Raw genomic sequence first — 57671 nt, forward strand, 5'->3', positions numbered from 1 at the left:
GTCAACTGCTTCTGGTAGGACGCCAGCAGGGCGGCGCCGCCCCGGAGGTTGTCCCGCCGGTTGTGGCGCAGGCCGTCGGCGGGAATGCCGGTCAGCTTCGCGGCGGCGAGGAGGGTGTGCAGCTCGGGGTGCTTGGATGCCGAGGTGAGGTCCGAGTGGGCCGGTATGCCCGCCGGGCCCTTCTGCAGCATCTCCAGCGTCGCGTCGGTGAGGTTCATCAGTCCCCACCCGGCGGTGTTGCTGTAGCCGGAGTGGGACTGGAGACCGGACTCCTGGCGGGCCACGCCGAGGAGTACGGACACCGGCACCTGGTACTCGGCCGCGGCGGCCTCGAAGTCCGCCTGGGTGGCCGACTGGTGGCGGGCCGGGGCGGACTGACCGGCCAGGGCGGTCGAGGGCAGGAGGGTGAAGGCACCTACCGCCAGGGCTCCGCCGGCGACAACGGCCGGAAGCAAACGCTTCCTTGATCGCTTGTGCAAGGCATTCCTTCCGATACTGCTGTGTGGCGCGTGGCACGCACGGCGCAGGGACCGGGAGGTGCCTGATCCCGTGCCGGGTACGGCCACGACCTCACCGCCTGCGCCGCGCGACGACCGCGATCCGGCGTGGATTCCGGCACATCGGCGTGGGCGGGAGGAGATGCGCACTGAAGTTCTGGCGTGCCACTTCGAGCCGGCACCGTTGTCATCAGGCTTGTCGACGGCGGCCGATCAGCGGCACGCCGAGCATTCAAGCACACCGTTCCCTTGGTACTGCCATCGATTGCGTGATCCGGGCGGCGGAGGGCCCGCCGGCGGGCCCGGACCGGAGGTAACCCCGGTAACGTGCCCGGGTTGACATCCATTTGACCCTCGCGGCACGGCGCTCCGATGAAGCTACCGGCGTGCCACAACGTTTCACAGCATCTCCAGATGTTGCCGTCTCCGGTGAAGGCAAGGCGTCCACCGGATGCCCCGGAGGGGACCCCGCCCGGAGCGAGGCAGGACCGAGCGGATAAGAAGACCGGGTGACCCGGATATCGCGTGGGCGGCCCTGATGCCGTCACTGGACGCCGCCCAGTGGGCGGTGGCGCTGCTCGCGCTCTTCCTCGTCGGCTACTCCAAGACCGGGGTGTCCGGGGCGGGGACGGTGGGGGTGGCGCTGTTCGCGCTCGTGCTGCCGGCGAAGCTGTCGACCGGGGTGCTGCTGCCGTTGCTGCTGGTCGGCGATGTGGTGGCGGTGGCGTCGTACCGGCGGCACGCCGACTGGGGCCGCCTGGTGCGGTTGTTCCCGTGGGTGGTCGTGGGGGTGCTGCTGGGGGCGGCGGTGGTACGTCGGGTCGACGACGCGCGGATGCGGGAGTTGATCGGGGCGCTGCTCCTGCTGATGCTCGCGGTGCACTGGTGGAGCCGGCGCCGCGGCCCGGACGACCGGATGGTGCACCACCGGGCCGTCGCGGCGGGGGCAGGGGTGCTGGCCGGGTTCGCCACGATGACGGCGAACGCGGCGGGACCGATCATGGCGCTGTACTTCCTGGCCGTCGGGCTGCCGATGCTGGGCTTCCTCGGCACCAGCGCGTGGTTCTTCCTGCTGCTCAACGCCTTCAAGGTGCCGTTCAGCATCGGCCTCGGCCTGATCACCCCGGCCACGCTGGCCTTCGGCGCGCTCACCGCTCCCGCCGTCCTCGCGGGGGCCGCCGCGGGCCGGGCGACGATCAGCCGCATCAGCCCGAAGGTCTTCGAACGCGTCACGGTCGTGCTCACCCTGCTGGCGGCCGTGCGTCTCGTCACGCTCTGAACGCTCCGGCCTGCGCGTGCGTCTCGTCACGCTCTGAACGCTCCGGCCTGCGCGGTCGCCGCGGCGGATGCGCTGTCCCTCCACTGACACATGGCCTTCCTCCGTCCGTACTCGTTGACACGGCAACGGCCGGTCGCGCCCCGCACGAGGGGGCGCGTCCGGGATACCAGACGAGAGAAGGCGCGCATGAACGTCAGTGCACACATCGAGGCCGTCTATGCGGAGGTCTGCCGGCGCAACGCCGGCGAGCCCGAGTTCCATCAGGCGGTGGGGGAGGTGCTGCACTCGCTGGCGCCGGCGCTGCAGGCGCACCCGGAGTACCTGGAGGCACGGATCGCGGAGCGGGTGTGCGAGCCGGAACGTCAGGTGATCTTCCGCGTGCCGTGGGTGGACGACCAGGGCCGGCCGCAGGTCAACCGGGGCTTCCGGGTGGAGTTCAGCAGCGCGCTGGGACCGTACAAGGGGGGCTTGCGCTTCCACCCCAGCGTGAATCTGGGCATCGTGAAGTTCCTGGGCTTCGAGCAGATCTTCAAGAACGCGCTCACGGGCCTGGCGATCGGCGGTGGCAAGGGCGGCTCGGACTTCGACCCCAAGGGCCGCTCCGAGGCCGAGGTCATGCGCTTCTGCCAGTCGTTCATGACCGAGCTCTACCGCCACCTGGGCGAGCACACCGATGTCCCCGCCGGGGACATCGGTGTCGGCGGCCGGGAGATCGGCTACCTCTTCGGCCAGTACAAGCGGATCACCAACCGTTTCGAGGCGGGTGTCCTGACCGGCAAGGGCATCGGCTGGGGCGGTTCGCAGGCCCGCACCGAGGCCACCGGCTACGGCGCGGTGTTCTTCGCCAAGGAGATGCTGGCCACGCGCGGCGAGGGCTTCGAGGGCCGCAAGGTGGTCGTCTCCGGTTCCGGCAACGTCGCGGTGTACGCGATCGAGAAGGTGCGCGCCCTCGGCGGCACGGTGGTGGCCTGCTCGGACTCCTCGGGCTATGTCGTCGACGAGGACGGCATCGACCTGGAGTTGCTGAAGGAGGTCAAGGAGGTGCGCCGCGGCCGGCTCTCCTCGTACGCGGAGGCGAAGCCGAAGGCGCGCTGGTCGGAGCGCGGTTCGGTCTTCGGGGTGCCCTGTGACGTGGCGCTGCCCTGCGCGACGCAGAACGAGCTGGCCGGGCAGGACGCCGGCACGCTGGTCAAGAACGGGGTCGCGGCGGTCGCCGAGGGCGCGAACATGCCGTGCACGCCCGAGGCGATCGAGACCTTCCGCGAGGCCGGGGTGCTCTTCGGGCCGGGCAAGGCCGCCAACGCGGGGGGTGTGGCGACCTCCGCGCTGGAGATGCAGCAGAACGCCTCCCGCGACATGTGGACCTTCGCGCAGACCGAGGCCCGGCTCGCCGCCGTCATGCAGTCCGTGCACGCCGAGTGCCGCGCCACCGCCGAGACGTACGGCGGCAGCGGGGACGACTACGTGCTCGGCGCCAACATCGAGGGCTTCCTGCGGGTGGCCGAGGCGATGACCGCGCAGGGCGTCGTCTGACGATCCGCCGGGACGGGAAGGCCCGCCGCCGCGACGGCGGGCCTTCCCGCGCGTTCGGGCAGGGCCTCAGGAGGCGCCCATCTCCCGGGCGAAGGAGCCGGGGTCGGTGTCGTAGCCGCGGACGACGGGGTGGAAGTGCCACTCGCCCGAGGTGGCCCGGACGAACTCGCCGAGGGCCGCCGCGGTGGAGCCGGCGACCTCGGAGAAATCGGAGGCGATGAGGTCGGCGTAGCCCTCGACGACGCGCACGTGGGTGCCCGCGACGTCGCCGAAGGTGATCCGGCCGTCGCGCTGCTGGATGGCTATGCCGACGACGACGCGGCCGAACGCCGGGGAGAGCCGGTCGAATTCGAGGGTCATGATCTCGTCGTCGCCCAGGCCCTTGCCGTTCTTGCTGTCGCGGTTGAGCGTGATCGTGCCGTCCGGCGAGCGGCTGTCGAAGTGCACGAGGTAGGCCGGATCGCCGTGCGGGGACTTGGCGAGGTAGGTGGCGGCGACGATGTCGAGGTCGTGGGCGGGGGATCCGAGCGGGCTGGGGTCCCACTTGAGGCGGACCTCGACCTTGCTGACGCCCTTGTTGAGGGTGCTCACTGCTGCTCCTCCGTCGGTACGGGGTGAATCGGCGGGCGGGGACGCCGAGTTCGAGTCTCCGACGGAACGACCCCCGATCACAAGATCACCTGGTCGGGGCACCGGCCGTCGCCGACAGGACAGGTGATCCAGTGAGCCCTAAAGGCAATTGACGAGGCGTCAGGCGGCCGCGAGGGACTGCTCGGCCCAGATGGTCTTCCCCGCGGGGGTGTGCCGGGTGCCCCAGCGGTCGGTGAGCTGGGCGACCAGCAGCAGGCCCCGGCCGCCCTCGTCGGACAGCCGGGCCCGGCGCATGTGCGGGGTGGTGCCGCTGCCGTCGGAGACCTCGCAGATCAGGGAGCGGCGGTCGCGGATCAGCCGCAGCTGGATCGGCGGCCCGCCGTACCGGATGGCGTTGGTGACCAGCTCGCTCACCACCAGTTCGGTGGTGAACACCACGTCGTCCAGGCCCCACGAGGCCAGCCGCCGGGCCGCCTTCTGCCGGGCCGCCGCCACGAAGGCGGGGTCGCTGGGCAGGTCCCAGGAGGCGACGTGGTGCGCGTCCAGGGCCCGGGTGCGGGCCACGAGCAGGGCGATGTCGGCGATCCGCCGTTCGCCTGCGACCTTGCCGCGCATCGCCGCCAGGACCCGGTCGCACAGGTTGTCCAGGGACCCGGCAGGGGCGGCGAGCGCCCGGCGCAGCTGCTCCAGGCGCTGGTCGACGTCGCGGCCTCGGGAGGCCAGCAGCCCGTTGGTGAACAGGGCGAGCACCCCGCCCTCGGGGACGGTGGTCTCCGCGGCCTCGTACGGCAGGCTGCCGAGCCCCAGCGGCTGCCCGGCGGGCACGTCGACCGCGGTCACGGTGGAGTCGGGGAGCACCAGCAGGGGGGCGGGATGGCCGGCGCGGGCGAGGGAGCACACCCGGGAGACCGGGTCGTAGACCACGTACAGGCAGGTGGCACCCACATCGCCGGGGATGTCCGCCAGCGTGCCGCCGGCGGGGGACGAGGGGTTCGCCGGGCAGTCGTCGGTCTCCCGCTCGTACGCGGAGTGGGTGACGATGTCGTCCAGGTGGGTCAGCAGCTCGTCCGGCGGCAGATCGATGTCGGCGAGGGTGCGCACGGCCGTCCGCAGCCCGCCCATGGTCGCGGAGGCGCTGATGCCGTGGCCGACGACGTCGCCGACGACCAGGCCCACCCGCGCGCCGGGCAGCGGGATCACGTCGAACCAGTCGCCGCCCGCGTCGCCTCCGGCCGGCAGGTAGCGGGCGGCGGTCTCCACGGCGCTGAGCACGGCCGGGCCGTGCGGGAGCAGGCTGCGCTGCAGCGCCAGGGCGACGCTGCGCTCACGGGTGAAGCGCCGGGCGTTGTCGACGTAGATCGCGGCCCGGGTGACCAGGTCGTCGGTGATCGTGACGTGCCTCGCGCGGAAGCGCTGCGGGCTGCCGCCGTGGCGGATCAAAGTGACCGCGCCGAGTGTCGCGCCCCGGGCCCGGACCGGCACCGCGATCAGCGAGTGCGCCCCGTACTTGCGGACCAGCGCGGCACGCGGTGGGTCCTGGTCCAGCCAGGCGGTGATCGAGGGATCGGTGAAGGAGCGCATGACGGGCCGGCCGGTGATCATGCACTCGGCGATGGGCGAGATGCCGGGGTGGAGGTGCAGGCCGCCGGGCGAGAGCACCGTCTCGGGGACGGACCGGTGCGCCGCCCGGCGCAGCTCGACCGGACCGGACAGCACGGGCGGGGGCTGCTCGCCCCGGAACACCTCGTCCAGCAGGTCGACGCTGACGAAGTCGGCGAACCGGGGCACGATGACCTCCGCCAGTTCCCGCGCGGTCCCCTCCACCTCCAGGCTCGCCCCGATCCGGGTCCTGGCCTCGGCGAGGAGCGCCAGCAGTTCCCGGGACTCGGTCTCCTGGGTGTGGTCGAAGGCGACCAGGCCGACCGCGTGCACCCGTCCGCCGGTGTCCTTCAGCGGGAAGATGTCCACGCCCCACACATGCCCCCGGGGATCGCCGGGGACCCGCGAGGCGTACTGCTCCATGTAGTCGACCACGCCGGTCGCGGCCACCTTCTGGATGCGCTGCTCGTTCTCCTCGAAGGCCGGTCCCTCCAGGAACTCGGTCGGCCGCAGCCCGCGCAGTTCCGCCTCGGAACGGCCGGTGGCCCGTTCCAGGCCCGGGTTGGCGCGCAGCACCCGGGCGTCGCGGTCGTAGATCATCAAAACGTCGGGGTTCTGCTCGAACATCCACCGCATGAGGGTGGCGTCCGCGTACGGGCCGAGGCCGGGGGGCGCCTCCGCCGCGGTGTCCGCCTCGTCCGCCCGGTCCGCGGGCACGGCCAGGAACAGGAAGCCCACCCGGCGCTCGCCGTCCAGCAGCGGTACGACGCGGGCCCGGCCGCCCGCGGGAAGTGCGCGGCCACCGCCGACGAGATCGTCCAGCGGTCTGCCCACCGCCTCGTCGGGCGCGTACCCCAGCAGGCGCTGGGCCCCTGCGCTCCACGACGTGACGCGGCCGTCCACGTCGGTCACGGCGATGGCGGCCGACGCGTCGAGGCGCAGACCCGCAGGTCCGGGGGGAAGCGGGCCCGCCGGCGTACCGGGTTCGTCCATGGCGTATACCTGGCCCTCTGCCGCATAAGCGGGCACTGTCCACCATTGCCCGCGCGCGGTGCGATGGCAAGGCGAACGGAACGATCTTCGTCCCCGAGGCAACCGAACAGGTGCCCCATCCGGTTGGTCGGTTGTGAGGCCGGATTCAGGGACAGGAATGCGATGGCGAGGACAGCACGGTGAGGGACGCGGCTCCGGAGTTCGAGGAGTTCGTCACCGCGCGCGGGCCGAGGCTGCTCCGGGTCGCCTGGCTGCTGACGGGGGACGCGCACCTCGCGGAGGACCTGCTGCAGACGGTGCTGGCGAAGGTCTGGCCGAAATGGCGCGGGATAGCCGCCGAGAACCCCGAGGCGTATGTGCGCAAGGCGCTGGTCAACACGCATTCGTCGTGGTGGCAGCGGCGCTGGCGGGGCGAGGTGCCGCACGGCGAGGTGCCCGCCGGCGCGTCGGCGGGCGACCCGTTCGCCTCCGTCGATCTGGAGCAGTCGCTGGCGGCCGTCGTACGGCGGCTGCCGCCGCGGCAGCGGGCCGTGGTGGTCCTGCGCTACTTCGAGGACCTGAGCGTGGAGGAGACCGCCGCGGTGCTCGGCTGCCGGCCCGGCACGGTCAAGAGCCAGGCGGCCAAGGCGCTGAGCACGCTGCGTACGGAACTGGCGGCGGTGCCCAGTCTGACGGAAGGGGGTGAGCGGCATGCGCAACGGGACTTCGCGTGATCGCGAGCAGGAGCCGGGCGGCGAGGACGAGTGGGAGCTGAGCGTGCTCCTGGAGCGGACCGTGCCGCAGCCCCTCGCCCCCGCCGACCGGATGGCGCAGGTCAGGCACCGGGTCCAGCGGCGCAGGCGGCGCCGGATGGCGGCGTTGTCCACGGCCACGGTGGCGGCCGTCGGCATCGGGCTGCTCACGATGGCGGGCCTCACCGGGGGAGGCACCGAGCCGCACCGGCGGACCGTCGCGACCCCCGCCGCGGGCACCGCCACTTCCCCGCCCGCGTCCGGCCCCACGTCCATGCCGTCGGCCGGTCTGGGCTCGGACGCGTGGACGATCGTGCGTCTGCAGGACCTGTACGGGCTGACGCTGCGGCTGCCGCGCGGCTGGAAGGGTTTCACCGCCCTCGACGGGAATGCGATGATGGTCGGTTTCGTCTCGCAGCAGCCCATGCACGTGGACGCCTCCTGCGCGGCCATCCCGGACCTCGGGTACTCGGCCTGTCCGCCGCTCGACCGGTTGCGCAAGGGCGCGGCGCTGATCTACATCCACAAGACGATGTCCACGAAGCGGAACGGAAAGACCGGCTTCGACGTCGTGCGACCCGACACACCCGGCAAGGGCTGCCAGATCCTCGGCGGCGACGCCGAGATGCAGGCATGGGGCGGTATCCCCACGAAGAAGGACCGGCCCCTGGCGCTCTACGTCAGCATCTGCATGCGCGAGCCGTCGCAGGACACCATCACGGCGGTCGGCAAGGCCTTCGAGACGGCGCGGTTCCAGCAGGGGTGATCGCCCCGGACTTCCGTTGCCAACCCGCTCGCATCGTCACGTCCATCACGTCACGTGTCACGCGTCACTCACATCACTCACGTCGTTCACTGCGAAAGGCCCTGCCATGCTCAACCGCGTGCCGCGCGGCGGTGTCCGCTCCTCGATAGTCCTGCTCGCCGCCGTGGCGGCCGGCGCCGGACTGCTCGCCGGCTGCGGGACGCCGACCACCGCCGTCTCCCCGGCCGCGCTGCCCGCGGCGGCCTCCGCGCCGCCCGCCCCGAGCCCGACGCCCACGCCGGTCGACACCCGTCTGCCGGGTCTCGGCCCGCGCACCCTGACCGCCGTCCCGGCCGGCGCACGCCAGGTCGTCGTGGTGACGGGCGCGGGCAAGAACTCCTCCGTCTCCCACGTCGTGGTCCACGAACGCAGGGCCGACGGCAGCTGGACCGACGGCCCCACCTGGACCGGCCACAACGCCCGCGACGGCTGGACCACCGACCACCACGTCGGCGACCTGCGGTCCCCGGCGGGCGTCTACGGGCTCACCGACGCCGGCGGTCTGCTCCCCGACCCCGGCAGCAAGCTCCCCTACGACCGGTCGCGGGGCTTTTTCATCTCCGGCACCGGCTTCAAGGGCGAGTCGCTGGCCGGCTCGTTCGACTACGTGGTCGCCATCAACTACAACCGGCAGCCCGGCACCACACCCCGAGACTGGACCCGCCCCCTGGGCGCCTCCCGCGGCGGCGGCATCTGGTTCCACGTCGACCACGGCGGCCCGACCCAGGCATGCGTGAGCCTGCCCCGCCCCGACATGCGCGAACTGCTGCGCACCCTGGACCCGGCCCTGCACCCCGTCGTCGTCATGGGCGACACGGGCTGGCTCAGCCGCTGAGCCGCGCGGCGCGCCCCGCCTCGTCCTCCCGGACGGGGCTCGGGCCGCTCGCCCGCAGCTCCCACCGCGTGTCCGGGGCGGGCTCCCTGCCCAGCGCCCCCGCCGCCAGAGCCGCCCGGATCCGGGCCCGCACCTCGGCCTCGTCCGCCGGCTCCGCCGCGAACAGCACCCGCAGCCGCACGCTCCCGTCCTCCCCGGGCGAGACCGCCGTGTGATGCGCCGCGAGCGGGCACGGCCCCTCGTGCTCCCAGCCACCGCACAGCGCCACGGTGATGGCACCCCCGGGCGCCCGCTCGTCCCCACCGGGCGCGAGGACCACGACGGCTTCATGGGCGAAGGGCTTGCGCATGGGCCCAGTATCTGCCGCGGGCGCCGTCCCCGCCGGGGCCTTCCCGTCATCGCCCCCTCCCCGTCGGGGCCTTGCCGGTGCTACGGTTTCCAAGAGCACGGCTGTGCGCCCCTCGGTGGCGCCGGTGCTTCTTCCGCAGGACCGCGTGACCGCCTGTCGACGGCGTCCGCGTGTGTGTTCCCGCTCTTGTGCTTCCCGGGCCATCGGCCCCATCTGCTTCCGCGCCTGTCGCGGCGGTTCGTACCGCCGTGTGCGCGATCCCTTCCACGTGAGGAATCCACATGACCACATCCACCACAACAACCTCGCCGCGTGGCTCCGCGGCGGCGCCGCCGGACGGCGATCGGCAGACCCCCGTCGCCGGGGTCCTGGACGTCGAAGGGGGGCGGGGCTTCCTGCGCGTCGGCGGCTACGCGCAGGGGCCGCACGACGTGACCGTGCCGCAGGAGCGGATCAGGCGGTACGGGCTGCGCAAGGGCGATGCCGTCGAGGGTGCCGCCGCCGGGAGCGGGCGGGGGCGGGCGCTCGTCCAGGTCGACCGGATCGGCGGCCGGCCGGCCGAGGCGGCGCGCGGGCGGCGGCACTTCGCGGACCTGACGCCGCTTCACCCGTCGGAGCGGCTGCGGCTGGAGTCGCCCAAGGGCGGTCTGTCGACGCGGGTGCTGGACCTGCTGGCGCCCGTCGGCAAGGGGCAGCGCGGGCTGATCGTGGCTCCGCCGAAGACGGGGAAGACCATGCTGCTGCGCGCCGTCGCGGACGCGGTCGCCGACAACCACCCGGAGTGCCACCTGATGGTGGTGCTGCTGGACGAGCGGCCAGAGGAGGTCACCGAGATGCGGCGGTCGGTGCGGGGCGAGGTGATCGCCTCGACCTTCGACCGGACGCCCCGGGAGCACATCGCGGTGGCGGAGCTGGCGGTCGAGCGGGCCAAGCGGCTGGTCGAGACGGGCCGGGACGTCGTGGTCCTGCTGGACTCGCTGACCCGGCTGTGCCGGGCGCACAACAACGCCGCGTCGTCGGGCGGGCGGACCCTGAGCGGGGGCGTGGACGCCGCCGCGCTCGCCGGTCCGAAGCGGCTGTTCGGGGCGGCGCGGTCGGCGGAGGAAGGGGGTTCGCTGACGATCCTGGCGACGGCACTGGTCGACACCGGGTCGCGGGCGGACGCCTACTTCTTCGAGGAGCTGAAGGGCACCGGCAACATGGAACTGCGCCTGGACCGCGCCCTGGCCGACCGGCGGGTCTTCCCGGCGGTCGACGTGCACCCGTCCGGGACGCGGCATGAGGAACTGCTGCTGAATCCCGCCGAGTTGGCAGCCTCCCAAGGGCTGCGCCGGGCGCTGCGGGGCGGTACCGGCTCCTTCGAGACGCTGCTCGCCCGGCTGCGGGCGACGCCCGACAACGCCGCCTTCCTGCGGCAGATCCGCGGCACGGTGCCGGCGGCCTGACGTCGGCGCATCATGGGGCGGTGACCGAACCCCGACGTGTGGACGCGCGGCACGCCTCCGGTACGCGGACGGAGCCGCCGGGCCTCGTCTGGTACGCCTCGTACGGCTCCAACACGCACCTGGCACGTCTGAACAGCTATCTGGCGGGCGGTTCGCCGCCCGGGGGCGGCCGGGAGTACCCGGGCTGCCGGGACGCGCGGCCGCCGTCGCGGTCGCTGCCGCTGGAACTGCCGGGGCGGATGTACTTCGCGACGCAGTCGCCCGTGTGGTCGGGCGGCCGGGCCTTCTACGACGACGGTGCGCCGGACGGCGTGGTCCGGGCGCGGGCCCACCTGGTGACGGCCGGCCAGTTCGCGGACATCGCGGCGCAGGAGATGTACCGCGCGCCGGGGCGGGATCTGGACCTGGCGCCGGTGCTGGGGACCGGCCGGGTACGTCTGGGCGACGGACGGTACGAGACGCTGCTGTACCCGGGGGACGTCGACGGGCATCCGGTGCTCACGTTCACCGCGCCCTGGTCGCGGGAGGACGTCGCGCCCGTCCGGCCGTCGGGGCCCTATCTGCGGCACATCGCGGAGGGGCTCGTCGAGTCCGGGGCGTGGGACCTGGCGGGGATCGCGGTCTACCTCGCGGCGTGCACGGGCGGTGACTGGACGCCCGGGGAGATCGAGGCGCTGCTGCCGCGCTGACAGGGGTCGGCAAGAGGCCGCCGATGGATTCCGCGGGCGCGCGCGGTCCTATCAGGTGAACGCCCGCCGCAGGAGGTCGCCCATGATCCAGCCCGTGCCCCGGTCCGACGACGGGCCCCCCGTCCTCGTGCTGCCCGCGATGGTGACCCGGGAGGCGGTGCCCGGTCTGTGCGAGCGGTTGCGGTGCCTGCTGGCGGAATACGTCAGCACCGCAGCGACCGCGGGGGCCGCGGGGGCCGCGGGCGTGGCCGGGCCCGTCATGGTGATCTGCGACGTGAGCGGCCCTGCGGTGAACCCGGACGCGGTGCTGATCGACGCGCTGGCCCGGCTGCAGCTCACCGCGCGCCGCCAGGGCGCCCGTGTCGTCCTGCGCGGGGCCGGGCGCCCGCTGCGGCAGCTGATCGCGCTCGTGGGGCTCGGGGGGACGCTAGGGCCGGCCGGCCTCCAGATGCGCGGGCAGGCCGAAGAGCGGGAAGAGCCGCTGGGTGTCGAGGAAGGAGTTGAGCCCGGTGATGCGGCCCTGTGAGATCTCGATGACCTGGAGGGCCCACGGCTCGTGTCCGCCGTCCGCGCTCGGCCGGTACTGCGCGAAGCCGGGCATGCCGTTGGCCGTGACGGGCAGCAGCCGCGAGCCGCGGCAGCCGCGGCCGTGGCCGGCCATCCAGGCCCTGATCTCCGCCGGGCCGAGCAGCCACAGCTCGTAGGGCGGCATGGAGAGCGTGGCGTCCTCGTGCAGCAGCGAGGTGAGGGCGTCCAGGTCGTAGGACTCGAAGGCGGCCACATAGCGGGCGAGCAGCGCGCGTTGCTCCTCGTCCAGGGGCGCGGCCGGGTCGCCGGCGGCGGGGGCGGCCGCGGCGAGGGTGGCGCGGGCGCGCTGGAGGGCGCTGTTGACGGAGGCGACGGTGGTGTCGAGCAGTTCGGCGACCTCGGCGGCCTTCCAGGCCAGCACCTCCCGCAGGATGAGCACGGCCCGCTGCCGCGGGGCGAGGTGCTGGAGCGCGGCCACGAAGGCCAGCCGCACGGACTCGCGCCGGTCGGCGACGTCGGCCGGGTCGCCGGTCTCCGACATGACGCGCCCGTCGGGCGCGGGCGAGATCCAGGCGGCTTCCGGGAGCGCGCCGGGCAGCGGTCCCTCGGCGCTGCCGGGGGAGGCCAGGTCCATCGGCCGGGCCCGTCGCCCTGCGCCGCCGAGCGCGTCCAGGCAGACGTTGGTGGCGATCCGGTACAGCCACGACCGCAGGCTGGAGCGGCCCTCGAAGCGGTCGTGCGCGCGCCAGGCCCGCACCATGGTCTCCTGGACGGCGTCCTCCGCCTCGAAGAGGGAGCCGAGCATGCGGTAGCAGTAGCCGGTCAGCTCGGTGCGGTGGCGTTCCAACTCGGCCGCCACGTCCGGGGGTGCAGCAAGGTCACTCATGGGGCTTCTCCGCCTTCCGTCGGTCCGGGACCGCCCACGAGTCCACTTCAGCACACCCCACTGACAGCGGTCCCCGGCTTCGCGGATCCGGCCGCGTGCCCACCTCGCTCGTGTCGTTGCGGGCCTGCGGGCCCAACGCGCGTGCGGGGCCCGCGTGCCCGGCCCGGGGGCTCAGCCCGCGGGGGCGCCGGGAAGGTCCTGTTCCGCCCAGATGAGTTTGCCGTCCCCGGTGTAGCGGGTGCCCCAGCGCCGGGTGAGCTGGGCGACCAGGAACAGGCCGCGGCCGGACTCGTCGGTGGTGCGGGCATGGCGCAGTCGCGGCACGGTGTTGCTGCCGTCGGAGACCTCGCAGATCAGCACCGTGTGCCGGATGAGCCGCAGCCGGATGGGGCCGGAGGCGTGCCGGATGGCGTTGGTGACGAGTTCGCTCACCACCAGCTCGGTGACCGGCGCCACCTCGTCCAGCCCCCAGGCGGCGAGCTGACGTACCACCAGGCCGCGCGCGCAGCTGACCACTTCGGGGTCGCAGGGCAGGTCCCAGGTGGCGACCGCCCCGGGACCGAGGGTCTGTGTACGGGCGAGGAGCAGGGCGACGTCGTCCTCGGGGGGACCGGTGAGCAGCGAGCCGGTGATGGAAGCGCACAGGTCCTCCAGCGGCAGGCCGGGCCGGTCGAGGGCGTGGGCGAGCTTGTCCAGGCCGATGTCGGGGTCCTCGCCGAAGGACGCGAACAGCCCGTTGGTGTAGAGGGCGAGGACGGTGCCCTCCGGCAGGGTGAGTTCCGCCGACTCGAAGGGCGTGGTGCCCAGCCCCAGCGGTGGACCGGGGGGCAGTTCGGGGAAGGAGACGGTGCCGTCGGGGGTCATCATCGCCGGCGGCGGGTGGCCCGCGCGTGCGGCCGTCAGCCGGGCGGTCACCGGGTCGTAGACGGCGTACAGGCAGGTCGTGCCGAGCACGGTGGTGGCCACCGCGCTGTCGTTGCCGTCCTCCTCGGTGAGCCGGATGACCAGGTCGTCCAGGTGGGCCAGCAGTTCCTCGGGCGGCAGGTCCATGTCGGCGAGGGTGTGCACGGCCGTGCGCAGCCGCCCCATGGTCGCCGCCGCGGTGAGGCCGTGCCCGACCACGTCCCCCACGACCAGGGCCACCCGCGCCCCGGACAGCGGGATGACGTCGAACCAGTCGCCCCCGACCCCGTCCTGCACGTCGGTGGGCAGGTAGCGGGAGGCGACCTCCATGGCCGTGCCGCCGGTCAGCGCGTGGGGCAGCAGACTGCGCTGGAGGGCGAGCGCGGCCTCGTGCTCACGGGTCCAGCGGCGGGCGTTGTCCACGCACACCGCCGCGCGGGCCGCCAGTTCCTCGGCCAGCAGCACGTCGTCCCGTTCGAAGGGTTCGCGCCGCCCGCCGCGGATGAAGGTGACCACGCCCAGCACATTGCCGCGCGCCCGCAGCGGCACCCACATCGCCGTGCACATCCCGTACTCGCGGATCTTGGCGTCCCTGGCGGGGTCCGCGGTCAGCCAGGTCGCCTGGTCCATGTCGAAGTCGGTACGCAGGAAGGACCGGGCCTCGGCCATGCAGCACAAGTACGGGGAGTCCTCCGGAGCCCGGATCGGCTCGCCGATCCGGGCCACGGCCTCGGGGACGCCCTTGCGCACCGAGCTCATCCCGGCGCGGCGCAGGGCGGTGGCGCGCAGAGAGCGGCCGCGCGGCGGCTCATCGCCGCGCATCACCCCCTCCAGCAGGTCGACGGTGACGAAGTCGGCGAGCCCCGGTACCGCCACGTCCGCCAGTTCCTGCGCGGTCTGGCGGATGTCCAGGGTCGTGCCGACGCAGGCGCCTGCCGCATTGAGCAGGGCGAGGCGTTCGCGTGCCTTGGAGCGGTCGGTGACGTCCCTGGCCATGTAGCAGACGCCCATCACGCGGCCGTCCGCGTCGTCCAGGCGGAAGAACGAGGTCGAGTACGCGTGCTCCCGGTGGGGGGCGGCCAGGGTCCAGCCCCGGTACTCGTAGTCGACCACCGGCCGGCCGGTGGTCAGCACCTTGCGCATGACCTTCTCGATGGGATCGGTGTCGATGCCGGGCAGGGCGTCCCCCATCCGGTTGCCGAGGCGCTGCGCGCCGGGGACGCCGCTGAAGCGCTCCAGCGTCTCGTTCATCCACACGTAGCGCAGCTCCGGGGTGAGGACGGCCAACCCGAGCGGCGAGCGGGTCAGGAAGGCCTCCAGCACGGTGCCGCTGACCGCCCACGACGGGCTGCGGGCCAGGTCGATGCCGGACAGCAGCCAGCGTTCGCGGCCGTCGCTGTCGGACAGCGACGACACCCGTACGCCCAGTTCCAGCCGCCGTCCGTCGCGGTGGCGGGCGGCCACCAGGCCGCCCCAGGCGTCGCGGATCCGGCACTGGTCGGCGATGTCCGTGGCCCCTTCCGCATGGTGGGGGCAGGCGAGCAGCATTTGGGCAGAGCGGCCCATCACCTCGGCGGCCGGCCAGCCGAGCAGGCATTCCGCCGCGGGCGTCCACGCGACCACGGTGCCGTCGGCGTCGATCACCATCGACGCGGCGAACCCCATGTCGAACGGCGCCATCGCCGGGTCCGGTGCACCTTCCTTCGGGGTGACCATCCGGTGCCCCATTTCTGCGGGAACATGACTTTCATGCTAGATCTTCGCGGCGGGCGGGGCCTGCTGGGGCCCGGGGGCCCGGCAGGGCCCACCAGACGGGCGGTCTGCGGACGGCGGGCCACGGGTGTGCGGTGGCAGGCGTACGGCGGAGTGGTCGCGCGATGGGGTGCGGGCGGGCGCCGTGGCGTAGACAGAGTGGTCGCCGTGCCCGTCGTTCACCCGGGCGACGTAGCGATCGCGCGTGGTGCGGACGGCCGCCGTACGGCCGCCCGGGGCCCGCATCCCACTGATTCCGGCCATGCGCAAGTCCCCGTCACTCGTACGGATGAAGCACGTGGCCGCCCGCGCGGCGGCCCCTGCGGCGGCGCGGGGGCGTGGCATGGGCGGTGTCCACGGGGCCCGGACGCCCGGCCGCGGCGGGCCCTGGGTGCGGTGCGGCACGCGGCGGGCGGGCCGCCGCCCCCTTCCGGACGCGCCCGGGGTTCCGCGTCCGGTGGTGGCGGCCGACGGGCCCGGCGGCTCCGGCGCGGCGGCACGGGACGCGCGGGGTCGCGGCCGTCGTGGGTGCCTGACATGGGAAAGCGCTTGTCGCGCGGGCCTCGCGGCGGCGGTCCGCCGGTCCGTCCGGCGGCTCGCGCCGGATCGGTCCCCGCCTCCGTCCGGCCGTCCCGGCGCACCGTCCGGATCGATCGGCCGCCCGCGCCGGCGTGGCCGGTGACCGGTCGTGGCGTGATCGTTGCGGGGGGTTTGCGCGAGCGCTCCCGAGCCGGTATCGATACGTCAATCGGCATGTGTCATAGGCATTTTGACGGGGCATCGGCCACGATCCGAAGTGGCTATGCTACTTGCGGCTCAGCGTGTTGTAGCAATTACGCCTGGTCACGGCACTTGTGGCGATGTGTCCGGCGGTTGCGCACCGCCGACGCAGAATCCGTGCTTGTGCTCGTGCTGTCGTCCCTGTCAAGCGATCACCTGAGGATGCTGATGGTTCGTGCTGGATCGTCCCCCGGAGACCGCCGGCCCGCGGCCACGTCCGCGTGGTTATTGCCGGCCGTCATAGTCGCGGCGGTCACGGCCGTCGCCGTTTGGACCGTCCCGGCGGCGGCGAGGGAGGCGGTCTTCTGGTGCGGTGTGACCGCCACCGTGGCCGTCGCCGTGCTGGCGGTCGAAGTCGCCCGCCGCGGAGCCCTCAATGAGGACTTGCGCGAGCAGGCCGCGCGTCAGACCGCCGAGTTGCAGTACCGGCTGTCCCAGCAGGAGGCCGAGACACTGCGGCTGGCCCGTGAACAGGTGCCCGCGGCGATGGCCCGCCTGCAGCGCGGCGACTTCATGGAGGACGTGCTGGCGGGCATCGAGACCCGGCCCGAGGGACTCACCCCCGAATTCCTGGGCGCGCACCAGGCACTGCTCCGCGCCACGCTCGGAGCGGTCTCCGCGGAGGAGGACATCCGCGAGTCCTCGCAACGCGCGTTCGTCAACATCGCCCGGCGCGTGCAGGCCATCGTCCACCAGCAGGCCAGCGACCTGCGGAACATGGAGGACCGGCACGGGCAGAGCCCGGAGGTCTTCGGCGACCTGCTCAAGCTCGACCACGGCACCGCGCTCATCGGCCGCCTCGCCGACAGCATCGCCGTCCTCGGCGGTGCCCGCCCCGGCCGTCAGTGGAGCAAGTCCGTACCGCTGTTCAGCGTGCTGCGCGGCGCCATGTCGCGCATCATCGACTACCAGCGCATCGAACTGCACTCGGTCTCCGAGGTGGCGATCATCGGCCCTGCCGTGGAGCCGCTGATCCACGCGGCCGCGGAACTGCTCGACAACGCCACCCGCTACTCCCCGCCCCAGACCCGGGTGCATGTCACCGCGGTCGAGGTGCAGTCCGGTATCGCGATCGAGATCGAGGACGGCGGCGTCAGCCTCAGCGAGGAGGCCCGGCTGCGGGCCGAGCAGATGCTCGTCGAGGCCCAGGCGGGCATCGACCTCAACGGCCTGGGTGAGACCCCGCGGCTCGGCCTCGCGGTCGTCGGCCGGCTGTCGAAGGCCTACGGTTTCCAGGTCTCCCTGCGGTCCTCGGCGTACGGCGGTGTCCGCGCGGTGCTGGTCGTGCCGCAGGACCTGATCACGACGATGACCAACGCGACGGGGCTGGCCCACGGTATCGGCGCCGCGTCCGGTCCCCGTCCGGTGCCCGCACCCCGTTCCGGGAGTGGCGGGAGCGGCCGGAGTGCCGGGAGTTCCGGGTCCGCTCCGGAGTTCCGGCCGGCCACGGGTCCCCGCCGGTCGGAGAGCATGGAGACCGGGACGGTGTCGGCGGAGATGGCGGACGAGATCCCCGTGGTGCACGAGCGCACCGCGAACGGCCTGCCGCAACGCCGCCGGCATGCGACTCCCCCGGCCCCGGTCGCGCGTACGGGGTCCGTGTCCCCCGCCGGTTCCGTCACCGCTCCGCATGCCGAGCCGTCGGCCGATGAGCCGGTGCAGCCGGGCATGTGGCTGGCCGCCTTCCAGAGCGGCGTGTCCGGTGAGACGCCGCCACCTGCCGCTCCCGTCAAGAGTGACGAGTCGTTAGATAAGGGTGAGTAGCCGTGATTCAGCAGCGGGCCAACATGGACTGGATGCTCAAGGACCTGGCGACCAGCGTTCCGCAGACCCGCCATGTGGTGGTTCTCTCGGCGGACGGCTTGCGCATGGCCCAGTGGGGGTCGGACACGGACACGGCGGACCGGCTGGCCGCCGCCTGTGCGGGGCTGCAGAGCCTCGCGGCGGCCGTCGCCACCGAGTTCCCGCACGGTGACGGGCGCATGCGCCTGGTCGTGATCGAGATGTCGGGCGGGTTCTTCTACCTCATGGCGGCCGGGGCGGGGGCGTATCTCGCGGTGCTGGCGGACGAGGGCGTCGACGCCGGACTGATGGGGCAGCGCATGCGCGACCTCGTCGCCCGCATCGGCGAGCACCTCAGCAGCCCTCCCCGCAATGACGGGCAGGCAGGATGAGCGAAGCGGACCAGGGATGGGAGGAGGGGAGCCCGGAACGGCTCTATGTGATCACCCGGGGCCGCAGTGGGACGTCGGGTGGTTCCGTCCTCGACCTGGTCACGCTCGTCCGGTCACGGACCGGGCCACCGCCGGGGATGCCCCCCGAGCAGGCGGCGATCGTACGGCTGTGCAGCTCGCCGCTCTCGGTCGCGGAGATCTCCGCCTACCTGGGCCTGCCGGTGAGCGTGGTCACCGTGCTCCTGCTCGACCTCCTGGCCGAGAAGCGGGTCGAGGCGCGCTCACCCGTTCCCCGCGCTCAACTTCCCGATGTCGCTCTTATCGAGGCGGTGATACATGGACTTGAGAAGCTCTGACCCGCTGGCGGTCCCGGGACCGCGAAGCGAGGACGTACTGCCGGAATCCGCCACCGCCGCGGTCAAGATAGTCATCGTCGGTGGCTTCGGGGTCGGCAAGACGACCCTGGTCGGCTCGGTCAGCGAGATCCGTCCGCTGACCACCGAGGAGACCATGACCCAGGCGGGTGTCGGCGTGGACGACATCGCCGGGGTCGAACGCAAGACGGCGACCACCGTCGCGATGGACTTCGGCCGGATCAGCATCAACCGGGAACTGGTGCTCTACCTCTTCGGCACACCGGGCCAGCAGCGTTTCTGGTTCCTGTGGAACGGCCTGTTCGAGGGGGCCCTGGGCGCCGTGGTGCTCGTGGACACCCGCCGGCTGGAGGTCAGCTTCGATGTGATCGGCCGACTGGAGGAGCGCGGGGTGCCCTTCGTCGTCGCGACCAACACGTTTCCCGAGGCGCCGCACCATCCGGTCGAGGATCTGCGGGCCGCGCTCGACCTCCCCCCGCACGTGCCGATAGTCGACTGCGACGCCCGTAAAAGGGAGTCCAGCCGCGATGTGCTGATGACCTTGATGCGATATCTGCACTCCCTCGCCGCTACCACGGAGGCATCGTGACCACCCCACCCCCCGAATGCCCGGCACACGCCGCGCTCGGCGTCAGCGGCGCGCGGCGGCTGTACGGCGCCGAGGCCGAGGCCGACCCGATGGGCGTGTACGAGAAGCTGCGCGCCGAGCACGGTGCGATCGCCCCGGTCCTGGTCCACGGTGACCTGCCCGCCTGGCTCGTGCTCGGTTACCGGGAGAACCTGGAGGTGCTGCGCACACCCTCGCGCTTCTCCTCGGACTCCCGGCGCTGGCACGCCGTCCAGGAGGGCAAGGTCTCGCCGGAGCACCCGATCGCCCCGACGATCATGTGGCAGCCACTGGTCAACTTCAATGACGGAGACGCCCAGAAGCGTTTGCGGGGTGCGGTCAGCCGGGGCCTGGGCCGGTTCAACCGGCACGGCATCCGGCGCCATGTCACGCGGGTGACGCACCTGCTGGCGGACGAGTTCTCCGCGACGGGCCGTGCGGACCTCGTCGGGCAGTTCGCGGAACTCCTCCCGGTCCTCGTGCTCACCAATCTGCTGGGCCTGCCCGAACAGGACGGCCCGCGGCTGGCCGAGGCGTGCCGCGACCTGATGAAGGGCACCGAGACCTCACTCGCCAGCTACGGCCACATCCTGGAGGCGCTGACCAGGCTGGTGGCGGAGAAGCACGAGAGGCCCGGCTACGACCTGGCCTCCTGGCTGATCGAGGACGAGGCGGAGCTCAGCGACGACGAGGTGGTGCAGCACCTGCGGCTGGTGCTCGTCGCGGCCAACGAGACCACGGCCAATCTGATCGCGGACATGGTCAAGCTGGTGCTCACCGACCCGCGCTTCCGCGGCAACCTCTCCGGCGGTCACATGACGCTGCCGGACGGCCTGGAGCAGGTGCTCTGGGACCAGCCTCCCCTGTGGGTGATGCCCGGCCGGTACGCGACGGGCCCCATGGACCTGGGCGGCCAGCACATCGAGGAGGGGGACATGCTCCTCCTCGGGCTCGCGGCCGGCAACACCGATCCGGCGATCCGCCCGGACCTCGCCGCCTCCATGCACGGCAACCGCTCCCACCTGGCCTTCGGCGGCGGCCCGCACGAGTGCCCGGGGCAGGACATCGGCCGTGCCATCGCGGAGACGGGCATCGACGTACTGCTGGGCCGGCTGCCGGACCTGAACCTGGCGATCGAGGAGGATGCCCTGGTCAGGGTTCCGTCCTGGACTTCCCGCCATCTGCTCGAGCTCCCGGTGGAGTTCACCCCGCGGCGGCCGCAGCGTGGGGAGGACACGGCCGCCGTTCGCTGGGCCGCGGCCCAGCAGGAAGCCGTTCCTCAGCCGCTGCCGCAGCCCACTCCGGCTGGGCCGCCGCAACAGGCGCTTCCGCCGCAGCCGGCCTTCCCGCCCCGGGCGTCGCGGCGGACGTGGTGGCGGGTACTCACGGACTGGCTGCGGCGTTAGGCCCGCGTCTCATTCTGTGACCCGCGCACGGCGGGCGCACGGGCGAATACGCCCGTGCGCTTGTGCGTGCTCGGCACGTCCATGTCCCTGGTCGGGGCAGGGTCATGCGCCCAGCGCACACGAGGCGCACGGGCGGCGCAAGCGGGGAGCACGCCAACTGCCGTACGGATGGCGCGATTTCGCGGCTTGACGCCGTGGCAATATGCCGGGGTAATGGTCGCTGAAACTGATCCACTCGTGCTCCGTGCGGCCGCGTGCCGCGCGGATCTTCGTGGTGGTCAGTGCGCGGACAACTGAGAGGTGATCGTCAGTGGGGCCTGACCTGGTAGTTCCACCGATCTACTCTCCCCTCGGGCCGGCAATCCACCCGCACCACGCGGCCATCGACGCACGAGCGGTCGCCTGGGCCGAGCAGTTCCGTATCGGCTCGGACGAGTTGCGCGGCCGCCTCGTGAAACACGACATCGGGACTTTCGCGGCGCGCATCCTGCCCGAGGGCAGGGAGGAAGTCGTCGCCATCGCCGCGGACTTCATCATCTGGCTCTTCGGCGTCGACGACGGCTACTGCGAGGAGGGGGAGCTCGGCACCCGTCCCGGCGAGCTCATGGGAGCGCTCTCCCGGCTGCTCCGTATCGCCCAGAACCCCGAAGTCCCCATGCTGGCCGCCGACCCGCTGGCGCAGGGCCTGCGCGACCTGCGGTACCGGATGGACCTGTACGGCACGCCGGGACAGGTCGCCCGCTGGATCGACGCCCTGCGGGAGTACTTCTCCTCGGTCGTCTGGGAGGCGTCCTTCCGGAGCGACGGCACCGTCCCCGACCTCAACGACTACACCCTGATGCGGATCTACGACGGCGCCACGTCCGTCATGATGCCGCTCCTGGAAATGGGGCAGGGCTACGAACTCCAGGCCCACGAGCGGGATCTCACGGCCGTGCGGGCGGCGGCCGAAATGGCCTACTTCGTCATCTGCTGGGACAACGACATCTTCTCCCACCACAAGGAGGCACGGGCGGGCGGCTTCTACCTCAACGTCGTCCGTGTGCTGGAGGCGGAGTACGACATCCCGCGGCACCAGGCACTGAGCATGGCCATCGCCCAGCGGGACCGCGTGATGAATCTCTTCCTCCGCGCGGCGGAATACCTCCAGACCTACGGAAGCCCGCAACTGCGCCAGTTCCTCGACAGCCTCGGGCACTTCATCCGCGGGGCCCAGGACTGGGGTGTCAGTTCCATCCGTTACACCACACCCGATGATCCGGCGAACCTCCCCTCGACCTTCCGTGACACTCCGAGCGACAACAGCCCGGAGGCCCTGGACATCCCCGCGATCTCCTGGTGGTGGGACGTGCTTCCGGAGCGCGACGAGTCCCGCCCGTCACAGGGGATCGCCCAGACATCCCTGGACTCTTTCCTACACCCGATCGCACAGCGCACGGCATAGATTCCACGAAAGAAGAGGAGTTTTCGGGGTGAATGCTGAATTGCGCTCCGTCCCGCGCGCCCCCGGGCGGCTACCGCTGCTCGGCCACGTGTGGCCGCTTGCGCGCGACACGCTCGGCTTTGTGAAGTCCCTCCGGGACACCGGCGACCTGGTGCGGGTCGACGTCGCCACCATGTCGGTCTACTTCGTGAACAGCCCCGGGCTGGTGAACGAGCTCCTGGTCACCAAGGGGCGCAGCTTCGAGAAGGGCCGCTTCTTCGACCGCCTGAAGATCCTGGTGGGTGACGGCCTTGTCACGGCGGGCGGCGAGACCCACCGAAGGCACCGCAAGTTGATGCAGCCGATGTTCCACCGGTCCCGGATCGCCGGCTACGCCGAGGTCATGAACGCCCAGGCGCTGGCAACGGCCGGGTCGTGGCAGCCCGGTGAGACGGTGGCGGTGGAACGGGAGATGGCCGCGCTCGTGGTCAACACCCTCGCGGGAACCATGTTCTCCGCCGACATAGGCAGACCCGCGGTCGACGCCATACGTGAGCACCTGCCGGTCATCGTCAACACCTTGCTGCTGCGGACCGCTTCGCCCAAGTTCCTGGACCGGGTGCCGATCCCCGCCAACCGGCGCTTCGACGCGGCGGCGGGCCGGCTGCTGCGGGTCATCGACGACGTCGTCGCCGCGGCCCGCACGGCCGACGACACCGACCGTCCGGACCTGCTCTCGACGCTGCTCGCGGCGCGGGACGCGGACACCGGGGAGTCGCTCACCGATCGGGAGGTCCGGGACGAGCTCAGCACCATCCTCTTCGCCGGTGCGGAGAACACCGCGACGACGCTCACCTGGGCCTTCCACGAGATAGCGCACCACCCCGAGGTGGAGGAGCGTCTCCTGGAGGAGATCGCCGCCGTGTCGGGCGGTGGGCCCGTCACCATGGACGACGTCGCCAAGTACGAGTACCTGCCCCGGGTGATCAACGAGGTGGTCCGGCTGCACGGTGTCACCCTGCTCATGCGCCGTTCCGTGGAGCCGGTGGAACTCGGCGGGGTGATGCTGCCCGCCGGTACGGAGATCGCCTTCAGCCTCTACGCGCTGCATCGCGACCCGCGTTCGTTCCCGGACCCGGAGCGCTTCGACCCGGACCGGTGGCTGCCGGAGCGCAGCGCGGACCGGCCGCGGGGCGCGTTCGTCCCGTTCGGCAGCGGTACCCGCAAGTGCATAGGGGACTCCTTCGCCTGGATGCAGATGATCGTCTCGCTGGCCACCCTTCTCTCCCACCGACGGCTGCGCCCCACCGGCCACTTCGCCCGCGAGGTGGCCGCCGCCGTGCCCCATCCGGACCGACTTCCCATGGTCGTCGAGGCACGCGACGGTGCCCCGGTCCCGGCGTCCTGAACCCTCCCCGCCGCGGCCCGGTCGCCCGGGTCGCGGCGGAGCCCTCAGCACAGAAGCTTGTGGCCCACCGGAGATCCTCCAGGCCCTCTTAGGATCTGCGCATGGAGCTGACATTCGTGGATGTACGGCCCGGTGAACCGGACATGACGGCGGAAGTGGGGCCTCTCATACGTACGTTGAGGCCCGCCCTGACCGCCGACGGGTTCGCCGCCTTCGCCGACGAGGCGCACGCGCAGGGCCTGGTCTTCACCGCCGCACGCGACAACCAGGGGCGGTACCTCGCCGTCGCGACGCACCGTGTGCTCGCCACCAGCCGGGGCCGCACCCTCTTCGTCGACGACCTCGTCACCGCCCTCGACGCCCGCCGCGCCGGGGTGGGCGCCCGGCTGATGGACGAACTGGAGATCAGAGCGCGCAAGGTGGGCTGCGAACGCGTCGAGCTGGACTCGGGCGTGACCAATCACGGCGCACACCGCTTCCACCACACCTGCCGGATGGCGATCACGGCCCTGCACTTCTCCCGCGACCTTTCCTGAACCGCCTCGGGGCCGTCCCGCCGGACGGCCCCGATCGGGCGGGTACGCTCGACGGTGCCCAGCACGCGGCCGGGAGGCAGTGATGGCGAAACAGGCGCGCGCGGTGCAGACCCGCCGCAGGATCGTGGAGGCGGCGGCCGGCGTCTTCGACGAATACGGCTACGAGCGGGCCGCGATCTCGGAGATCCTGCGACGCGCGGAGGCCACCAAGGGCGCGCTGTACTTCCACTTCACGTCGAAGGAGGCGCTGGCGCAGGCGGTCATGGACGAGCGGACCCCGACCGTGGCGCCACCCGCACAGGACTCACCGCTGCAGACCCTCATCGACGTCTCCCATCACTTCGCGCACCTGCTGCGCACCGACCCGATGGTCCGCGCCGGCGCCCGGCTGGCCGTCGAGGGCGTCTTCCACGGAGGCCCCCACCCGTGGGGCGAGTGGGTGGACGTCGCCACCCGCCTGCTGACCGAGGCCAAGGAGCGCGGCGAGGCACTGCCCCATGTCGTCCCCGAGCAGACCGCCGAGGTGGTCGTCGGCGCCTTCACCGGGATGCAGCTGATCTCCGAGGCGACCACGGCGCGTGCCGATGTCGCCGAGCGGATCGCCCAGTTATGGCACCACATCCTCCCCTCGATCGCCGCCCCCGCCACCCTCTCCCGACTGCACCCCGGCCCCCTTTCACCCCGCACCGGGGCTCGGGCGCGGTGAACGGGAAGGGCGGGAGGGCGGGGGAAAGCCCGCGACCCCGGCGGAGCGTCAGGTCCGGGCCTCCAGAAGCCATCCCCGCGTACGCTCCGGCGCCTGAGGTGCCACGGCGACGATGGACGCCTTCAGGTCCGCGAGCGTCTGACCGGCCAGTTCCCGGCGCCAGGCGAGGTCCGCGCGGGACATGGCCTGGTGCACCAGGCAGGGCTGGCGGAAGTCGTCACCGAGCAGTGTGCCCATGCCGGGAGTCTGCTTGCGGATGTCGGTGCACTGGAACGCCGGGTCCCGTCCCTCGATGGCCGTGACGACGTCCAGGACGGTGATGTCCTCCGGCCGCCGGGCGAGCCGGAAGCCGCCGCGCGGCCCGGGGGTGGAGGAGACGATGCCCTCGCGGGCCAGCGCCTGGAGCTGCTTGTTGAGGTAGGCCGTGGGCAGCTCGTAGAAGGCGGCCAGCCGGGCCGCCGTGACGGCCTTCTCGGGACCGGCCCAGGCCAGGTTGAGGCAGCAGTGAAGCGCCCACTCCACGCCCTCGTTCATCCTCATGTTCTCGATGCTACATGTCCAGATCCCACTATCACGGACTTTCGGAGTCCAGGATTCCGGTACCTGCGCCGGAACGGCGGCGTTCCGACCGGCCCCCGCGGCGGCGAGATCCGGCGTCGCTCAAAGATCGCCGGTGAAGGCCAGCAGCGGCGGCGTCCCCCACGGGGCTCCGGCCGAGACATTGGGGGTGGCCTGGGCGATCAGCCACTTCTTCACCACCTCGAAAGGGGCGTCCCCGTACGTGTCCTTGTAGAGCGCGGCGATCCCGGTCACATGGGGCGCCGCCATCGACGTGCCGCTCATCAGGGCGTACGACCCGTCGGGCCAGGCGGAGGCGATGTCCACGCCGGGCGCGGTGAGGTTGACGCAGCTGCCGAAGTTGCTGAAGGAGGCCAGGTGGTCGGCCCGGTCGGTGGCCGCCACGGTGAACGCCTCCGTCGCGCTGGCGGGGGAGATGACGCAGGAGTTGATGTCGTCGTTGCCCGCCGCGACGACCGGGAAGACCCCGGCGCGGGCCAGGCCGTCCAGGGCGTCGTTCATCGCGGGCGAGAACATGCCGCCCAGCGAGACGTTCGCCACGGCGGGCTTGACCGCGTTCCGCGCCAGCCAGTTGATGCCCGCGATGATCCCGGAGTTGGGGCCCGAGGCATCGCAGTCCAGGACCCGGACGGAGACCAGGTGGACCGCGCGGGCGATGCCGGCGTGCGCGCCCCCGACCGTGCCGGCGACGTGCGTGCCGTGACCGGCGCAGTCCTCGCCGTCCAGGCCGTCGTCGATCTCGTCGATGCCGGGCGTGGCACGGCCGCCGAACTCGTCGTGCCCGAAGTCGATGCCGCTGTCGATGATGTAGGCGGTCACCTTGGAGCCGGTGGCCTTCACGGTGAAGCCGTGCGTGTGGGGCGTGCGGTGGGAGATGCGCTCCAGCCCCCAGAAGATGCCGGGCGCGGAGAGCTCGGCGTCGGTGGCATCCGTGATGTCCGGACCGTCGGGACCGTCGGGACCGTCCGTCCCGTGTCCGCCGTGTCCACCGTTGCCGCCCAGGCGCGGAAGCAGCCGCCGGGGCGGCGAGGTGACGCGGTCCTCCGGGGGGAGCGCGACCGTGGTGTCCTGCTCGACCTTGCGGACCTGGGGCAGCGCGCGCACCTGCGTCAACTGGGGCTCGGTCAGGGGGGCGGAGAAGCCCAGCATCGCGTCCTGGTAGAGGTGGTGCGGGGTGATCCCGGCGTCCCGCGCCACGTCCGCGGGGTCGCTGCCGGGGGTGAGGGTCACGATGTACTCGCCGGGGATGGCGTTCGGCGCGCTCGCGCCCAGGAGCGGGGCGAGGGCGGGCAGCGGGGCCGGCGTCCGCACGGGCGCGGCGGCGGCCAGGGGCAGCACGCACACGGCGCTCACACACGCGGCGGTCATGATCAACGTCCGGCGCAGGGACACACGCATGCGTGAACTCCTCGGTCGTCAGGGGGGCCGCGTGAGCTGTAGGACCGTCAGCCGGCCCGCTCTCCCACACTGTCAGCCAAGATCGCTGCGGTGCGCGCCCGGCTACGCCATCCGTGCCGGGGCCCCAGCAGCAGTCCCATGGCGATCCAGACGTACGCGCTGCCGCCGATGAGCGAGCCCGGACCGCCCTGGCCCGGCTCGTCCAGCCACAGCCACACGATGCTGCTGCACAGCACCACATACGCGCCGACCGCCACGGCCACCCGGTCCCGGGTCCGCACCCGCAGCGCCTCACCCGCCAGTACGGCCAGCGCCGGGATCATCCACACCAGGTGGTGCACCCAGGTCACCGGGCTGACCAGACAGGCCGCGACGCCGGTGAACGCGACGCCGTTGGTGACGTCGGCGCGCCGCACCTTGTACGCCCACACCGCCAGCACGGCCACCACCGCCACCGCCCACACCCACTCCGGCGCGTCGAGCCGGGCGAGGGTGCCGCGCAGCGACTGGTTGCCGGCGTACGACAGCGAGCCGACGCGGTCGGTGTCCCACATCGCCACCGTCCAGAACGTCCGGGACGCCCCCGGCGCGGTCAGCGCGGCGAGCAGGGTCGCCCCGGCGGCGGTGGCCGCCGCCGTGAGCCCGGCCCGGCGGTGCCCGGCGATCAGTAGCCAGCCGATGAACAGCGCGGGGGTCAGCTTGACGGCGGCGGCCAGGCCTGTCGCGTACCCGGCCCAGCGGCTGCCGCGTCGCAGCAGTTCGGCGTCGAGCAGCACCAGCGCCAGCAGCGCGAGGTTGACCTGCCCGAAGGTGAAGGTGTCCCGGACCGGTTCGAGCAGCGACAGCAGGCAGCCCGCCAGCACCATCGCGTACCAGTACGGCCAGCCCTGGCGCCGGATCAGCGGGCCGGCCGTCCACTGGAGCACCAGCAGCCCGGCGACGATGTTGAGGGTGGCCGCCAGTACCACCGTGGTCGGCCAGTCCACCCAGGCCATCGGCAGCATGCACAGCGCGGCGAACGGCGGATAGGTGAAGCCGTACGGGGTGCCGGGCCGTACGTAGTCGTAGAGCGCACCGCTCTCGTGCACCCAGGAGTTGACGGCGCCGTGGTAGACGGCCACGTCGAACCAGTGCCGGTGCAGTGGCACCGTCACGAGGAACACGAGGGTCGCGGTCACCGCCACCACCGCGCTCACGGCACGCAGAGTGGCGGGAGACCGGAGGAATCCGAGAGCACTGCGCATGGAGGTCCTGACGTTCATGAGGCCGGGGCCGGGGCCGGGGCCGGGGCCGGGGCCGGGCGGGCCGGCCGGACCAGCCGCACGAGATGGAGCACGACGATCGGCAGCAGGGCCGCGGCGGCTCCCGCGGTGGCCAGGGCCACCTGGTGCACGGTGGCCGGGAAGCCGTTCGGAAGCACCGCCAGGGCCAGGACCGCGCTGCCCACGGCGGCGACCCGGCGCACCCGGCCGTCAGGAGCGGCCACGGCGAGCGGCACGAGCCCCCACAGCAGGTACCAGGGGCGTATCGCGGGGCCGAGCAGGGCCACCGCGAGCAGGCTCAGGCCGAGCGCGTACACCGGGCCGAGCCGCCTGCGGAACAGCCACACCGCGCCGATCGCCAGCGCCACGGCGACCAGGCTCAGCACCCGCCAGGTGTGCGGGGTGCCGATGAAGCGGCCCATCATGTTGACCAGCGACCAGTTGGAGGCGGAGGCGGGCGTGGTCAGGGCGCCTATCCAGCCGTACCCCACGCCGGTCACCGCCGTGATGCCGATCGTCGTCGCCCCGGCGACCGCCGCCGTGACGGCGCCCGCGCGGGCCAACCGCCAGTGCCCTTGTATGTGTTCCGCCCACAAGGTGGCCACGACCAGCAGTCCCAGCGCGGCCGGGGCCTTCACCAGGGCGGCCAGCGTCACCAGGACCGCCGCGATCACCGGCCGCCGCGCCAGCGAGGCGCCGAGACCGGCACCCAGCAGGCCGAGCATCACCGCGTCGTTGTGGGCGCCGGCCACGAGGTGCAGCAGCACCAGGGGGTTGAGCGCCCCCAGCCACACCGCCTGCGCGGGGTCCGCGCCGCAGCGCCGGGCGAGCCGCGGCAACTGCGTTGCCAGCAGTGCCACTCCGAGCAGCGCCAGCGCCCGCATCCCGGTGATCCCGGCGTGCGCGCTCAGCCGCGCGAGCGCGAGGAAGGCGGGACCGTACGGTGCCGGGGTGTCGCGCCAGATCGCCGGCACCTCGGCCGCCGCCGCACCGCCGAGCACACTCGGTCCGTACGTGTAGGCGTCGATGCCCTTGCTGACCATCGCGCCCTGCGCCAGGTAGCTGTAGACGTCCCTGCTGAACAGCGGCGGCGCCAGCAGCAGCGGCGCGGCCCACACGGCGAACGTCGTCAGCAGGCTCCGTATCGTCGGCGGCCGCGGTCCGCGCACCAGCCGGCCCAGCTGCCACCACGCGGCGATCAGCAGCCCGAGCCCGAAGTAGGCCACCAGCAGCCCGATGGCCGCCTCGCCCCGCGGCAGGGCGATTCCGTCGCGAACGGGCAGCGCTCCCGCGGCCCTTCCGCCGACGGCCAGCGCGACCGTCCCGGCAAGTCCGAGGGCCATGGTGCGAGTCACTACCGCACGATCGCATCATCGGGTGACCGTCGAACGACGCGCGGGCGACCGGGGAGTGACCGATCATCCCGCGAACAGCCGCGCGGCGGCCCGCACGATGCCGGTGCGGATGTCGTCCCGCGCGTACGGTGACGGCTCCCAGCCGTCCGCCCGTCGCACCGCATCCGCCGATTCCGCGGGACCTCCTCGTTCCCGGGCCGCGTCGCGGATCAGCCGGACCCCGTCGGCTTGCGTGAGCGCGCCGCGGGTGATCGGCCCGGCCCGGTACCGCGCCATCTCACGGAGCACGGCCGACGTCGGCGGGGAATCCCCCCGCAGCCGAGGGGGCGCGGGGAACCGGCGACCGGCGACTGCTGACCCGCACCGAACCCACCTCCGTGTCACCCCAGGCGGGCGGCGGCCTCGGTGATGATCGCGGCGACGCGGGCGGGCTGTTCGACGAGTACGCCGTGGCCGGCGCGGGCGACGGGGACCAGGGTGATGCTGGGGCAGGCGTCCAGGTCGCGGCGTTCGCCGTCGGTGAGGCCGATGTCGTCGGCGTCGCCGCGGACCACCCAGGCGGCCTGGGCGGTGGCGCACAGCCGGGGGACGAGCGAGCCGTGCCGGTCCAGGTGGTCGAAGTACTGGCGCAGCGCGCGGTGGCAGAAGGCGGGGTCGTTGTCGGCCAGGACCGCGGCGAGGGCGTCGCGGCGACCCGGCGGCAGGCCGTCGCGCACGGCCCGCGGGAAGAGCCGCAGCGCGACCGCCCAGGCCGCCCCGCCCAGTCCCGGGACGCGGCCGAGGCGGTCCAGCAGCGCGAACTCCCGGGCCTCGTCGTTCCTCGAGAAACTGGGGGAGAGCAGTACGAGCGGGCCCGCGAAGGCGCCGGTCACCGCCATCTCGATGGCCACCGTGGAGCCCAGCCCCTGTCCGACGACGAGGTCGCAGTCCCGTTCGGCGGCGAGGCGGCCGAGCAGGCGCGCGTAGTTCTCCACGGAGACGTCCTCCGGCGCCGGGGTGCGCCCGAATCCGGGGAGGGTGACGGCGGTCAGGCCGAGGCGCGCGTCCGCGATCGCCGGTTCCGCCATGACGTCGGCGTAGAACTCGGCGGTGCACATGCCGCCGGGCAGCAGCAGCGCCCGGTGCCGGGGGCCGGACGGGCCGGCGGTCCTGATGTCCCAGCCCGCGGTTCGGGTCTCGGTGCTCACGGGCCCCCACCCTGGTGCCGCCGCCCGGCTCGCGCGACCACCCTGCTCCGTACGCGGCGTGTCGGCGGGATGCGATCCTGGACGGCGTGCGGGACGTGACGACGGTGGTACGGGAGGCGTTCGCCGGCGCCGTGGGGGCGGCCGGCGCGGACGCGGAGTTCGCCATGGACGCCGGGGCGTCGGTGCTGGCGGCGGCCGGATGGGAACAGGCCGGCCCTGCGGTGGTGGCCGCGGCGGACGATCTGCTGAGCGGCTGCCGGCGCCGCGGCTGGGGGGACCAGGACCTGGTGCGGATGGCCCGCCGGGACCTCGGCCCCGAGCATGTGCGGCTCGCGGAACGGCTGCTCGCCGCGGACGGCGCGCCGCGGCAGGAGGCGACCGCCCTGCTGACGGCGTACGCCCGCGAGGAGCGGCTGGACCGCTTCGGTGCGGCGACCGCCGTGCTGGAACTCGTCCGCCTCCTCGGCCGGCTGCCCCGGATCACCCCGCTGACCGCCGCGCCCCCACGGCCCGCGGCGGGGGGCGGCGGCGCGGGGTCCAAGCTCGGACGCATCCGCGCGCTGCTGGCGAAGGCGGAGTCGACCCCGTACCCGGAGGAGGCCGAGGCGCTCAGCGCCAAGGCGCAGCATCTGATGGCCCGCTACAGCGTCGACGAGGCCCTGCTCGCGGGGACCGCCCCCGGCGACGGGCCGGGCGCGCGGCGCGTCGGCGTCGACCGGCCGTACGAGGCCCCCAAGGCGCTGCTCCTGGACGCGGTCGCGGCGGCGAACCGCTGCCGCGCGGTGTGGTCGGCGGAGTTCGGCTTCTCGACGGTGGTCGGCTACGAGGCCGATCTGGAGGCCGTGGAGGTGCTCTACACCTCGCTGCTGGTCCAGGCCGAGGCCGCGATGCTCCGGGGCGGTGGCGGCGCGCCGGCGGCGGGCGGCGGCACGGCACGCGTCAAGGGCCGCAAGAACCTGTCCCGGAACTTCCGTGAGTCCTTCCTCATCGCCTACGCCGGACGGATCGGGGAACGTCTCGCGACGGCCACCCGGGACGCCACGCGCGAGGCCGGCGAGGAGGGCGGCGGGAGCGCCGGGGTGCTGCCCGTACTCGCGGCGCGCGAGGTCGCGGTGGGCCGGGCGGCCGACGAGATGTTCCCGCAGACCCGCTCCCAGCGGCTCAAGGGCCGCGACCGCGAGGGCTGGGAGCACGGCACGGCCGCGGCGGACGGCGCCGAGCTCTAGGACGACACTGCCCAGGTTCTTGCTCACGCGGCCGTGGAGACGGTCTTCCGCCGCGCGGTGCCACCGCACCCGGGGGCTCCCCAGCGGCAGTCGGGGGAGCCGCCCGGGGCCGCCCTCCGGGCGGGCGACCCCGGTGTGCCGGCGCGTTCCGGCGAATGGAGAAACCCGCCCGCGCGTCGCCGGGAACGGGCCCGTGGCGGCCCTCGCGGGAGTGCGGACGGCCGTTCGCCCCCGGGCCGGAGGGAGCTTCCGCCCGGGCCGCGGCAGCCGCTCAGGCGCCCGCACCGGCCCCCGTGAAACCACCGCTGAGCTGGGCTTTCGCGCCCCGTCGGCCTAGGTTGACGGCACCACGAAGGGAGCTCTGATGGATCGTCATATCCGCACGGTCGACGATGTGCTGGAACTGCTGGACGGCCTGTTCGCGCCGGAGGCCGACCGCTGGACGGGCGGCGCGGCCGACTGGTGGGACGGCTTCTACGCCGACCGCTCAAGGCCGGTGCCGTTCTTCGCGCCGAAACCGGACGAGAACCTGGTCTCCTACCTCGCCCGGGGCCTGCTCACCCCGGGCGGCCGGGCCCTCGACCTCGGCTGCGGTCCCGGCCGCAACGCCCTGCACCTGGCGGCCGGGGGCTTCGCCGTGGACGCCGTCGACCTCTCGCCCGCCGCCGTCGCCTGGGGCGAGGAAAGGGCCCGCGAGACCGGCGTGCGGGGCGTGCGCTTCCACCGTGGGGACGCCTTCGCCCTGTCCGCGGCCGGCGGCCCGCTGGAGGGCCCGTACGACCTGGTCCACGACTCGGGCTGCTTCCACCACCTGCCGCCGCACCGCCGCGTCAGCTACCTCGCCCTGCTCGACCGGGTCCTCGCCCCCGGCGGCCACCTCGCCCTCACCTGCTTCGCCTCCGGCGCCATGGGGTCGGAGCTGCCGGACGCCGACTTCTACCGGCAGGCCCGCCTGCACGGCGGGCTCGCCTACTCGCCGGAATCACTGCGCGCGATCTTCTCCGGGCTCACCGAAGTCGAACTGCGCCGCATGCGCGACGAGCCGGCCGGCTCGCCGCACTTCGGCGAGCCCTTCCTGTGGACCGCTCTGTTCCGCCGTGAGCGCCGGCCGGCCGCCGGCTAGAACAGCCAGCGCGTCTGGCTGTATGTCGTCCCCCGTCCGTAGGCGAAGGCCGTCCTCGGCTCGACCTCGTAGACGAGCGCCTCGTTGCCGGCCTCCCCGCGGAACACCTCGCCGTGCACCTCGAAGCGCCATTCCTCGCCGTACTTGGCCTCGTACGCGGCGGCGATGCGGCGCAGCTGGGTGTCACTGCGCACGCGCGCCGCATCGCCCTCGACGACCACGTCCAGGCCCTCGTGCAGCGCGTTGTTGCCGGTGGTGAGCACCACCTTGGCGTTGCGGGCGATGTTGCGCGCCTTGCGCTCCTCGGCGCCGGTGCTGAAGTGCAGGGAGTCCTCGTGCCAGACCCCGATGACCGGGGTGACATGGGGACGCCCGTCGGGGCGGACGGTGGTCAGCCAGTAGATCTCGGCATCGGCCAGGAAACGGCGTGCCTGGCTCCAGGTCGTCGGGTCGGCGCCGTCACTGCTGTAGCGCGCGTCGAGTTCGGCCTCGGGTTCCTTTTCTGCTGCCATGCTCCACTGATACTCCATCAAGCCGCGCGGAGCGCGTACGCGCGGTCGACGGACTCCGCGAGGTCGGCCACGGCCGGGTCCTCCGTCGTCTCGGCCAGGGAGTGCGCGCGCTCGTCGAGTTCGGCCAGTCCCGGGGCGCCGGGCAGCTGCTCGTCACCGGTGGAGTACGTCCGCAGGGCGTCGGCGAAGTACGCGGCCACCGCGTCCACGCGCAGTCGCGGCGACGTACCGGCATCCCACAGCGGGCCGGCCAGCCGGTCCGCCTCGATCGTCGCCGACTCCTCGTGCGGGGCGCGGCCCGCGGGGTCGAGCCAGCGTACGGTCGCGGTGGCGACGTGCCCCCGGGCTCCGGGCCTGAGCCGCACGGCGTACAGCGCGGTCACGGTGTGCCCGGGGCCGACCTCGCCGCCGTCCACCCGGTCGTCGCGGAAGTCCTCGTCCGCCACGGCCCGGTCCTCGAAGCCGATGAGGCGGTAGTCCTCCACCGTCCCCGGGTCGAAGGCGACCTGGGCCTTGGCGTCGCGGGCGCGCAGCTGCACGTTGGCCGGCAGCTGGTCCACGAAGAGCGCGCGGGCCTCGCGCTCGGTGGAGACGTACGAGGTGTGGCCGTCGCCCCGGTCGGCCAGCCGCTCCATCAGCGCGTCGCCGTACTCGCTGCCCACGCCGACCCCGTACAGCGTCACGCCGTGCTGCTTGCGGGCGCGGTCGATCCGCCTCAGCAGGGCGTCCGGATCGGTCTCGCCGGTGTTCGCCAGCGCGTCCGAGAGCAGCACGACCCGGTTCGTGACCCCCTCGCGGGCGCCCTCCAGGGCCACGTCGTAGCCGGCGCGCAGGCCCGCCTCCAGATTGGTCGACTGCTCGGGCCGCAGTCCGTCGATCACCTTCCGCGCGTGCGCGCGGGCGCCGTCGGCGCCCAGCCGCGTCATCGGCAGCGCCACCCGGGCCCGCTCGCTGAACGTCACCACGGCCAGCGAGTCGTCCCCGCGCAGCTCGCCGACCGCCGAACGCAGCGCCTTCTGCACGAGGTCGAGGCGGCCCGGCTCGGCCATCGAACCGGAGACGTCCACGACGAAGGTCAGCGCGGCCGGCCTGCGTTCCGCCTTGTCGGCCGCGCGGGTGGCCAGCCCGACCCGCAGCAGCGACCAGCGCGCGCCGGCCCCGGGGATGCGGGCGCCGTCCGCGGTGACGGAGAAGCCGTCGCCGTCCGGACTCGGGTAGTCCTGGCGGAAGCTGTTGACGAACTCCTCGTACCGCACGGCCGACGGGTCGGGCAGCTGCCCATTGCCCAGCTGCTGCCTGGCGTAGCCGTACGACGCGGTGTCCACGTCCAGCGCGAACGTCGACAACTGGTCGCGCGCGGAGGCGAGTTTGCCGTCCGGCGCCTGCGTGCCCCCCGCGACGCGCGTGGGCGCGGGCGCGGGGCGCGGCCCCGCGTCGTGGCTGTTACCGCGCGGGCCCACCGCACCGCACCCCGCGAGCAGCGCCCCCGCGGTGACCGCCAGCACGACCGCTCTTGTCGTCCGCCTCATGTCGTGTCCCCTCCCCGTTCGGCTTCTGTGACTGTGACGTACGGGGCCTTCCCAGGGGGGCTTCCGCGGCGTTGCGGATCCGTCTCGTTCGCGCAACGCGCTGCGTTGCGCTTCGCGGTGCCGGGGTTTTTTCCCCGCCCGCCCGCCCTCCCCCAACCTTCGGCCGGGGGTGCCCCCAGCCCTGTGAAGTCAGGGCGCCCCGACGCGCGTTCAGGTGGGTGCCGGGTTCGGGGCCTCCGGGGCTGGCCATTCTGGACAGCACATTTAGGTGCCTCAGGGCCTTCACATTGCGCACCGGGGTTGTGCACCCAAATATGCTCCAGTGTCCAGAACGCCCACCCCTGCACCCCCGCCCCCTCAGGTTTCGTCATGCGCCTGATCCCCGGTGGGGGGGGGTGAGGGCGGCGCCGTGCCTGGGGCCGCCGTTGACGCAGCGCCAACCCGCGGGAACCCTCGACAGACCGGACCCCGTCCACTCCGCAGGCCGACGACCGCAGCCCGCACAGTGGGGCCGCCACACCGCAGCCCGGCGCCGCTGGGTGATCATTCCCGCAACCCGACTGCGCTGCGCCGACGATGACACGAGCCAAAACCGCCCCCTGTTCCCCCACCGAGGGCTCACGGCCGGCCGCGGGGCCGCGTCCAGGCAGCCGCGGCCACCCCGGACCGGCTCCATACCCCCCATCGGGCGTCCGTCGCCGCACACGCGGCGGGAGGGGGCGCCGGGCAACCTCATGGGCTCACAGCCGGCTGCACGCCCCGACCGCCACCGCGAGGCCGCATCCAGGCAACCGCGACCACCCCCACCCCCATCGGGCGTCCGTCGCCGCACACGCGACAGGATGGGGCGCCGGGCAACCTCATGGGTTCACGGCCGGCTGCACGCCCCGACCGCCACCGCGGGGCCGCGTCCAGGCAACCGCGGCCACCCCCACCCCCATCGGGCGTCCGTCGCCGCACACGCGACAGGATGGGGCGCCGGGCAACCTCATGGGTTCACGGCCGGCTGCACGCCCCGACCGCCACCGCGAGGCCGCGTCCAGGCAACCGCGACCACCCCGGACCGGCTCCACACCCCCCACCGGGGATCAGGCGCGACAACTCACCGAGGGGCGGGGGTGTTGGGGGCACCCCCGGCCGAAGGTTGGGGGAGGGTGGGCGTTCTGGACACTGGAGCATATTTGGGTGCACAACCCGGAGTACGCAGCACAAGGCGCCTGAGGCACCTAAATGTGCTGTCCAGAATGGCCAGCCCCGGAGGCCCCGAACCCGGCACCCACGTAAACGGGCGCCGGGGTCACTGACTTCACAGGGCACCCGGGAGGGCGGGCGGGCGGGTGTGCTGACCCGCATGCCCCGCCCGCGGGTCAGGCACGCGGCAAGGCGCCGGACCGCGCCGATGCGGAGGCCGGCGGCGCCGCGTACGAGATCCAGCTCGGCCGGGGCGGGGCGGGCCTCCCCGTCCCGGCAGCCCTGGACGTGTGACGGGGTGCCGCACGCCCTATGCCGACAGCGAGTCCATCGGCATGGGCAGGACCTCGCCCTCCATCATCGCGCCGAGCCCGAGTACCGCACAGACGTCCGGCCGGTCCGCGATCAGGACGGGCATCCCGGTGGCCTGACGGAGCATCATGTCCAGGCCGGGCAGCAGTGCGCTGCCCCCGGCGAGCATGATGCCGCGGTCGGTGAGGTCGGCGACCAGGTCGGGAGGGCAGCGCCGCAGGACCGTGCCGATCCCGTCGACGAGGGCCGCCATCGGCATGCGGATGGCCCTGCGGACGCTCTCGATGTCGACGGTCACCGTTCGGGCGATGCCGCTGGCCACGTCCCGGCCCTGTACCTCGGTGCTCGGCGCGATCGGCCCCGGGGCGGACAGGATCTCGTGCAGCGGGCGTACTGACTGGGTGGGCAGCACCAGTTCGTGCGCGTTGCGGACGTGCTGCACCACCACGTGGTCGATCGCGTCGCCGCCGACGGGGATGGTCTCGGCCGCGACGATCGCGCCCAGCGACAGCACCGCGATCTGCGTCGTGCCGGCCCCGCTGAGCATGATCATTGTCGCTTCGGGCTGCTCGACCGGCAGCCCGCAGCCGACTGCCGCCGCGATCACGGAGTCGACGAGTTCGACCCGCCGCGAGCCGAGCCCGTACAGCGTCTCGATCGCCGCCCGCTGGGCCAGCGGCTTGCTGCTGTTGGGGGTGCACACGGCGGCGCGCAGCATCGGCTTGCGCCGCCAGGCCTTGCGCAGCCGGCCGCCGAGCAGGTGCCGGAGCATGCGCTGGGCCATGTCGATGTCGACCACCATGCCGGCCTGGATGGGGCGGACGACGCGGATGTGGTCGGGGGTGCGCCCGGTCATCTGCTCGGCCAGCGATCCGACGGCGATGAGGGCTCCGCTGTGGGCGTTGACGGCGGCCACGCTGGGCTCGTCCACGACGAGTCCCTGTCCCTTGATGTAGACGCGGGTCCGTGAGGCGCCGAGATCGACGGCTACGGAACAACGGCGCAACTGCGCGAGGCTGACGGTCACGGCAGGTCCTCCCCGAGGGAGCCGGTTCCCGGGACCGCCCCGGTGGCAGTCCCGTATGATCATCGTGACGGCATTGCCCCGATTTCGCCCGTAGTGTTGCGCCGCCCGGGGGATGCGTCCCTCCTGCGGCCTAGCGGACGATGCGCGCCGCGAGCACCGCGATGTCGTCCTCGCCGGGCTCGCGGACCAGCAGGGACAAGATCCGGTCGACCAGCCCGCCCAGATCCCCGTCCGGGTGCAACCGCAACCGGGCCGGCCGGTCGAGGGAGACGTCGATGTCCTCGCCACGCCGCTCCACCAGGCCGTCGGTCCTCGGTGATCGTGCGGTCCACGTGGGCCTCGGCGGAGACCCCGTCGATACGGGCCAGGGCGGGATTGACGTAGAGGTAGCGCAACCGCGCGTCGAGGATGCCCACGCCCGCCCGCGTGCCGTCCAGCGCCGCGGGACCTCGTGGTCCAGTGGTGACCAGGTGCCGGGCCCACTGACACCGCTCACCCGGGTCATCCTCCCGTCCGCCGAGCGCGCCCGTACCCATGATCTGGCGGTCGGCCGTTCGGCGCACGCCCGGATGCGATCACCCCGGCGGGTGGCTATGGGCCCCGGCGGGGCGTGTCGCCCGGGCCACGCGCACGGCCGGCCGCCACGATCGGCCCGATGCGAAGCAAGGCGGTGGCCGCGGTGCTGTGCCTGCTGCTGACGGTGCCCCTCGCGCTGCGGGGAACGGCGGCGGCAGCGGTGGCGACGACGATCGGCCGGCCCGCGGACGGCCCCGGCGTGGAGCGGCTGTACGCGGAGGCCGAACGCGCCGTGGAGCGGTACGAGGCGGTGGAGCTGGCGGCCGGGCGCAAGCGCGCCGAGCTGCGCGCGCTGCGGGCGACGACGCGTGACGAGCGGCGCCGGATGCGGCTGCTGCGGGACCGGGTCGGGGCCATGGCCCGCACGGAGTACCGCAACGCGGGACTGAGCCCGTCGGCGCGGGTACTGCTGTCGGGGAGCCCGGACCGCCTGCTGGAGGACGTGACCCTGGTCCGCCAGGGCGAGCACGCCGAGGCCGCGCTGCTGACCGCGCACCGGGCCGCGCAGCGCCGGCTGGTCGCGGACGCGGCGGCCGTGACCGCCGCGCTGGAGGAGCTGGACGACCAGGCGCGGCGGCAGGAGGCGCTCCGGCGGAGCATCGAGGAGAGGCTGCTGCGCGCCGGGGCCGGGCTCGCCGCCCGCTACCTCGCCCTGCTGGGCGGCGGCATCCCCGCCCGCTGCCCGCACACCGACCCCGTCGACGAGGCGGTCCCGGTCGCGGTCCGCCGCGGCGTCCCGCTCTGGGTGAGCCCGGTGGCGCGCTACAGGCTCTCCGCCGGTTTCGACGACGCCGGTTCCCACTGGGCCCACCGGCACACCGGCCAGGACTTCGCGGTCCCCTCGGGCACCCCGGTCCGCGCGGTCGGCGACGGCACCGTGGTGGCGGCCGGCTGCGGCGACGGCTTCGGCAACCAGATCGTCGTCCGGCACGACGACGGCTACTGCACGCACTACGCCCACCTGTCCGTCATCGAGACCGCGCCGGGCCGCCGGGTGCGCGCGGGGCAGCGCATCGGGCTGTCCGGCAACTCGGGCAACTCCACCGGCCCCCACCTGCACTTCGAGGTGCGTGTCACCCCGCAGATGGGCTCGGCCGTCCCCCCGCTCCCCTGGCTGGCCCGGCACGGCGTCCGCGTGGCCGAACCCGCTTCCCCGGCCCCCTGAGCCCCACACGCCCCCTCCTCCACAGCTGTCGCACAGGTCCGTTACTGTTCGGCCTCCGGCGTGCGAATCTGACGCCGCCGGTTTTCTGACCTGTGGGGGGTCCTGCATGCGCATATCGCGCGCACATCGGCCTGCCGTCGTTCGTAGCGGAGCCGTACTCCTTCTCACCGCCGGCCTCGCGGCCGGGCCGTTGGCCGCCGCGCCGGCCTTCGCCGAGGGGGAGTCCGTTCACGGCCTGTCCACCGGCGACGACGGCACACTCGCCGTCAACCTCGACACCAACGACGCGCTGTGGGTCAAGGTGAGCGTCCGGGAGTCCGCCGCGGCGGACGCGGCCGTGCTCGCCTCGACCGACGATCTGACCTACTCCGGGCGCGGCTGGTCGACCGCCGAGCCGCTCGCCCTGCCCGAGGGCAAGGCGTACGGGGACTACCCGGTGGACGTCGACTACCGCCTGCCCGGCGGCACCGTCCAGCACTGGACCGGCGCCGAGCACGGCACCGCGGGCCTGTTCGGCTACCGGCTGCACAGCGGGGCCGGCAAGCTCGGCTTCGACCGCGACAGCACCGACTACGACCACCGGTCGGCGGTGCTCAGTGGCACCGTCACGACCTTCGACCCGGCGACCGGCACGACCGGCCCGGCCGCGCCCGGCACCCGGGTGCGGGTGTCCTGGACCGCCCGTGTCGGTGTGGACGCCAAGTCCGGCTCGGCCACGGCGACATCCGGCGACGACGGCGCCTTCTCGGTGAGCGTGACGCCCGGTGGAGCGCTCACCTCCGGCAGCGCCGTCGTGGTGGGCGGGTCCGACACCGACCCGCTGGACGCGGTGCCGCTGCCCGAACTGCCGGCCCGCGCCGTGCAGGTACGGATCAGCGGCGACCCGTCGACCAAGCGGGTCCACAAGGGCGCCAAGTTCACGATGCGGGGCACTGTCCAGCGGCTGACCGACCAGGGGTGGAAGCCCTTCGCCGGTGCGCCCCTGGTCACGACCCCGCAGCCGCCGGACGTGTACCGCTACAGCACGCCCGGCCTGATGGGCACGGGTACCGCGGACGCCTCCGGGAACTTCTCCTTCCCGGCGACCGCGACCAAGAGCACCTGGCACTACACCTACGTCAAGCCGTCGGAGTACCTCGGCGGCTTCCCGTACGTGGAGCACTTCGTCAACGTGCCCACGGCCGGCTCCTACTCGGGCGTCACCACGTCGCTGGACGCCTACGGGAAGGTGACCGCCAAGGGCAAGCTGTCAGGCGCCTGCTGGAACGCGAAGGTCTCGCTGCAGTACTCCAAGGACGGTAAGACCGGCTGGAAGTCCCTCGCGTCGGTCCAGGCGACCGACTCCGGCAGCGGGAAGTGCTCCTTCTCGGTGAGCGGATGGGGCTACACGGACGGCTACTACCGCGCCTACCACTCCGAGTCGGACGGCATGCTCGCGGTGGCCTCGGCCACCAAGCGCCTGCACCGTACGGTGACCCGGATCGTCTCCTTCGACATGACGCCCAACAGCCCGCACATGGGCGGGGCGCTGAGGGCCAAGGGCACGCTCCAGTACCTGTCGGGCGGCAAGTGGAAGCCGTACAAGGGCGGGAGGATCGTCATCGTCTTCAAGCCCAAGGGCGAGAGTTCCTGGTACTGGACGGTGAAGGGGAAGACCGACGCGGCGGGTCACTTCAGCCTCGGCACCAAGGCCTACGCCGACGCCACGTGGGCTTCCTACCTGGAGCCGGACTCCACGCACTTCTACAGCGAGTCGAAGACGGAGTACGTCAATGCCCGTTGAGTCACGGCGCGTTCTCGCGCTGATCGCCTCGGTGGCCGCGCTCTCCGGCGGGCTCGCCGTCACCCCGGCCCTCGCCGCCGACTCCGGCCCGCTCGGTATCGGCCTGGCGCGGACCGCCGACACCCAGCGCGGGTCCTTCACCGTGCCGGTGTGGACCGACGCCCCCGGCGGCACGGTCACCTCGGTCAAGGCGACCGTGCGCGACGGTGACGCGGTCGTCGTGGACGCGCTGCCGCTCGCGGGTTCCGGTGAGCAGTGGTCCGTGCCGTCGGACGCCGTGCTCAAGCTGACCGAGGACGGCGGCGCCATGCCGCACCTCGGCCGGTACGCCGTCGACGTCACCGCCACCGACGACCAGGGCAACACCGTCACCCGCACGGGTGCCGGCTCCCTGGACTTCACCCTGCGGCCCGTCCTCACCGGCACCGCGCTGACCCGCGCCGTGCTTGACAAGGACCACCGCACGACCGCCGTCACCGGCACGCTCCTCGGCATCCAGCCGGGCAGCGGCGACGAGGTGCCCCTGCGGGGCGCCACGGTCGACGTGACCCGCACTGTGGACGGGCGCCCCGGCACCCCCGCGCAGGCTGTCACCGGCGCGGACGGCAGTTTCGTCTCGCCGGAGTTCCCGGTCGCCACGTGGACCGAGCTGTCCGCCGCGTACACCGCGGACGACGCGGAGGTGCACGGCACTTATGAGCAGGGCGCCGGGAGCCCGCAGATACAGCAGACCGCCGTGGTCGTCACCGCGAAGGCCGACCGCACCCGCGCGGTGCCCGGCCAGGCGGTGACCATCAGCGGCACCGTGAAGGACACCGGGGGCGCCCCGGTCGCCGGGGCGCAGCTGCGGCTGAGCCTCAGCGGTGGCGGGGCCGTCACGGTCACCACGAGCGGCTCGGGCGCCTTCAGCGGCAAGGTGGTCGCGACTCCCTCGGTGTACGGGTCATGGTCCGCGGCCGAGGACGACCCCTATCTGAGCGCGTCCGCAGCCGCCGCCGGCTCGATCGTCCTGCCGGCGGACTCCGTCTTCACCGAGGTGAGCGCGAAGATCGGCGCCGACACCAAGGTGACCATGTCCGCCCGGCTGTACTCGGCGTACGACCGGGTGACGAGCATCTACCAGCCGCAGGTCGTCCACCTGGAGTACTCCAAGGACGGCAAGGCCGGCTGGACGGACCTCGGCACCGCGCACGCCGACAACAACGGCTCCGTGGCGACGCTCTCGAAGTGGGGCCACCTCGACGGCTACTACCGGCTGCACCACTTCGTCTCCAACGAGCTCGCCGACAGCACGACCAAGCCCGTCCGGCTGACCCGCACCAACACCCGGATGTACTCGATCAAGGCGTCCGCGACCAAGCCGAAGAAGGGGGCCACCGTCACGTTCACCGGCACCCTGAAGGAGCACGTGTCCGGCACTTGGCGGGCGTACAAGGGCCGGCACGTCGAGCTCTTCTTCCAGAAGAAGGGCTCGACGAAGTGGACGTACGTCTCCTCGGGCACCACGAGCTCGACGGGCAAGGCCACGCTCAAGGGCAAGCCCACCTCCGACGGCAAGTGGCTGATCCAGTACTTCGGTGACGCGAAGCACTTCGACAGCGACGGCACCGCGGTCTTCGTCGACGTGCGGTAACGCGCGCACGCACCACCCCCACGAGGGCGGGGACGGGCCGGGCGACCGGTCAGTCCACGCCCTCGTGCCGTGCCGCCTCCGCGCGCAGCGACTGGCGCAGGTCGTTCGCCTCGCGGCGGTCCTCCTCCGTCGCGTCCGTGACGTCCAGGAAGATCTGGTCCAGTTCGGGGAACTCGTCCGAGAGCGTGGTCTTGATCCTTACGGCGGCCTCCTCCACCGTCTCGCTGTCGATGCCCCCGGTCAGGTCCACCCGGGCGGCCAGCAGCACCGAGTCGACGCCGAGCCGCATCGTCAGCAGACCGGTCACCGTGTCGATCTCCGGCTGCCCCGCGAGCAGTTCGTGCGCCCGCTGCCGCAGCCGCGGGTCGGCGGCCTCGCCGATGAGGGTGTCGCGGCAGTCCTTGCCCAGCCGGTACGCCACGAACATGAGCAGCACGGCGATGGCCAGGGACGCCCATGCCTCCCACTGCCGCCCGCCGGTGGCCCAGTGCAGCCCCACGCCCGCCAGGGCCAGCAGCACGCCGAGAACCGCCGCGCTGTCCTCGCCGATCACCGTGCGCAGGGTGGGGTCCTCGCCCTCGCGCAGTTCGGTGCGGAAGGAGCGGTGGTGCTCGCGTGCCCCGCCCCGCACCTGGAGCAGCGCCTTGACCAGGGACGATCCCTCGGCCAGAAGGGAGACCACCAGGACGGCGGTGGCGATCAGAAAGGCCCTGAGGGTGTGCGGCTCGTGCGCGTGGAAGGCGGTGATGCCCTGGTAGAAGGAGAAGCAGCCGCCCATGACGAAGATGCCGACCGCGGCGAGCAGCGACCAGAACCAGCGCTCCTTGCCGTAGCCGAAGGGGTGCTGCGCGTCGGGCCTGCGCCGGCTGCGGCGCAGCGCGGCGAGCAGGAAGATCTCGTTGAGGGTGTCGGCGACCGAGTGGGCCGCTTCCGACAGCAGTGCCGGCGATGTGCTGAGGAGGCCTCCGACCGCCTTCGCCACGGCGATCAACAGGTTCGCGGCGAGGGCGACGAAGACGGTGCCCTTGGTCTGAGTGTCCTGGCCCATGGGGTGCGTCTGCCCGGGGCGGGGCGACTCAGTGATGGAAGGCCGTGGGGGCCTTGCCGGGCGCGTGCAGCGGACGGTCCTGCTCGCGCAGCTGGGGCAGGTAGCGGTCCAGATCGGCGAGGAAGAGGTCGGCGAGGTCCATCGAGAAGCCGTTGCGCACCACGATCCTCAGCACCGCCAGGTCCTCGCGGTCGGCGGGGAAGGTGTAGGCGGGCACCTGCCAGCCGCTCTCGCGCATACGCCGGGAGACGTCGAAGACGTCGTACGCGCTGACGTGGTCGGCGGTGGTGAAGGCGAACACCGGCAGTTGGTCGCCCCGGGTGATCAGCCGGAAGTCGCCGTACTCCTCGATCCGCGCGGCCAGATAGACGGCCACGTCGCGGGCGGTCTGCTGGACGACGCGGTAGCCGTCGTGGCCCAGCCGCAGGAAGGTGTAGTACTGCGCGGCGACCTGCGATCCGGGCCGGGAGAAGTTCAGGGCGAAGGTCGGCATGTCGCCGCCGAGGTAGTTGACCCGGAAGACCAGTTCCTCGGGCAGCGCCGTGCCGTCCCTCCACAGCGCCCAGCCGACGCCCGGGTAGACCAGCCCGTACTTGTGCCCGGAGGTGTTGATCGACGCCACGCGCGGCAGCCGGAAGTCCCAGACCAGGTCCTCGTCCAGGAAGGGCGCGATCATGCCGCCGGAGGCCCCGTCGACGTGGACGGGGATGTCGATGCCGGTGCGCTCCTGGAGCCCGTCCAGGGCCTCGCAGATCTCGCCCACCGGTTCGTAGGAGCCGTCGAAGGTGGAGCCCAGGACGGCGACGACGCCGATGGTGTTCTCGTCGCACCGCGCGAGGGCCGTCTCGGCTTCCAGGTGCAGCCGGTCGCCCTCGACGGGCACCATGCGCGCCTCGATCTCCCAGAAGTTGCAGAACTTCTCCCAGCAGACCTGGACGTTGACGCCCATGACCAGGTTGGGCCGGGCCTGCCCCGGATAGCGGTCGCCCTGGCGCTTCATCCAGCGCCGCTTGAGCGCCATCCCGGCGAGCATGCAGGCCTCGGAGGAGCCGGTGGTGGAGCAGCCGACGGCCTTCTCGGGGTCGGGCGCGTTCCACAGGTTGGCCAGCATCGACACACAGCGCCGCTCCAGTTCGGCGGTGCGCGGGTACTCGTCCTTGTCGATCATGTTCTTGTCGAAGCACTCGGCCATCAGCACCTGGGCCTCGCGCTCCATCCAGGTGGTGACGAAGGTGGCCAGGTTGAGCCGGGCGTTGCCGTCGAGCATCAGTTCGTCGTGGACCAGCTGGTACGCGGTCGCGGGCGGCATCGGCCCGGCCGGGAGCCGGTGCTTGGGCGGCGCCATGCGCCTGCCCGCGACCGGATCGGCTCCCGCGTAGAAGGGGTTGACGGCGAGTCTCGGCAGTCCCTCGGCACCCTTGTGCAGCGACATAGCGCTCACAGTAGGCGCGATGCCGCGGCGCGGCAGGTCGAGCCGTCAGACCGAGGAGGCCATCGACAGCTTCGCCGCGAAGCCCAGGAACAGCACTGCCGCGCCCGAGGTCAGCCCGGCCGCCAGCCGCCTGCGGCGGCGGAACTGTGCGGCCAGGTGGGTGCCGCCGAATATCAGCAGGGTCAGGTAGCTGGCGCTGAAGACCTGCGCGATCGCGCCCAGTGCCAGGAAGGACAGCGCCGGATGGGCGTAGCCGGGATCGACGAACTGCACGAAGAACGTGGCGGAATCCAACTGCCTGTACGCTCGCGCTCATGACCGCTACGAAGAACGCTCCCGAGTGGACCGCTGAGGAACTGGCAGAGCTGGCCGAACTCCAGGCCAGGAATGAGGCACTACCGGAGGACGCGCCCCGGGGGCTCCTGTCGGTGCGGCTGTCGATTCTCACGAAGGACACCACTAGCCCGGCGCGGCAGGAACTCGACCTTCGCCGCTATGCCATTCGTGAGGGAATCAGGGTTGTGGGCGTCGCCCGCGACCTGGGCGTGTCCGCCACTAAGAAAGCACCGTGGGAGCGGAAGGAACTGGGGGACTGGCTTAACAACCGCACGCCAGAGTTTGACCTGATTCTGTTTTGGAAGCTTGACCGGTTCATTAGGCGCATCTCTGACCTGCACGAGATGATTAAGTGGTGCGAAAAGTTCGGGAAGAACCTGATTTCGCTAAAAGACACGTTGGACCTGTCGTCCCCGATGGCTCAGGCAATGGTGACGTTCATTGCGGCGGTTGCGGAGATTGAAGCCGCTAACACTAAGACCCGCGTTTCGTCGCACTGGGAATACACTAAGCAACAGGATCAATGGCGTATCGGTAAGCCGTCATTCGGCTACAAATCTACCGAGGTGGACGGGAAACGCCGCCTAGTGCAGGACCCTAAGCAAGCGCGCGTAGTGCGCTACATGTACGAAGCGGCAATGCGGGGGGTTCCGGCTAACCGAATCGCTAAGGTCCTGGACAGGGCTAAGGTCCCCACGTACAGCGATCGGACATGGAACAATCAGCAGATCCTTAGGATTCTCAGGAATCCTGCCGTTAAGGGCCTCCGCACCGAGGGGGGCACTAAGGCGGGAGCCTACAAATCTACGCCGGTACTCGATAAGCAGGGCCAGGAGATCAGGGTTACGGATGAACCGATCCTGACTGGTGACGAGTTTGAGAGCGTGCAAGCGGCGCTTGCGACCCGTGCGAAGAATAAGCGCCATCACGAGAAAAACCGTCGTCCTACCAGGTTCCTGGGCGTCATAAAGCACACGTGCGGCAGGAACGTTAACGAAACGAACAACTACAAAGCCCTTTCCAACGGGGAGGTTAAGGAATACCGGTATCTGCGGTGCCCGGAGTGCCGTAAGCCCGGGTTCGTCATCCCGGACCCTGAGCACGCCTATTCGTCTCTGGCGCAAGCCGTCTTTGAGGCCCTGGGGGATTACGAGGTGGTCCGCCGTGAGTACGCAAGGGGTGACGAAAACAGGCGTGAGCGGAAGCGACTTGAAGAGTCGATCGCCTATTACATGACTGGGCTGGAGCCTAACGGGAGGTTCGATAAGGCCGGGTTCATTCGGGAAAAGGCGGAGGCCACGTACGCCGCTCTCACCGAAGCCTGGGAGAAGATCACCCCGGAATCCACAAAGGATAGGTGGGTTTACGAAAGCACCGGCAGGACTTACCGCCAGCACTGGAATACTGGCGGCGTAGAGGCCATGGAAAGGGACCTACTGAGCGCGGGAATAACTTTCGAACTCGGGCGACAGGACGACGGGGAACTGTTGGGACAACTGGTCATCCCGCACGATGTTAAGGAGCGGCTGATCAGGATGGACAACAACTGGAGTTAGCGCCAGCGCGCTACGCGAAACCAAGATGCCCCCTCCGAAAGGAGGGGGCTTTTGTTATGTCAACTCTCGGATGGGTAAACAACATCAGCAACAATTTTCCGGTTACCGTCTTGGTCCTGGATTACGGTTACAACGCGCATAGTCCCCCTGTCATCGTGGGTGAGTGTCTTCGGTATGGCTTCCTTCTTTCGTTGGCGGCCCATTTGGGGGCCGGATGGACGCCGGGGCCGTCAAGGGCCCTGGGCGGCCCTTTGCGGGCCTTTCACGGCCTGGGTGAGGCCCTGGGACTCTGAGGCCCTGCTAGGCCCTCCTAGGGGCCGTTCTGTCGTTTCTGGGGCCATGGCGTCGGCACGGCTAGGCGTAGGGCGATAAAACGTCTGTGCGCCGTTCTCAGCGACTTTCACGGGCCCTAAGGCCCTGGGAGACGACAAAGGCCCCACAGGCCCTCACGGGGCCATACAGGGCCTCTTAAAGGGGATTGCTGAGGCAATCCCCGTCCCAGCGTCCTAAGGCGCTGGGTAAACAAACCTCCGGCCCGTAAGGAGCCGGGGAGATTAAGTCAGGAAGCCTTAACGGCTTCCCTACGTTGGGTAGTGAACCTGCGCCGATTAGAGGCGCTATACCGGACGGGCCGGTTAGCGGCCCCTCAGTCTTTAACTAACCCGGCGGTTTGGGCCGCCGGGGTTTAGAACGTTAGTTATTCATTAGGACCCGTTAACCGGGTCCAGGGCATAGAAAAGGGCACGCGCTAACGTGCCCTACTTGAGTCTTATTCATCTTTGCTCACCCAACGCTCTGTATAGATAGAGAGAAGGTTTACGTTTTCGCTGGTGAACGGCTACATCGCTTCATCCAGGAGTGAAGCGTCTTCATTGGCTAGTGAAGAGTTGTACCCATGGAGGCCATGAGAGGCCCTATCCCTCACCGCATGGTGTCGACAGTGGCTCGTACCCTTGCCCTCCTTGCGGGCAAGGTGGTGCGACAGAACCAAGCATCGGGCGGCGGATTCCGGGGTTAGTAGCCCGTACTCCTTACACCGCGCTATGGCGTTAGCGACGGCGCTTCCCGTTACCGGCATGACCGCGCCTGTCTTGCCGTCCACACGGGCCCCTAGGCGGGCCTGCAAGCCCTTAGGGCCGTATTCTGCGTGGCCTATTCGGTTAGCGTCGGCTAGTGCCAGCAACCAAACCCGCAGCCAAAGGGGTGCCGTCACGTTGTCTCCTGCGATCTTTCCCGCCTCCACCTGACTGAGGGCAAGCCATGGGCTATTGCCCGGGAAGTTAATCAACGGCCCTCCTTCTCATCCTCAATCGAGCGTGCATATCTACTAACGGAACAGGTCAACAGGTAACGGGTTGCCTTTATGTTCCAGTCGGCACGTTCGTCAGGATCTTCCCCGGCTGTGCCCTTAGAGACGCGGTAGGCGATGGAGTCACCCACTACCTGAGACAACTCGGGGTCCTCACAGATCATCCGGACCACGCCTTCCGGGGTCATGCCGTAGTTCTCTGTCCAGCGTTCCACCGTGAAGCTTCTAGACATGCGCCTGCCTACTCCTCTCAAGTCCCTAGGACGGGCCCCAGGGCATACGAAAGGCCCGCACAGGGGAATCCCTGCTACGGGCCTCCCGTAGTTCCGCTGGGGGCCATTCCCGGCCTCCCTACGGCCGGTGGTCCTACCCGCCCCGCTGGGGGGCGGCGGGAACATCATGCACACACGTCCGGTGTATTCGTCAAGTGAATTCAAGGGCCCTTCCTGGGTCCTCTCCGGGCCGTTGGGTTACTTGGTTAGTTAGTTCGCATGCTAATTAACCTCTGCGCCCATCCCATAAACCGTGCACGCCCTATTAGGCGCGTGCCATTAGTGATTAGGAGAAAAGGATTAATGCCTAATGTGATGTGCTTGGGCTGCCACCGGTTGACCGGTTCGGTTACTGCTAGCCGGTGTGCGGACTGTGCCGCCGTTAAGGCGGCCCGTAAGGCTGCGTCCCGGCCTGCCCGGACTAACCGGCCATCCCCTTACGCCCGTGGCTATGACGCGGCCTACAGGCGCGCTCGCCTCCTGGTGCTACAGGCCCAACCCTGGTGCATCGTGTGCCGACACACGGGCAGCCCAGGGAATCCCCTCACGGCCGATCACATCGTGCCGGTTTCGCGGGGCGGAACTAACCACACGTCTAACCTTCGAACCTATTGCCGCTCCTGCAATTCCAGTAGAGGAAACAGAGGTGCATAGGCATTGCCACATGCCTATTAATGGTGAGGCATAAATGCGATTAATGACACACCTAGTGAGGCGTTACATAAACGCCCCGCAACGGTACTACATAGGTTAGAGGGCCTTTCATCTCAGGCCCTTAAATATCCCGACTTCATGCAGCGCAGCATGCATGCCTATACAGCGTTTATGCATAAGGGGGGATAGCCCCCTCGAAACTTGGACGACCTTCCTTAGGAACCCCCCTGTTCCTATCCCCCATGAACGCCCGGGAAAAAAACCAAAAATGGCACATGCATAATCGCTGCATATTCATGCAGCCCCCTATTCACGCATCTATGCATAGATGCATAAATAGTGAGACCGCTAATCCGCGTGTGCGGATGGATACCCAATTAGGACGCCCCGTTAGGGCGTCCTTTTCTTTTGCCCTAATACCCAAAATTAAGGCAGTCGCCGGCGACTCTAATCAATTTACCTAACCAAAGGAGAACACTAATGTCTAAGGGAATCATGACCGATTACGTGTGCGCCGTTTGTTCGGCGTCCTGGTGCAGCCTCATTAGGTCTGGCAGGCCCTCTAAGTTCTGTGGGCAGGAATGTGCCCGCGCCGCTAAGACGGCTAAGCAAAAGGCACGTCGGGAGGCACGCCGGGCGGGAACGCCACTGGAGGCCCCTACACGGCCTTACTGGGGGCCCTCGGCAGCCGTGGGCGGTGACCTTCACGCGGGAGCCGTAGGGGACTTCCTGGGCGTCATGGATGGTGCGTATCTCATTGACGGAGACACGTCCTGGGGCGGACGGGACAACGTGCCGGATGATGCACGGCACCCGGGCATTGCAGCCGGGCCCAATGAGGGCCGCACGGCTTCCCGTCACCTGAGGGTCATCGGCTCTAATCGCCCCTGGCACGAATGCCAGTGAAGCGGAAATCCGTATAGGTGAGGGCGTGATGAACCCTTGCGGCAACGGTTTACGAAAGACATTGCCGGTCTCCTTTGTTGCAAATCAAGTGGGTCGCCTTCCAACGTCAGGCGGCCCACTTTTTTTGTGCCCTTTTCCAGATTGGATGGTGTTACCCCCGTGAGTGATTCCCTTACTTATTCCTTTGTCGGCCTGCCTCGCACACAGCTTGAGGACATTGCCGGAGCCGCCATAGAGCGGGTTAGCAACCTCATTAGTGACGACATGACGCCCACTGACCAGGCTTGGGCCGGTGTGTGGCATGCCATTGCTGAGGCTGCCATGAGTGCCCAGCACGTCAAGACTGCGGCCGGGCAGACGGCCTAAGCGTTACCCCCTTCCTTTCAGGTCCCGCCGCTAACCCGGCAGGGGCCCTTTTTTGTTCCCTAAACGATTAGAGGTGTTTGCTTTGTCTTATCTACAGCTAGCCCGTAAGGGCCTAGAGGCCCGTGGGGCCCTACTTGAGGAATACAAGACGGTCCTTAACGACTCCGAGATTACGGAGGCCGACAAGCGGGCGCGTATGGAGAAGCTAGACCGCGCTATTGAGGAGAAGTCCGAAGAGGTTCGGGACTTCACCACTAAGGCTGAGGCGGAGGCGGAGACCCGTAAGCTTTCCGGGAAGCTGGGCAACCTGTTTACCAGTGCCGCCGGTTCCTGGGCGACTGCCGGACAGACTGAGGGCCGGTTTATCCTGCCCTCCGCTTCTCAGTATCTAGAGCAGCGTGACCTTGGCACGGGCGTCGGTTCTGGCGGTGTTGCCGTAACCCCTGAGGTTTACGGTCAGTTCGTTGTTTCCATGCGTAAGCGGTCCGCATTCCTGTCCGCTGGCGTTAACCTCCTGCCGATTGCGCAGGGTGGAAAGCTACAGGTTCCCGCCGTTACCGCCGATGGCACGGCCGGTGTCGTGGCTGAGGGTTCGGCTATCCCGCTTACCGACATGACCATTGCTGACGCGGGCTTCACCGCTTACAAGGTCGCCCAGGCCACGGGGATTACCAGTGAGCTACTGACTGACAGTACGCCGGACGTTCGGCAGGCTGTCTCGGATGCCCTTATCCGCAGCACTGCGGCGGCCGTAGATGACCTTTTCCTAGCCGGTACTGGCACTAACCAGCCGATCGGCATTACCAAGATTGCGGGCGTTGTGAGCACGCCGCTTTCTGCCGCTATCACCCTGGACAACGTGGCCGACGAGATGGCCGCTATTGAGGCCCAGGGCGGCACCGTGACTTCTATTCTGGCCGACCCGGGCACGTACAACGTGATCCGGAAGCTTAAGGCGTCCACTGCGGGCACCTATCATTCCTCGCCCTTTGCGGCCCAGGACGGGCCTAAGCAGGTTTGGGGTGCGAACCTCATTCCGGCCCCGCGTCTAGCGGCCGGGACGGTAATCCTCATGGATGCTTCGCAGGTTTATGTCGGCCTGCGGCAGGACGTGAACGTTGCCTATTCGGACCAGGTTAAGTTCCTGGAGGACAAGACGGTTGCGCGGGTTACTTCCCGCTGGGCCGGTGTGGGCCTCACGGACGTTAAGGCCGTCCGTGTCCTCACTAAGGCGATCAACGGTACCTGATGGCTACCGGAGCAAACGTAAGCGCGAACTTTGGTGCGGTCAGTGCGTTCCCGTCCGCAAAGGACAGGGACGGCCTGGGGGCGCCTAAGCGTCTGGGATTGGGTACCCCGGGCCCTGCCGATTTGGCGGGCACGCCTAACCCCTACGCCTTTTCTGGGCGTCGGGTAATTGTCCGGCTAGATGGCACGGCAAGCCCTGTGGTTAGGGTTACGGGCTTCCCTGGTGCGCATAACGCGCCGCCGGTTAGCCGCCCGCTAATCGACTTCTCCCCTATGCCTAACGGCCGGGAAGAGTATTGCTTTGTGGGCGACTGGCCTAAGGGCCCGTTTACGGTGTTCCTAACCCTGGAGGACGGTTCCATTGACCGGCTGGTTTACGGGCCGGGCCCGTTGCCTATTCCTGTTGCTCCTCAGGGGGAGGCGGCCCGCCGGGCGCGGCCTCCAAAGGAGAAGTAACCAACTAACTAACTTACTTACGTGCCGGGCCCTGGGTGGCTTTCTGCGGCACGATTAAGGGCCCCCGCAGTAGCGGGGGCCCTTTCTTTGTGCTGGGCCCTCTACGGGCCCGCTATGGCTTCCTGGGTGGGGGCTTACTTCTCTGCGGGGAAGTAAGTAAGGAAGTAAGTAAGGAACCCCCCCTCTGGCCCGTAGGGACACGTTTAGGCCCCTGCCTGTAGGCGGGGGCCCTTTCGTCGTTTCAGGCCCTCACAGGCCCGCCTAGGGGCCTTCCTGGGGCCTGGGGTGAACATCCTGTCGCTAGACGGTCCATCCGTCGGCAGGATGCCGACGGCGGGAACGATCCGTCGGAGGATCTTCGGCCGTAGGGCCCATCCGTCGGAAGATTTGCGGTCCGGGCCTAGGGTCGGGCCTGTAGCTGGGCTACCCGCGTAATGATCGCGTCCATAGCTTGATGCTCGTTAGCGCACCCGGTTACGGCCCAGTCTCCGCCCTGGGCTGCAAAGGTGCCGTTATCCAGTTTGAGCAACTGATAGAGGGTGCCGTTTACGGTCAACTCCCCAACGGTTCCGGCCGGTGCGTTCGTGTACGGATTCAACGTGTGTCCTCCTGCGGCCCGTTGGGGCCTCATGGGGCCACCTTGGCGGCCCTGTAAGCGATGAAAAAGGGGCCCGGCATCGGCGGCCGGGCCCCTTTCAACTCAGGCCCCTAGACGGGGGCCTGAGGGCTTTAGCGCATACCGCGTGACTCTGCGATACGGATCACATCGGAGAGGCATTCGGTCAACCGCCGTGCGGTCCAACGGTATTCGTCGGCCGAGACAATCCCCGTCCGGTTGATCAGGTGCTTTGCGTGACCCAACACCGCTGCCGCGCTGGCGAGTTGGGTTAGCTCCGCAGCGTCGGCCATTCGGGCCATGAATCCGTCTCCATTGTCCGTGCTGAGATAGCACGGCTTACCGTCGTCCGTAGTCCAGGGCAACAGCCTGGGCGTAATGCTCTCCAGGGGCCGTGTCGGCGCCTTTTCGGTGTGGGGGTCGATTACCGGCAGATAGCCGGACCACGTGTCGGCAAAGGCGTTCCCGTGCCTGCCCTCATGGCCTGCCAGGAGGACGCACGGGAGGAATCCGCGCCCTGTACCGCCGTGTTCCCGTCCGGGCCTGTACTGGCCGCACAGGGCCTCTGTTGCTGGTGTTCCCGCCGCTATGCTTCGCACTGTCGTCCTGTCTCCTCAGGTCGATCACGCCCCGGGGGCCGCTCCAACGGCCCGCCGGGGTCCTTACGTCTCTCACCTTACGCGCTATCGCGTTACCGCACTACCGCGATAGCCCATTAGCGCGTGATCGCGCACGCTGGTGAGCATGGATCTTGATCGCTCCGTCAAGGTGTGGCCGCAAGTGCGGGATGAGCTACGGCGACGGTTGGACGCTGGCCGGTACAAGCCTGGGGAGCGATTCCCGGGCACGGTGGCGATTGCGGCTGAGTTCGACGTGAGCCAGTCCACGGCACAGAAAGCGGTAGCGGACCTGAGGGCGGAGGGCCGGTTGCGGACGGTCCTAGGGCAAGGCTCGTTCGTTGCTGACCAGGGCGGCGCCTAGAGGGCCCCTGAGGGCCCGTCAGGAGTGCTCACGGTCACGGTGATTGGGCGCCGCTTGCGCCTGCCTGGTGTGCTTGCCAGGGCAGTGAACGGGGTCACCTGGTGGGGCTCCTGGGGCTCCCTGGGGGGCCTCTCGGGTAGGCCCAGGGCTCCTAGGGCCTGCCGTTGCTCCTGGGGGCTCATGCGGGCGAACTGGGCCGCTGCCTGGCGTAGGTCAGACATAGCAAACCCCCTGGTCAGAGCGTTCCGATCCTGCAACTTTCTGCACGAAGAAGGAGATGAAGAACAAGATCGCCTTCGGGTTGAGCAGGCTGATCACCAGCGCCCGCCGGAACGGCTGCTCGGCCTGCGCCGGCCCCTCGGCGGCGGCCGTCACCACCGGCTCCGGCTCTCCGGGACGCGCCCGCCACATCCGCAAGGCAGTTCGCGCCATGCCGAACGCGATCCAGGCCAGATAGCCGGCGCCCGCGTACTTCACGATGCCGAACAGGACGGGGTTCGTGGTGAGCAGGCCCGCCACCCCGGCCGCCGAGGCGGTCATCAGCACCGTGTCGCCGAGGAAGACACCCAGCGCCGCGCGGTAGGCGGTGCGGACCCCGCGCCGCGCGGCGACGGAGAGGGTGTAGAGGGAGTTGGGCCCCGGCAGGAGCACGATCAGCACGGTGCCGAGCAGATAGGTCGGCAGGTCGGTGATACCCAGCATGGGCACCAATATGGCACTTGCACCTCACGTGGCGTGAGGCCGGAGGGTGTGGTCATGAACACGAGCACGGGCTACTCGGTCGGGCAGGTGGCGGGTTTCGCCGGCGTGACCGTCCGCACGCTGCACCACTACGACGAGATCGGGCTGCTCTCGCCCAGCGACCGCAGCCACGCGGGCCACCGCCGCTACGGCGACGCCGACCTCGACCGGCTGCAGCAGATCCTCTTCTACCGGGAGCTCGGCTTTCCCCTGGACCAGGTGGCGGTCCTCCTCGACGACCCGGCCGCGGACCCGCGCGAGCACCTGCGGCGCCGGCACGAGCTGCTGACCGCGCAGATCGGGAAGCTGACGGAGATGGCCGAAGCCGTCCAACGAGCCATGGAGGCACGCACGATGGGCATCAACCTCACGCCCGAGGAGAAATTCCAGGTCTTCGGCGACTACGACCCCGACCAGCACGCGGAGGAGACCCGGGAGCGCTGGGGCGGCACCGGCGCGTACGAGCAGTCGCAGCGCCGCGCCGCTTCCCGCACCAAGGAGGACTGGCTGCGGATCAAGGCCGAGCAGGACGACTGGGCCGCCCGCCTGGTGGCGCTGCGCGGGACGGGGGCCCCGGCCGGCGGCGAGGCCGCGATGGACCTGGCCGAGGAGCACCGGCAGTTCATCGTCGACCACTACTACGACTGCACGTACGAGATCCACACCGGTCTCGCCGCGATGTATCTGGCCGATCCCCGCTTCCACGCCTACTACGAGGCGATCGCGCCGGGCAGCGCCCAGTACGTGCACGACGCGATCGTCGCCAACGCTAGGCGTGCTCAGGGGTGATGACCGCCGCCGTGCCGTAGGCGCACACCTCGGTGCCGACGTCGGCGGCCTCGCTGACGTCGAAGCGCATCATCAGCACGGCGTTCGCCCCGCGCGCCTGTGCCTGTTCGACCAGCCGCTCCATCGCCTGGGTGCGGGTCTGCGCCAGGGTCTTGGTGAGCCCCTTCAGCTCGCCGCCGACCAGGGATTTCAGGCCCGCGCCGATCTGGCTGCCCAGGTGGCGGGAGCGGACGGTGAGGCCGAAGACCTCGCCGATCACCCGCTCCACCCGGAAGCCGGGGACGTCGTTCGTGGTCACCACCAGGACGCTGGACCCCTGCCGCTGTCCGCCGCCGTACTCGTCGATATCCATGGGTGCATCGTGCGCGGCGATCGCCGTCCCGCGCGCGATGCACGCCGGGTCGCCGCGGAAATGGGGTGCTTCCCGCGGATTCCCCCGGAAGACGCTGATTCCGCAGTGACGGGCGATGTGCGGTGGTACGTGGTGGAACGCGTGGGAGGACCGTGGCCTGGAGTTCGTGCACAGGGAACGGTGGGGTCCCGACCGCGTTGATACTTTTGGCGCGTGACGACTATCGCCCTGGGCCCGCAATGGCTCGACCCCGATTACCTCATCTCGTCCGCGGGCCTGATCGGCCTGCTGGCGATCGTGTTCGCCGAGTCGGGTCTGCTCATCGGGTTCTTCCTGCCCGGTGACTCCCTGCTGTTCACCGGTGGCCTGCTGGTGGCAGGCGGCACGCTGGACTGGCCGATCTGGGCCGTCTGCCTGTTCGTCGTGATCGCCGCCATCGCCGGTGACCAGGTGGGCTACCTCTTCGGCCGCAAGGTCGGCCCCTCGCTCTTCCGCCGCCCGAACTCCAAGCTCTTCAAGCAGGAGAACATCGAGAAGGCGCACGAGTTCTTCGAGAAATACGGCGCCAAGTCGATCGTCCTGGCCCGTTTCGTGCCGATCGTGCGTACGTTCACGCCCATCGTGGCCGGCGTCAGCCGGATGAACTACCGCACCTTCGTCACCTACAACATCATCGGCGGCACCCTGTGGGGCGGGGGTGTGACGCTGCTCGGCTACTGGCTCGGGCAGATCGCCTTCGTGCGCGAGCACATCGAACTGATGCTGGTCGCGATCGTCCTGGCCTCGGTCGTCCCGATCGCCATCGAGTTCCTGCGGGCCCGCTCCGCCGCGAAGAAGGCCCCGCCGCGGCCGGAGTCCCCGGCCGACGGCGCCGGGCCTGTGCCGCCGCCGTCGGTCCAGAGCCCCACCGCTTCCGGCGGCGGGCGCCACCGGGCGAACCGGCGTTAGCGTCCGGGGTTGAGGGGCAGTCGAACCGCTGTGCCTGGGGGAGGGTGGCGACACCCTCCCCCAGGCATGCCCGGCGCAGGATCACGTCGAGAGGAGGAACCCGTGCCGCACCGGCCCCCGGAGGAGCCCGAGCAGTCGGCCGGCGGCTCGGAATTCACCCCGCCGCTCGGGGTCGACCTGCCCCGGCCGGAACCGCAGGGTTCCGCCTTCACACCTCCGAAGACCTCCCCGCAGTTGTCGCACCCGGCGTTCACGCCCCCCGAGGGCATCCCGGTGGTCAGCCTCTCCAAAGAGGCTCCCTGGCCCGACCGCATGCGGACGATACTGCGCATGCCGCTCGGCGAGCGGCCGGCGCCGGAGCAGCCCGGCGCGCAGCCGGAGGCCGGTACCGGGCCCGCCGTGCCGCGTGTGCTCGACCTGACGCTGCGCATCGGGGAGCTGCTGCTCGCCGGCGGCGAGGGCGCGGAGGACGTCGAGGCCGCGATGCTGGGCGTGGCCCACGCGTACGGGCTCGGCCGGGTCGAGCCGAGCGTGACCTTCACGCTTTTGGGCATCTCGTACCAGCCCTCGCTGGTGGACCCGCCCGCCACCGCTAACCGCACGGTCCGCCGCCGGGCCACCGACTACACGCGCCTCGCGGCCGTCTTCCGGCTGATCAACGACATCACCGCGGCCGACCTCAGCCTCGAGGACGCCTACCGCCGCCTCGCGCTGATCCGCCGCAACCGCCACCCCTACCCCGGCTGGCTGCTGACGGCCGCCGCCGGGCTGCTCGCGGGCGCGGCGAGCCTCCTGGTGGGCGGTGGCGGCCCGGTGGTCTTCGCGGTCGCCGCGCTCGGGGCCATGCTGGGCGACCGGCTGGCCTGGCTGTGCGCGGGGCGCGGGCTGCCGGAGTTCTACCAGTTCGTCGCCGCGGCCATGCCGGCCGCCGCGCTGGGCGTGTTCATCGCCCGCTTCGGCCATGTCCTGCCGGG

The 57671-nt window shown here is 71.0% G+C and carries 50 protein-coding genes and 2 pseudogenes (2 of these 52 only partly in view); 30 read left to right on the top strand and 22 right to left on the bottom strand.

Annotation, left to right across the window (positions count from 1 at the left end; translation table 11 throughout):
• Positions 1-455, bottom strand: partial view of an N-acetylmuramoyl-L-alanine amidase gene (locus RV983_RS20205; protein WP_475987161.1) — the 5' end (the start) only. The gene continues 1438 nt to the left of window position 1, outside the view; the window shows 455 of its 1893 coding nt (coding positions 1-455); its start codon is at positions 453-455; its stop codon lies off the left edge, out of view.
• Between the two features lie 580 nt (positions 456-1035).
• On the opposite strand from RV983_RS20205, the gene RV983_RS20210 reads away from it, so the two are divergent.
• Together RV983_RS20210 and gdhA are read left to right on the top strand one after the other, a co-directional pair.
• Entirely contained in the window at positions 1036-1776 is a 741-nt protein-coding gene (locus tag RV983_RS20210; protein ID WP_475987162.1) for a sulfite exporter TauE/SafE family protein, read from the top strand.
• A gap of 186 nt (positions 1777-1962) precedes the next feature.
• On the top strand, positions 1963-3309 hold the full coding sequence (gene gdhA, locus RV983_RS20215) for an NADP-specific glutamate dehydrogenase (RefSeq protein ID WP_475987163.1): 1347 nt from the start codon (positions 1963-1965) through the stop codon (positions 3307-3309).
• Between the two features lie 66 nt (positions 3310-3375).
• Here the strand turns inward: gdhA and RV983_RS20220 are convergent, their stop codons facing one another.
• Together RV983_RS20220 and RV983_RS20225 are read right to left on the bottom strand one after the other, a co-directional pair.
• Complete coding sequence (locus tag RV983_RS20220) at positions 3376-3900, bottom strand: TerD family protein (protein ID WP_475987164.1); 525 nt, start codon at positions 3898-3900, stop codon at positions 3376-3378.
• Between the two features lie 159 nt (positions 3901-4059).
• A complete protein-coding gene (locus tag RV983_RS20225) occupies positions 4060-6492 on the bottom strand; it encodes a SpoIIE family protein phosphatase (protein WP_475987165.1) in 2433 nt (810 codons plus the stop codon).
• A 179-nt stretch (positions 6493-6671) separates the two neighbouring features.
• On the opposite strand from RV983_RS20225, the gene RV983_RS20230 reads away from it, so the two are divergent.
• The 3 genes from RV983_RS20230 (at position 6672) to RV983_RS20240 (ending at position 8863) form a co-directional block, all read left to right on the top strand.
• Positions 6672-7205 (top strand): SigE family RNA polymerase sigma factor, encoded by a 534-nt coding sequence (locus tag RV983_RS20230; RefSeq protein ID WP_475987166.1) that lies wholly within the window; start codon positions 6672-6674, stop codon positions 7203-7205.
• Positions 7183-7989 carry a hypothetical protein gene (locus RV983_RS20235; protein WP_475987167.1) on the top strand — a complete coding sequence of 269 codons (807 nt, stop codon included), beginning with the start codon at positions 7183-7185 and terminating at the stop codon, positions 7987-7989. Before RV983_RS20230 ends, RV983_RS20235 begins: the two co-directional genes overlap by 23 nt.
• Before the next feature lie 106 nt (positions 7990-8095).
• Positions 8096-8863 (top strand): hypothetical protein, encoded by a 768-nt coding sequence (locus RV983_RS20240; RefSeq protein ID WP_475987168.1) that lies wholly within the window; start codon positions 8096-8098, stop codon positions 8861-8863.
• On the opposite strand, the gene RV983_RS20245 is transcribed toward RV983_RS20240, so the two are convergent.
• A complete protein-coding gene (locus RV983_RS20245) occupies positions 8853-9212 on the bottom strand; it encodes a hypothetical protein (protein WP_475987169.1) in 360 nt (119 codons plus the stop codon). The genes RV983_RS20240 and RV983_RS20245 overlap by 11 nt on opposite strands.
• 281 nt (positions 9213-9493) lie before the next feature.
• Between RV983_RS20245 and rho the strand changes: the two genes are divergently transcribed.
• The 3 genes from rho (at position 9494) to RV983_RS20260 (ending at position 11872) form a co-directional block, all read left to right on the top strand.
• Positions 9494-10657 carry a transcription termination factor Rho gene (rho, locus tag RV983_RS20250; RefSeq protein ID WP_475987170.1) on the top strand — a complete coding sequence of 388 codons (1164 nt, stop codon included), beginning with the start codon at positions 9494-9496 and terminating at the stop codon, positions 10655-10657.
• Between the two features lie 20 nt (positions 10658-10677).
• Positions 10678-11346: a histone deacetylase gene (locus RV983_RS20255; protein ID WP_475987171.1), complete on the top strand. Its 669-nt coding sequence runs from the start codon at positions 10678-10680 to the stop codon at positions 11344-11346.
• A gap of 82 nt (positions 11347-11428) precedes the next feature.
• Complete coding sequence (locus RV983_RS20260; protein WP_475987172.1) at positions 11429-11872, top strand: STAS domain-containing protein; 444 nt, start codon at positions 11429-11431, stop codon at positions 11870-11872.
• Here the strand turns inward: RV983_RS20260 and RV983_RS20265 are convergent.
• Together RV983_RS20265 and RV983_RS20270 are read right to left on the bottom strand one after the other, a co-directional pair.
• On the bottom strand, positions 11774-12760 hold the full coding sequence (locus tag RV983_RS20265; RefSeq protein WP_475987173.1) for a sigma-70 family RNA polymerase sigma factor: 987 nt from the start codon (positions 12758-12760) through the stop codon (positions 11774-11776). The two genes, RV983_RS20260 and RV983_RS20265, sit on opposite strands and share 99 nt — an antisense overlap.
• A 171-nt stretch (positions 12761-12931) precedes the next feature.
• Positions 12932-15379, bottom strand: a complete 2448-nt coding sequence (locus tag RV983_RS20270; RefSeq protein WP_475987174.1) for a SpoIIE family protein phosphatase — start codon at positions 15377-15379, stop codon at positions 12932-12934.
• Positions 15380-16363: 984 nt separating this feature from the next.
• Between RV983_RS20270 and RV983_RS20275 the strand changes: the two genes are divergently transcribed.
• The 9 genes from RV983_RS20275 to RV983_RS20315 all read left to right on the top strand — a co-directional run bounded on the left by RV983_RS20275 (position 16364) and on the right by RV983_RS20315 (position 24829).
• Entirely contained in the window at positions 16364-17959 is a 1596-nt protein-coding gene (locus tag RV983_RS20275) for a sensor histidine kinase (protein ID WP_475990383.1), read from the top strand.
• Positions 17960-17982: 23 nt separating this feature from the next.
• Positions 17983-18369 carry a roadblock/LC7 domain-containing protein gene (locus RV983_RS20280; protein ID WP_475990384.1) on the top strand — a complete coding sequence of 129 codons (387 nt, stop codon included), beginning with the start codon at positions 17983-17985 and terminating at the stop codon, positions 18367-18369.
• A complete protein-coding gene (locus RV983_RS20285) occupies positions 18366-18725 on the top strand; it encodes a DUF742 domain-containing protein (protein WP_475987175.1) in 360 nt (119 codons plus the stop codon). Before RV983_RS20280 ends, RV983_RS20285 begins: the two co-directional genes overlap by 4 nt.
• Entirely contained in the window at positions 18706-19332 is a 627-nt protein-coding gene (locus tag RV983_RS20290) for a GTP-binding protein (RefSeq protein WP_475987176.1), read from the top strand. The genes RV983_RS20285 and RV983_RS20290 overlap by 20 nt, the downstream gene beginning before the upstream one ends.
• Positions 19329-20756, top strand: coding sequence for a cytochrome P450 (locus RV983_RS20295; RefSeq protein WP_475987177.1), 1428 nt, complete (start codon positions 19329-19331; stop codon positions 20754-20756). The genes RV983_RS20290 and RV983_RS20295 overlap by 4 nt, the downstream gene beginning before the upstream one ends.
• A 310-nt stretch (positions 20757-21066) precedes the next feature.
• The gene (locus RV983_RS20300) at positions 21067-22200 is read left to right on the top strand and encodes a selina-4(15),7(11)-diene synthase (RefSeq protein WP_475987178.1); all 1134 of its coding nucleotides are present in this window, start codon (positions 21067-21069) and stop codon (positions 22198-22200) included.
• A gap of 28 nt (positions 22201-22228) precedes the next feature.
• Positions 22229-23587, top strand: a complete 1359-nt coding sequence (locus tag RV983_RS20305; protein WP_475987179.1) for a cytochrome P450 — start codon at positions 22229-22231, stop codon at positions 23585-23587.
• Positions 23588-23688: 101 nt separating this feature from the next.
• Positions 23689-24123 (top strand): GNAT family N-acetyltransferase, encoded by a 435-nt coding sequence (locus tag RV983_RS20310; protein ID WP_475987180.1) that lies wholly within the window; start codon positions 23689-23691, stop codon positions 24121-24123.
• An 82-nt stretch (positions 24124-24205) separates the two neighbouring features.
• Positions 24206-24829 (top strand): ScbR family autoregulator-binding transcription factor, encoded by a 624-nt coding sequence (locus RV983_RS20315; protein WP_475987181.1) that lies wholly within the window; start codon positions 24206-24208, stop codon positions 24827-24829.
• A 48-nt stretch (positions 24830-24877) separates the two neighbouring features.
• Here RV983_RS20315 and RV983_RS20320 read toward each other — a convergent pair whose 3' ends face one another.
• The 6 genes from RV983_RS20320 to RV983_RS20345 all read right to left on the bottom strand — a co-directional run bounded on the left by RV983_RS20320 (position 24878) and on the right by RV983_RS20345 (position 30610).
• Positions 24878-25369, bottom strand: coding sequence for an RrF2 family transcriptional regulator (locus RV983_RS20320; RefSeq protein WP_475987182.1), 492 nt, complete (start codon positions 25367-25369; stop codon positions 24878-24880).
• Between the two features lie 120 nt (positions 25370-25489).
• Positions 25490-26806: a S8 family peptidase gene (locus RV983_RS20325; RefSeq protein WP_475987183.1), complete on the bottom strand. Its 1317-nt coding sequence runs from the start codon at positions 26804-26806 to the stop codon at positions 25490-25492.
• Between the two features lie 47 nt (positions 26807-26853).
• Positions 26854-28002: a glycosyltransferase 87 family protein gene (locus RV983_RS20330; protein ID WP_475987184.1), complete on the bottom strand. Its 1149-nt coding sequence runs from the start codon at positions 28000-28002 to the stop codon at positions 26854-26856.
• A gap of 62 nt (positions 28003-28064) precedes the next feature.
• On the bottom strand, positions 28065-29411 hold the full coding sequence (mptB, locus tag RV983_RS20335) for a polyprenol phosphomannose-dependent alpha 1,6 mannosyltransferase MptB (protein WP_475990385.1): 1347 nt from the start codon (positions 29409-29411) through the stop codon (positions 28065-28067).
• A gap of 75 nt (positions 29412-29486) precedes the next feature.
• Positions 29487-29699: a hypothetical protein gene (locus tag RV983_RS20340; protein WP_475987185.1), complete on the bottom strand. Its 213-nt coding sequence runs from the start codon at positions 29697-29699 to the stop codon at positions 29487-29489.
• Between the two features lie 104 nt (positions 29700-29803).
• Positions 29804-30610, bottom strand: a complete 807-nt coding sequence (locus RV983_RS20345; protein WP_475987186.1) for an alpha/beta fold hydrolase — start codon at positions 30608-30610, stop codon at positions 29804-29806.
• An 86-nt stretch (positions 30611-30696) separates the two neighbouring features.
• Here RV983_RS20345 and RV983_RS20350 point away from each other — a divergent pair, with 86 nt between their 5' ends.
• Positions 30697-31836: a DUF2786 domain-containing protein gene (locus RV983_RS20350; protein ID WP_475987187.1), complete on the top strand. Its 1140-nt coding sequence runs from the start codon at positions 30697-30699 to the stop codon at positions 31834-31836.
• A gap of 364 nt (positions 31837-32200) precedes the next feature.
• Entirely contained in the window at positions 32201-32959 is a 759-nt protein-coding gene (locus RV983_RS20355) for a class I SAM-dependent methyltransferase (RefSeq protein ID WP_475987188.1), read from the top strand.
• Here RV983_RS20355 and RV983_RS20360 read toward each other — a convergent pair.
• From RV983_RS20360 to RV983_RS20375, 4 genes are all read right to left on the bottom strand, one after another.
• Complete coding sequence (locus RV983_RS20360) at positions 32956-33471, bottom strand: pyridoxamine 5'-phosphate oxidase family protein (protein WP_475987189.1); 516 nt, start codon at positions 33469-33471, stop codon at positions 32956-32958. The genes RV983_RS20355 and RV983_RS20360 overlap by 4 nt on opposite strands.
• A gap of 17 nt (positions 33472-33488) precedes the next feature.
• Positions 33489-35000, bottom strand: coding sequence for a vWA domain-containing protein (locus RV983_RS20365; RefSeq protein WP_475987190.1), 1512 nt, complete (start codon positions 34998-35000; stop codon positions 33489-33491).
• Between the two features lie 1501 nt (positions 35001-36501).
• Entirely contained in the window at positions 36502-37530 is a 1029-nt protein-coding gene (locus tag RV983_RS20370; RefSeq protein ID WP_475987191.1) for a rod shape-determining protein, read from the bottom strand.
• A 130-nt stretch (positions 37531-37660) separates the two neighbouring features.
• Entirely contained in the window at positions 37661-37828 is a 168-nt protein-coding gene (locus tag RV983_RS20375; RefSeq protein WP_475987192.1) for a hypothetical protein, read from the bottom strand.
• A 357-nt stretch (positions 37829-38185) separates the two neighbouring features.
• Between RV983_RS20375 and RV983_RS20380 the strand changes: the two genes are divergently transcribed.
• The 3 genes from RV983_RS20380 to RV983_RS20390 all read left to right on the top strand — a co-directional run bounded on the left by RV983_RS20380 (position 38186) and on the right by RV983_RS20390 (position 42687).
• Positions 38186-39271: a M23 family metallopeptidase gene (locus RV983_RS20380; protein ID WP_475987193.1), complete on the top strand. Its 1086-nt coding sequence runs from the start codon at positions 38186-38188 to the stop codon at positions 39269-39271.
• Positions 39272-39377: 106 nt separating this feature from the next.
• The gene (locus tag RV983_RS20385) at positions 39378-41054 is read left to right on the top strand and encodes a hypothetical protein (RefSeq protein ID WP_475987194.1); all 1677 of its coding nucleotides are present in this window, start codon (positions 39378-39380) and stop codon (positions 41052-41054) included.
• Positions 41044-42687 carry a carboxypeptidase-like regulatory domain-containing protein gene (locus tag RV983_RS20390; RefSeq protein WP_475987195.1) on the top strand — a complete coding sequence of 548 codons (1644 nt, stop codon included), beginning with the start codon at positions 41044-41046 and terminating at the stop codon, positions 42685-42687. The genes RV983_RS20385 and RV983_RS20390 overlap by 11 nt, the downstream gene beginning before the upstream one ends.
• A 49-nt stretch (positions 42688-42736) precedes the next feature.
• Here RV983_RS20390 and RV983_RS20395 read toward each other — a convergent pair whose 3' ends face one another.
• The 3 genes and pseudogenes from RV983_RS20395 to RV983_RS20405 form a co-directional block, all read right to left on the bottom strand.
• Complete coding sequence (locus RV983_RS20395; protein WP_475987196.1) at positions 42737-43735, bottom strand: cation diffusion facilitator family transporter; 999 nt, start codon at positions 43733-43735, stop codon at positions 42737-42739.
• A gap of 28 nt (positions 43736-43763) precedes the next feature.
• Complete coding sequence (gene gad / locus RV983_RS20400; RefSeq protein ID WP_475987197.1) at positions 43764-45167, bottom strand: glutamate decarboxylase; 1404 nt, start codon at positions 45165-45167, stop codon at positions 43764-43766.
• 45 nt (positions 45168-45212) lie between these two features.
• A pseudogene (locus RV983_RS20405) lies at positions 45213-45449 on the bottom strand (LysE family transporter); the annotation flags it as partial.
• Between the two features lie 32 nt (positions 45450-45481).
• Between RV983_RS20405 and RV983_RS20410 the strand changes: the two are divergent.
• A complete protein-coding gene (locus RV983_RS20410; protein ID WP_475987198.1) occupies positions 45482-47059 on the top strand; it encodes a recombinase family protein in 1578 nt (525 codons plus the stop codon).
• Between the two features lie 1284 nt (positions 47060-48343).
• Here the strand turns inward: RV983_RS20410 and RV983_RS20415 are convergent.
• Positions 48344-48601, bottom strand: a complete 258-nt coding sequence (locus RV983_RS20415; RefSeq protein WP_475987199.1) for a hypothetical protein — start codon at positions 48599-48601, stop codon at positions 48344-48346.
• 354 nt (positions 48602-48955) lie between these two features.
• On the opposite strand from RV983_RS20415, the gene RV983_RS20420 reads away from it, so the two are divergent.
• The 4 genes from RV983_RS20420 to RV983_RS20435 all read left to right on the top strand — a co-directional run bounded on the left by RV983_RS20420 (position 48956) and on the right by RV983_RS20435 (position 53867).
• On the top strand, positions 48956-49294 hold the full coding sequence (locus RV983_RS20420; protein ID WP_475990386.1) for an HNH endonuclease: 339 nt from the start codon (positions 48956-48958) through the stop codon (positions 49292-49294).
• A 1354-nt stretch (positions 49295-50648) separates the two neighbouring features.
• Complete coding sequence (locus tag RV983_RS20425; protein WP_475987200.1) at positions 50649-51815, top strand: phage major capsid protein; 1167 nt, start codon at positions 50649-50651, stop codon at positions 51813-51815.
• Positions 51816-53118: 1303 nt separating this feature from the next.
• Entirely contained in the window at positions 53119-53190 is a 72-nt protein-coding gene (gene mgtL, locus RV983_RS20430; protein WP_475990387.1) for a mgtA regulatory leader peptide MgtL, read from the top strand.
• A 440-nt stretch (positions 53191-53630) separates the two neighbouring features.
• Positions 53631-53867, top strand: a complete 237-nt coding sequence (locus tag RV983_RS20435) for a GntR family transcriptional regulator (protein WP_475987201.1) — start codon at positions 53631-53633, stop codon at positions 53865-53867.
• Between the two features lie 255 nt (positions 53868-54122).
• On the opposite strand, the pseudogene leuE reads toward RV983_RS20435, so the two are convergent.
• A pseudogene (leuE, locus tag RV983_RS20440) lies at positions 54123-54569 on the bottom strand (leucine efflux protein LeuE); the annotation flags it as partial.
• 54 nt (positions 54570-54623) lie between these two features.
• On the opposite strand from leuE, the gene RV983_RS20445 reads away from it, so the two are divergent.
• Complete coding sequence (locus tag RV983_RS20445) at positions 54624-55397, top strand: MerR family transcriptional regulator (protein WP_475987202.1); 774 nt, start codon at positions 54624-54626, stop codon at positions 55395-55397.
• On the opposite strand, the gene RV983_RS20450 is transcribed toward RV983_RS20445, so the two are convergent.
• The gene (locus RV983_RS20450; protein WP_475987203.1) at positions 55378-55749 is read right to left on the bottom strand and encodes a YbjQ family protein; all 372 of its coding nucleotides are present in this window, start codon (positions 55747-55749) and stop codon (positions 55378-55380) included. The two genes, RV983_RS20445 and RV983_RS20450, sit on opposite strands and share 20 nt — an antisense overlap.
• 213 nt (positions 55750-55962) lie before the next feature.
• Here RV983_RS20450 and RV983_RS20455 point away from each other — a divergent pair, with 213 nt between their 5' ends.
• Together RV983_RS20455 and RV983_RS20460 are read left to right on the top strand one after the other, a co-directional pair.
• Positions 55963-56697 carry a DedA family protein gene (locus RV983_RS20455; protein WP_475987204.1) on the top strand — a complete coding sequence of 245 codons (735 nt, stop codon included), beginning with the start codon at positions 55963-55965 and terminating at the stop codon, positions 56695-56697.
• 66 nt (positions 56698-56763) lie between these two features.
• Positions 56764-57671, top strand: the 5' portion of a protein-coding gene (locus RV983_RS20460; RefSeq protein ID WP_475987205.1) for a threonine/serine exporter family protein. 733 nt of this gene lie beyond the right edge of the window; the window shows 908 of its 1641 coding nt (coding positions 1-908); it begins with the start codon at positions 56764-56766; the stop codon falls past the right edge of the window.

This window comes from Streptomyces sp. RLA123, assembly GCF_056270165.1.

Bases quoted from the DNA above. Each gene is read 5' to 3' on its own strand.
- RV983_RS20210 (WP_475987162.1), top strand. From the start codon at position 1,036: ATGCCGTCACTGGACGCCGCCCAGTGGGCGGTGGCGCTGCTCGCGCTC.
- gdhA (WP_475987163.1), top strand. From the start codon at position 1,963: ATGAACGTCAGTGCACACATCGAGGCCGTCTATGCGGAGGTCTGCCGG.
- RV983_RS20225 (WP_475987165.1), bottom strand. From the start codon at position 6,492: ATGGACGAACCCGGTACGCCGGCGGGCCCGCTTCCCCCCGGACCTGCG.
- RV983_RS20235 (WP_475987167.1), top strand. From the start codon at position 7,183: ATGCGCAACGGGACTTCGCGTGATCGCGAGCAGGAGCCGGGCGGCGAG.
- RV983_RS20240 (WP_475987168.1), top strand. From the start codon at position 8,096: ATGCTCAACCGCGTGCCGCGCGGCGGTGTCCGCTCCTCGATAGTCCTG.
- RV983_RS20245 (WP_475987169.1), bottom strand. From the start codon at position 9,212: ATGCGCAAGCCCTTCGCCCATGAAGCCGTCGTGGTCCTCGCGCCCGGT.
- rho (WP_475987170.1), top strand. From the start codon at position 9,494: ATGACCACATCCACCACAACAACCTCGCCGCGTGGCTCCGCGGCGGCG.
- RV983_RS20260 (WP_475987172.1), top strand. From the start codon at position 11,429: ATGATCCAGCCCGTGCCCCGGTCCGACGACGGGCCCCCCGTCCTCGTG.
- RV983_RS20265 (WP_475987173.1), bottom strand. From the start codon at position 12,760: ATGAGTGACCTTGCTGCACCCCCGGACGTGGCGGCCGAGTTGGAACGC.
- RV983_RS20270 (WP_475987174.1), bottom strand. From the start codon at position 15,379: ATGGTCACCCCGAAGGAAGGTGCACCGGACCCGGCGATGGCGCCGTTC.
- RV983_RS20275 (WP_475990383.1), top strand. From the start codon at position 16,364: ATGGTTCGTGCTGGATCGTCCCCCGGAGACCGCCGGCCCGCGGCCACG.
- RV983_RS20280 (WP_475990384.1), top strand. From the start codon at position 17,983: ATGGACTGGATGCTCAAGGACCTGGCGACCAGCGTTCCGCAGACCCGC.
- RV983_RS20285 (WP_475987175.1), top strand. From the start codon at position 18,366: ATGAGCGAAGCGGACCAGGGATGGGAGGAGGGGAGCCCGGAACGGCTC.
- RV983_RS20290 (WP_475987176.1), top strand. From the start codon at position 18,706: ATGGACTTGAGAAGCTCTGACCCGCTGGCGGTCCCGGGACCGCGAAGC.
- RV983_RS20310 (WP_475987180.1), top strand. From the start codon at position 23,689: ATGGAGCTGACATTCGTGGATGTACGGCCCGGTGAACCGGACATGACG.
- RV983_RS20315 (WP_475987181.1), top strand. From the start codon at position 24,206: ATGGCGAAACAGGCGCGCGCGGTGCAGACCCGCCGCAGGATCGTGGAG.
- RV983_RS20320 (WP_475987182.1), bottom strand. From the start codon at position 25,369: ATGAGGATGAACGAGGGCGTGGAGTGGGCGCTTCACTGCTGCCTCAAC.
- RV983_RS20325 (WP_475987183.1), bottom strand. From the start codon at position 26,806: ATGCGTGTGTCCCTGCGCCGGACGTTGATCATGACCGCCGCGTGTGTG.
- mptB (WP_475990385.1), bottom strand. From the start codon at position 29,411: ATGGCCCTCGGACTTGCCGGGACGGTCGCGCTGGCCGTCGGCGGAAGG.
- RV983_RS20340 (WP_475987185.1), bottom strand. From the start codon at position 29,699: ATGGCGCGGTACCGGGCCGGGCCGATCACCCGCGGCGCGCTCACGCAA.
- RV983_RS20355 (WP_475987188.1), top strand. From the start codon at position 32,201: ATGGATCGTCATATCCGCACGGTCGACGATGTGCTGGAACTGCTGGAC.
- RV983_RS20360 (WP_475987189.1), bottom strand. From the start codon at position 33,471: ATGGCAGCAGAAAAGGAACCCGAGGCCGAACTCGACGCGCGCTACAGC.
- RV983_RS20365 (WP_475987190.1), bottom strand. From the start codon at position 35,000: ATGAGGCGGACGACAAGAGCGGTCGTGCTGGCGGTCACCGCGGGGGCG.
- RV983_RS20380 (WP_475987193.1), top strand. From the start codon at position 38,186: ATGCGAAGCAAGGCGGTGGCCGCGGTGCTGTGCCTGCTGCTGACGGTG.
- RV983_RS20385 (WP_475987194.1), top strand. From the start codon at position 39,378: ATGCGCATATCGCGCGCACATCGGCCTGCCGTCGTTCGTAGCGGAGCC.
- RV983_RS20390 (WP_475987195.1), top strand. From the start codon at position 41,044: ATGCCCGTTGAGTCACGGCGCGTTCTCGCGCTGATCGCCTCGGTGGCC.
- RV983_RS20395 (WP_475987196.1), bottom strand. From the start codon at position 43,735: ATGGGCCAGGACACTCAGACCAAGGGCACCGTCTTCGTCGCCCTCGCC.
- gad (WP_475987197.1), bottom strand. From the start codon at position 45,167: ATGTCGCTGCACAAGGGTGCCGAGGGACTGCCGAGACTCGCCGTCAAC.
- RV983_RS20410 (WP_475987198.1), top strand. From the start codon at position 45,482: ATGACCGCTACGAAGAACGCTCCCGAGTGGACCGCTGAGGAACTGGCA.
- RV983_RS20415 (WP_475987199.1), bottom strand. From the start codon at position 48,601: ATGTCTAGAAGCTTCACGGTGGAACGCTGGACAGAGAACTACGGCATG.
- RV983_RS20420 (WP_475990386.1), top strand. From the start codon at position 48,956: ATGTGCTTGGGCTGCCACCGGTTGACCGGTTCGGTTACTGCTAGCCGG.
- RV983_RS20435 (WP_475987201.1), top strand. From the start codon at position 53,631: ATGGATCTTGATCGCTCCGTCAAGGTGTGGCCGCAAGTGCGGGATGAG.
- RV983_RS20445 (WP_475987202.1), top strand. From the start codon at position 54,624: ATGAACACGAGCACGGGCTACTCGGTCGGGCAGGTGGCGGGTTTCGCC.
- RV983_RS20450 (WP_475987203.1), bottom strand. From the start codon at position 55,749: ATGGATATCGACGAGTACGGCGGCGGACAGCGGCAGGGGTCCAGCGTC.